We start from the raw sequence: 57,671 nt of genomic DNA on the forward strand, positions 1-57,671 counted from the left end.
ATTCTGCATGAATACATCCGCGATCTGTACTCACCGGGGAGAGACCCGGTGCTCCCGTACATCGTGCAGCGGAATAACGAGATTATTTTATACGGAGCTGCACTGTTCCGGGCGGACCGGATGGTCGCGACGATGCCGCTGCGCAAAATTTTTTATCTCCGGCTGTTGCGGGACCGATTCCACTCCGGGATGACGGAGATTGGCCTATCGCCGGAAGCGCTCGGCTCGATCGCCTCCCCGTCCAAAGGGCAGAAGCAGATTTATCTTGTGCTCGACTCGGTGAAAAGCGAAAGCCGGATCCGGTTGACCAATGCGAAGCAGCTGGCATTCACGGTGCAAGTTCGCATGAGCGGGAGGCTGCAGGAGATCTCGTCACCGGTCAATCTGCGGAACCGGCAGATGATCGAACTATTGGAGCGCGAAACGAGCAAGGCGGTTGAAGCAAATGCGATGGCATTTATCGAAAAAACGCAGAAGCTGAACGTCGATCCCATCGGCTTCGGAGAGAAGTACCGGGCGCAGCACAGGGGCAGCGGCCTGACCGTGGACAAATGGAAGCAGCTGTATCCGAAAGCTAAGGTGCGCGTCGAGGTGAGCACGAAAATTTTACGGACCGGCCAGACGGATTAGCGGTTGCCGGCGGCGGCAACCGTCCCGGCGTTGTACCCGTCGATCCACCGCACCGCTTCGGAAATATACGGCACGGTGCGAAAAGCGCGGGCTTGCACATCCGGGTGGCTTGAAGCCATGGCGAAGCTGTGTGGCGTTACCGCAAACATGGACAAATCGTTGAAGGCGTCGCCGAAGCAGGCTGTTTCTTCCGGGCGGATATTTAGCTTTTCCAGGAGGGCAAGCAGGCCGCTCCCTTTGGAGCTTCCCTTGGGCATGACATCCAAACAATCGATATCCGAAATATACGCGTCGACCGCTTCCCCGTATTGCGCCAGCAGCGTTTGCTGAAATTCGCGGAGCCGGCCGACATCGCCCATGAACGAAATTTTGCCGCAGACGAGGTCACGTCCGAGCCGCTCCCGGAGGCCCTCCACCGCCTCGAAAGGAGCCATCAGCCGCGGGGCGAGCCGCTGCGCATGCTCGCTCCACCGTTCCGTCATATAGCGGTCGGGTCCGGCGAGCAGCGTGAGAAACGGCAGGCCTGTCGCCGCTTGCGAGAGCTCGACGATCAATTCGCGCTCGAACGCGTGGTGGCGGATCAGCTCTCCGCCGGCTGCGTGCACGTATGCGCCATTTTGCGAGATGCAGTGGGCGGTGATTCCGACCGTTTCCATCACCTTCACAATTTCCGGGCGCATGCGTCCGGAGGCGAAAGCGACCGCAGTCCCGCGTCCGATCGCGTCGTGCAGAGCTTGCCGATCCTCGGAACGGATCGTCTTGTGCCCGAGCAGCAGCGTGCCGTCCAAATCGCTGACGATCAGTTTAATCATCGTTCGTTCTCCCCCTCGGCGATGAGAATTTCGATATTATGCCGGCGCAGTGCTTCGCTCATCGGCTCCGCAGGCGGCCGGTCCGTAATGACCATGTCGATGCAGTCCAATCCCGCTACCCGGTAAAACTGGCGCAGACCGAACTTCGTATGATCCGCCAGCACAATCACCTGATCGGCGCGGCGAATCATCTCCTTCATGACATAGCCTTCCTCTTCGAAGGGGTTGGTCAACCCGTCCGGTGTCAGCCCGCTGGTGCCAAGGATCAGCTTGTCGGCCTGATAGTCGCGAAGCATTTCAAGCGTTCTCGCGCCGGAGATGAAACGGTGGTGCGGGTGGACAACCCCGCCAAGCAGGTGCACGGTGCTGCCTTGCTTGGGGGACAGGAGACCGGCTATGTCGATCGAGTTGGTCACGATGACGTGGCCGTCGGTTCGCAGCTGCTCCGCCGCATGAAGCACCGTCGTGGAAGCGTCCATGAACAAATAGTCGCCGCTGTGGATCAGCGAAGCGGCGAGCCGGCCGATGCTCCGTTTCACGTCAGATTCCGCTTGCAGCCGGTCGCGGTAGCCCGAGATGTCTTTATTCAGCGAAGGCCAGATCGCTCCCCCGCGCGTGCGCAATATTTTTCCCTGCTCCTCCAGCTTGACGATATCCCGGCGGGCCGTATCCCGGGAAACCTGGAACAGCTCGCAGATTTCCTCCACGGAAATGCGCTGATGCGCTTGCATGTGCTGTAAAATGGCGAATAATCGTTCCTCCTGATACATGACAGGCTCCTTCCGATGCAGGATGATAATGGCTTTAATCGAATTATAAGTGAAAATGCTTAAGTATATCAAGCATTTATAAGTAAATGTAAGCAAAACGCTTACTGGTAATTTTTTGAACGAACGGATGCATTCCGCAAGGGCGTTATGTTACAATGGCTGAAGCGTACATACGCCTATGAACTTTAGCAAGAAGGGAAAAGAAACGCACGTGACGGAAACGAAAAGAAAATCGAAACCGAAGCTGTTGGAGCTGGACATCGTCCGGGCCATCGCCATTCTCGCGGTCGTGCTCATTCACTCGACGTCCGACGCTACGGTCGAGCTGCCGCCGGGCAGCGGCTCCCAAGCGGTGTATCTGGCGCTCAACAAGCTTGCCAATTTTGCCGTGCCGGTGTTTATTCTGCTCAGCGGTCTGGTGTTGTTTTACCGCTACCAGGACGACTTCGGCGGCAAGCAGGCGCTGCAATTTTATTTGAGGCGGGTCAAGCAGGTGCTGTACCCGTATCTGGTCTGGTCTCTCTTTTATTACTTGTACAACCAGTGGATTTTTTACCGGGCGAACCTGCATTGGAACACGGGCGAATTTTTGGATTTGCTGCCGTGGGCGGATGCTTCGTATCACTTGTACTTTATGGTCATCATCGTCCAGTTTTATTTGCTGTTCCCGCTGCTGATGTGGCTGTGCCGGGCATTTCACTGGTTTCGCAGCGGCTTGATCTGGATCGGCCTGCTGATTCAGGCCGGGTTTTATGCGTACCACAACTGGGTGGAGCCGTTCGGCCACATGCCTTCGCTCTGCATCAACTATTTCAGCATGTTTACGCTGGGCGGATGGATCGGTCTCCATTACGAAGCGTTCTCGGCCTGGATTCGCAAACACTTCGTCTGGGTGCTGCCGCTGACGGCGGTGCTGGGCTTCGGCTTCATGGGCTTGTTCCAAATGGAATTGCGGTTTAACATCGTTCTGTCCCACCAGTGGTATCAGTTCTTGTTTTTCGCTTATGCAGCCTTTGCCGCCATGAGCTTTATCCGGTTGGGCCAACTGCTGCTGGAGCGGGCAAAAGCGGCGGCGCGCGTGCTCATGGCGCTCGGAGCCGCCTCGTTCGGCATTTATTTGGCGCATCCGGCGGTGCTGACCTATTACAAAACGCATGTCCTGCCGCAGAGCGGCGCCATGTGGGCTTATCATGCCTATGTATTTGGGGCGTTCGCGCTTAGCCTGACGATACCGTGGATCGCTACATTCCTGTACGGGCAAGCGATGCGGCCGTTCCGGCGCAAGAAACCGAAGCCAAGCCCCGCAGGGAGCGCAGCGTAGTTCAGGAACCGAAGGTGCTATTTTGGCCGGACCTCTCATACAATGTATCGTACAAGTTGTACGAGGGGAGGCTGGAATGTTGAAGGGGACCCGAAATATCGTGGGGTTGGCCCTGGCGCTGGGCATGATACTTTACGCCGTACCGAGGCTCGATTTCGGCGGGGGCTGGACGCTGGCTTCCGTGTTCGGCGCAGGATGGATCGCCTTTGCGCTGCTCGTCATTGCCGCACATTTGCACGAGCTGCTTGGCGTGGAGGAGGAGACGAAGCGGGAGCTGCTCAAGATCAAACGAATGAAAAAATGGCGGCTGGAGCAATCGCTGCAGGGCAGGCGCAGCCTGTTGCAGATCAAAAAATAGCGAAAAAGTCCGTTTTCACACCTTGCGCGGTGGGAAACGGACTTTTTTTTCTGCCCCGGCTACGTCGAGTCCCGAGCACAGTTTTTTTCGTGCCAAAAAAATGATAAGATATAGTACAGAGTAATACAGAAATAGAATGGATTGGTGAGACAGATGAGTGAAACCGAATCGACCAACGTGCAGGAAGCCGCAACGAAGCACGAACAAATTTTGAAATATATCGAGAGCTTGAAAATCGGCAGCAAAATCTCCGTCCGCAAAATCGCCGAGATGCTGGGGGTCAGCGAAGGGACGGCTTACCGCGCGATCAAGGAGGCGGATGCGATCGGACTTGTGGCGACGAAGGAGCGGGTAGGCACGGTCCGCGTCGAGAAAAAGCTTCGCGACCAGATGGATAAGCTGACGTTCGCGGAAGTCGTGAATATGGTCGACGGTGAAGTACTCGGCGGCATGGCGGGCTTGGACAAGACCTTGAACAAGTTCGTCATCGGCGCGATGGAGCAGGATGCGATGATGCGCTATATCGATCCGGGCAGCCTGCTGATCGTCGGAAACCGGAGCACGGCGCATCTGGGAGCGCTGGAGCAAGGGGCGGGAGTGCTGATTACGGGCGGCTTCGGGACGAGCGAGGAGGTCAAGGAGCTTGCCGACCGGCTGGAGCTTCCCATTATTTCCAGCAGCTACGATACGTTCACGGTCGCATCCTTGATCAACCGGGCGATTTACGACCGGCTGATCAAGAAGAAAATCTTGCTGATCGAGGACATCGTCCCCCAATCGATGCAGGTGTACGCGCTGAAGGCTCATCATACGCTGAAAGACTGGCAGCGGCTGCACGAGGAAACCGGGCACAGCCGTTTTCCGGTGGTGGACGAGTGGAACCGCGTCATCGGCATGATTACGTCGAAGGATTTGATCGGCGCCGAACCGGACCAGACGATCGACAAGCGGATGACCCGGGGACCGGTGACGGCAAGCGCAAACACGTCGGTGGCGGCGGCGGCCCATCTGATGGTATGGGAGGGCATCGAGCTGCTGCCGATCATCGACATGAGCCGCAAGCTGACCGGCGTCATCAGCCGTAAGGACGTGCTGAAGGCGATGCAGCATATTCAGCGCCAGCCGCAGCACGGGGAGACGTTCGAGGATTTGATCTGGTCGGGCTTCTGCGAGGAGAAGGACGGGGACGGGCATACCGTCTTCCGCGGGACGATTACCCCGCAGATGACGAACCGGCTCGGTACCGTCTCCGAAGGCGTGCTGACGGTGCTGATGACGCAGGCTGCTTATCACGCGGTGCAGGATGTCAAGAAGGGCGATCTGGTGCTGGACAACATGGCTTCGTATTTTATCAAGCCGGTGCAGATTGACAGCGCGGTAGAAATTCGTCCCCGCATCATCGAGGTGAGCCGCAAATTCGGCAAAATCGATGTCGAGATGCATCTGGACGGGGTCTTGGTGGCCAAGGCGATGCTGACGGCGCAAGTATTCGAGCCTTAGAGGGGGAGAGGGGCGGCTGCGAAGCCGCTTAAGCCCGCGAAAACACGGCTGAGTCGAAACGGCTTCACGGGTTTCACGGGCTTTGCGGGCGGCCGGTTTATTTCCGGCTGAACAGATTGTGATTGCGGATCCCCGCAAACAGATTGAACAAGCCGAGCAGCAGGCAGACGGTTCCGAAGATGCGGCGGGTTGCGGAATCTTCGAAGAAGAACAGTTGGGATACGGCGATGACAACAAGCATAAGTCCCATGCAGATGTTCATCCGGGCCGAGTACAGGCCGCGCTGTTTCGGTTCCGTTTCCCGGCGGTAACGCACGCTGAAATAGAGCGACAATACGAGGAAGATGACGATCAGCACGCTGAGCGTCCATTGAATGGTTTGCATCTTGAGCGGCACATCCTTATGTACGGGTTCTGCTTCCACTTTAGCGATTTCCGCCCGGGAAATCAACCGGCAGCGGGAGAATACGAGAGCGGGATGCGTTTCCACTCTTTGACCGTGACCCATACCTTCAGCTCCGTTTGCGTCAGCACGATCCATTTGACGGCCTGTACGATATAATCCTTATCCAGCACGCCGACGTATGGCTTCTCCGTCAAAATTTGCTCGTACACGTCGGGCATGGCGGCAAAATCCGATATTTTGCGGCCGACGACGATTTTTTTCAAATCGCCGTGAATGCGGCGCTTCAGCTCGCTTTCCGTCACCTTGTCGAGCGTCGTGTGCTCAGCGGGCTCGATATAAATGTTCAGGAGATTGATCGTCGTCTGCTGATTTTTCGTTTTGGTCAAATCGGCGATTTTGACCTCCAGATCCACCTTGGCGGAGAGCAGCTCCCGGTTCTGCTCGATCATCATATTCAAGCGTTGATTGTACACGCTCAGAAACAGGGCAGCGCCGATGACAATCCCGGCCATAAGAAGGCCCGCCGCACGCAAAAAACCGCCGGACGAACCGGAAGCGGGCGCCTTCACCCTTCGCTACCTCCTTTGCAGATCCACTGGATCAGAGTCGAGCCCATATGCGCGCCGACGAAGGCGCAGACGATGTACAAGATTTGTTTGATCGCCGGGGAGATGTGTCCCTCGATAAAATGCGTCTCGATCGCGCGGATCGGATCGATTGTCCCGCCTATGGCGGCGACGATCGCCCAAATTTTGATTTGCTCCGCGACGCTCGTCATCCGGTACACCGGCGGTTCAAGCGTCAATACGGCGCTGATGCCGGCCAGCATCGTCCCCCCGAGCACGACTCCGAACGCCACGAAAAAATCAAGAAAGCATCTGGATACAAATGGAGACATCGTTCCTCATCCTTTCCGGACCTGTTGAGCCGTTCCCAGCCGTTCGGGGCTTGGCCGACTTCGCCTTACTAAATATATGGCACACTTGTTCGCATTATGCTAAACTATGGATAAATATTTCAAACGCGGGGAGGCGGCCCGGATGGGCGATTTCGTACATTTGCATGTGCACAGCGAATACAGTCTGCTCGACGGTGCCGCGCGCATCGACGATTTGGTCGGCCGTGCGGCCGAGCTCGGCATGAAGGCGCTGGCGCTGACGGATCACGGGGTGATGTACGGCGCCATTCCTTTTTATAAAGCATGCAAGCAGCGAGGGATCAAGCCGATTATCGGGTGCGAGGTTTATTTCACTTCGGGCTCCATCCGGCAAAAAGGCAGCCGTCAGGAACAGCCGATCTACCACCTGATTCTGCTCGCCAAAAATAAAACCGGCTATCAAAATCTGATGAAGCTGTGCTCCATTGGACATTTGGAAGGTTATCACTATAAGCCGCGGATCGATCCGGAGCATCTGGAGCGCTATGCGGAAGGGCTGATCTGCACCAGCTCGTGCCTTGGCAGCGAGGTGTCGCAGCATCTGCTGCACGGGCGTTACGACGAGGCGAAGGAGGCGGCGCTGCGCTACCGCGCGATCTTCGGAGACGACTTCTTTCTGGAGCTGCAGGACCACGGCCTGACGGAGCAAAAGAAAGTGCTGCAGGACATGCTCCGGCTTGCCCGCGACACCGGAATTCCGCTGATCGCGACCAACGACGTGCATTACGTTCGTGAGCCGGACCATGCGGTGCAGGACATCCTCATTTGCATAGGTACGGGCAAAACGATTGAAGATGAAGGGCGGCTTAAGTTTCATACGTCGCAGCTTTATTTGAAAAGCCCGGACGAAATGGCAGGGCTGTTCGCCCATGCGCCGGAGGCGCTCGCCAATACACTGGAGGTAGCTGGGCGGTGCGACCTCGAGCTCGACTTCGGGCAGTCGATTTTGCCGGAATTCGCCCCGATTCCGGGCGGCATGACGGCCGGGATGTATCTTGCACAGCTTTGCCGGCAGGGCCTTGATCAGCGGTACGGCGCGGCTGAGGAATGGAACGACGCCGAATGGCGGAACAAGTTGGAAGAACGGCTGCATTACGAGCTGTCCGTCATCGAGCGGATGGGATATTCGGATTATTTTCTGATCGTATGGGACTTCATCCGCTTCGCGCACGAGCAGGGGATCGCGACCGGACCCGGACGGGGGTCCTCGGCGGGGAGCATCGTCGCTTACGTGCTCCGCATCACCGACGTGGACCCGATCCGCTACAATCTACTGTTCGAGAGGTTCCTGAACCCCGAGCGGGTATCGATGCCCGATATCGATATCGACTTCAGCGACCTTCGGCGCGACGAGGTGATCGACTATGTCGTGCGCAAGTACGGCCGGGACCGGGTGGCGCAGATTATCACCTTCGGAACGATGGCCGCCAAAGGGGCGGTACGCGACGTCGGCCGGGTGCTGAACCTGCCTTACGGCGAGGTGGACCGCGCCGCCAAGCTGATCCCGCATCAGCTTGGCATCACGCTGGAGGAGGCGCTGCGCACGAGTCCCGACCTGAAGGCGCTTGCCGCCAAGCAGCCGAAGACGGCGGAGCTGCTGGAGCTGGCGATGAAGGTCGAAGGGATGCCGCGCCACGCTTCCACCCACGCCGCGGGCGTCGTTATTTCGCGCGAGCCGCTGACGCAGTACGTGCCGCTGCAGGAAGGAACCGAGCAGACGGCGCTGACGCAGTATACGATGGAGCATCTGGAAGCGATCGGCCTGCTGAAGATGGACTTTCTCGGACTGAGGACGCTGTCCATCATCGAGCGTACGCTGGAATGGATTTGCGAGCAGACGGGAGCGCCCTTCGACTGGACGAAGGTGCCGGACGACGATCCGGCGACGTACGAGCTGCTCAGCCGGGGCGATACGACGGGCATTTTCCAGCTGGAGTCGGCCGGGATGCGCCGCGTGCTGAAGGAGCTGCGGCCGTCGAACTTCGAGGACATCATTTCGGTGCTCGCGCTCTACCGGCCGGGCCCGATGGAATTCATCCCGAAATATATCGCCTGCAAGCACGGGCAGCAGCCGGTGGAATACCCGCATGAGGCGCTGGAGCCGATTCTTCGGGACACGTGCGGGATCATCATCTATCAGGAGCAGATCATGCAGATCGCTTCGAAGATGGCCGGATTCAGCCTCGGCGAAGCGGACTTGCTGCGCCGGGCGGTCAGCAAGAAGAAGCGGGAAGTGCTGGACAAGGAGCGCGACCACTTCGTGAAAGGGAGCCTCAGCCAGGGCTACAGCGAAGCCGAGGCGAACCGGGTATACGACATGATCGTCCGCTTCGCAGACTACGGTTACCCGCGGGCGCATGCAACGGCTTACGGCGTGCTCGCGTTCCAGACGGCGTATTTGAAGGCGCATTACCCCGTGCCGTTCATGGCGTCGATGCTGACCGCAGTGACGGGCAGCCATCATAAAATCGCGGAATATGCCGACGATTGCCGCCGCATGGGCATCGCCGTGCTCCCGCCCGACGTGAACGAAAGCGGCTTTCTGTTTACGCCGGTTGCGGCGGAGAGCGGCGGCGCGATTCGCTTCGGCCTCGCGGCGATTAAGAACGTCGGGACGCACGCGATCGAATCGATCATCGCGGAACGCCGTACGGGCGCCTATGCCAGCTTGATCGACTTTTGCCGGCGCGTCGATCTGCGCGTATGCAACAAGCGCGTGATGGAGTCGCTGATTCAAGGCGGAGCGCTCGATTCGCTGCCGGGCCACCGGTCCCAGCAGCTCGCGATGCTGGAAGACGCCGTCGATGCGGCGGTCAAGTGGCGCAAGGACCGCGAAGATCTGCAGCTTGTGCTCGACGGTTTCACGGAGGAGGTCAGCTGGGAGGTCGAATACCCCGAGATCCCTCCGTTCACGCTGACGCAAAAGCTGGAGCTGGAGCGGGAGCTGCTCGGCCTGTACATTTCCGGCAGCCCGCTCGACGACTTCGATGCGGTGCTGCAGAAGCTGGAGACGGACCTGCTGTCCCGGCTTCAGGAGTACCCGGACGGCAGCGACGTCATGGTTGCCGGTCTGGTCATCTCGAACAAGACGATCGTCACGAAAAAAGGCCAGCCGATGGCGTTCATGGAGCTGGAGGACCGTGTAGGCAAAGCGGAGGTCGTGCTGTTCCCGGAAACGTGGAAAAAGTACGCCCCGCTGGTGCAAAAGGGCAAGCCGGTGCTGGTCGTCGCCAAGCTTCAGCTTGGGGACGAAGACTACAAGCTGTTGGCCGATCAGCTTATCGCGCTGGACGATCCGCACCTGGAGCAGAAGGCGGTCAAGCCGCCCCCGCTCCCCGCAGGCTCCTCGCGAAGCGGTCAGCGGCGCGCTTCCGGCTTCACATCCCGCGGCACAGCTTCGGCGGAGGCTGCACGCGAATCACGAAGCCGGTACGCGGCGGCGGCTTCCCTGGCGGCGGATCAAGCGTCCAGGCCCTCGCCGGGCGGGATGGAGCGCAAGGCCGCGGACCAGCCTGTACGGGCTGGTGAGGCCGCAGCCCGCGGTCCCCGCGCCGCAACGACGGGGCAGCGCGTTTACATGCGCATCTCGCCGCAGCGCGAGCAGCCGGCGGTGCTGGAATCGCTCAAGCGGCTGATCGCCGGACATGGCGGTCCGCTGCCGGTTGTGTTATACTACGAGCGGACCCAGAAATCGCTTGGCTTAAGCGATCAGTACAAAGTAAAGCCGTCTCCCGAGCTGTTCGCCCGCATTGAGGAGCTGCTCGGCAAAGAGAGCGTAAAAGTGAAATAAATCGCGCCTCCCCCGCATACATTTAGTAACCCGCACCCAGTTCGGCGAGACGTGAGACTCGCCGGTTTGCACGAGTTACGAATGGAACCGGAGGAGGCGTTGTTTTTATGTCCTGCCAACGTATTGTCGAATATTTGAAGAAGCGCGGCGTAACCGTCGAACGCATAGCGGATATTGTGCGCGAGCTGCAGCTTCCCTATAATCCCGCGCTTTCCGCGGAGGCGTGCATCGAGAGCGTGATGGCGGTTCTCCAAAAGCGCGAAGTCCAATACGTGCTGTATACCGGTATCGCTTTGGACGAGCTGGCCGAACGGAAGGGGCTGCCCGAACCGTTGCAGGGACTGATGGAGACGGATGCGCCCTTGTACGGCGTGGACGAGACCTTGGCGCTTGGCATCGTTCACGTATATGGCATGGTCGGGCTGACCAGCTTCGGTTATTTGGACAAGAAAAAACCGGGCATCATCCGCGAGCTGAACGACCACCCGAAGCGCATTCACGTCTTTTTGGATGACCTGGTGGCAGGGCTGGCCGCTGCGGCTTCGGCCCGGATCGCGCACAGGCATCAGGATGAGGCGGACGGCCTCCCGCCGCAAACCTGACGTCGAGATTTGCCGAAACGGCGCGCCTTTTAGGATAAAGACCTCCCCTTCCGGCATACCGAACTTCGGTTGCGGGAAAAAGTGCACTTATGATATCATTATTGCATTATGTTCGGGAGGTCTTTTTTCATGTGGACGGTTATCTATATCGCTCCGACCGCTAAAATCGCTGAAAGAATCAAGCAAAGACTTACGGAAGAAGGCTTCCTTGTTCAAGTCCGCGCTATCAACATGACCAAAAACCAGTTTGAAATCGTCGTTCCCGAAGGCGAATTGGAAGAGGTTCAGGAAGTGCTGAACTCCATTTTGCATAGATCCTAAACAAGTCCCAATATCTCAAGTGAGGTGTAATTGTGCAATTTAAAGACTTGTTTCAAAAAAAAAGAAAATATGCCACGGTTCCTTCCGTGGACAGGACGGCTCCGAACCGGGTGATGGACGGAGCTATCGACGTTCCCGAAGAGCGTCCGAAGCGTGAAATCCCGGAAGGCCTGATGAACAAGTGCCCCAAGTGCGGGACGATCCAGTACAACAAAGAGCTTGATAAAAACTTAAAGGTATGTACCGCTTGCGAGTACCATTACAAGCTGAATGCCGTTGAACGTATCCAGATGACGATGGACGAAGGCCGCTTTGTGGAATTTGACAGCGAGATGGCATCTCAGGACCCGCTGGAATTCCCCGACTACATAGCCAAGTACAACAAAGCGGTCGAAGCTACCGGCATGCAGGACGCCGTCATTACCGGCGAAGGAACGATCGGAGGGTATCCGGTCGTCGTAGCGGTGATGAGCTTCGACTTTATGGGCGGATCGCTCGGATCAGTTGTAGGCGAGAAGGTGACGAATGCGATCGAGCATGCGACCCGGACGAACCGGCCGGTTATCATTTTCTCCACATCGGGCGGCGCGCGGATGCAGGAAAGCATTCTCAGCCTGATGCAGATGGCGAAAACGAGCGCGGCGATTGCCAAGCTGAACGAGCAGGGCGGCCTGTACGTTTCCGTCATTACCGACCCGACTTTCGGCGGCGTCAGCGCGAGCTTCGCGATGCTCGGAGACTACATTATTGCCGAGCCGGGGGCAGCGTTCGGCTTTACCGGCGGACGCGTCATCGAACAGACGATGAAAATCAAGCTGCCGCCAGGCTTCCAGACGGCGGAATTCAACCTGAAGCATGGACAAGTGGACTTGGTCTCGCACCGCAAAGAAATGCGCAGTACGCTGACCCGTCTTCTTAGCATGCACGCGGTAAAGGAGGAAACCGTTAATGGCTAGTGAAATGCCTTTTGAGCAGCCGCTAGTCGAGCTTCGCGCCAAAATCGACGAGCTGCGCAAGTTCGGAGCGGACAAGCAGATCGATTTCTCCGAGGAGATCAAGCGCTTGGAGCAGCGGCTGGAGCAGCTCGAAACGGAATTGTACGCCGGCATGTCGACCAAGCAAAAAATGCAGGTAGCCCGTCATCCGCAGCGCCCGACGACACTGGACTACATTCAGCATTTGTTCACCGATTTCATCGAGCTGCACGGGGACCGTTTATTTGGCGACGATCTGGCCATTGTAGGGGGCATCGCCCGCTTTAACGGCATTCCGGTGACGGTTGTCGGCCATCAAAAAGGGAAAGATACGAAGGACAACATTGCGCGTCACTTCGGCAGCCCGCATCCGGAAGGCTTCCGCAAAGCGCTGCGCTTTATGAAGCAGGCGGACAAGTTCAAGCGCCCGATCATCACGTTCATCGATACGAAAGGCGCTTATCCCGGCAATGCGGCGGAAGAGAGAGGGCAAGGGGAAGCGATCGCCCGGAATCTGATGGAGATGGCGTCCTTGCGGGTGCCTGTCTTGTGCGTCGTCATCGGCGAAGGCGGTAGCGGCGGCGCTCTGGCGCTTGGCGTAGGCAACCGCGTATTTATGCTTGAAAATGCAATTTATTCGGTCATCAGCCCGGAAGGCGCGGCCTCGATCTTATATAAAGACGCTTCAAAATCGATGGAAGCAGCCGAAGCGATGAAAATTACGGCGGACGAAATTTTGAAGCTCGGCGTTATCGATGCGATCATTTCCGAACCGAAGGGCGGTGCCCATCGGGATGTTGCCCTGCAGGCGGAATCGATCAAGCAAATGTTGTGGACCCACTTGCAGGAATTGCTCAAGATGACGGAGAATGAATTAATAGAAGACCGCTATAATAAATTTAGACAAATCGGTCGGTTCACCACCATCCAGGAGGGAAATCATGCGTAAAACAAAAATTGTGTGTACCATCGGACCGGTCAGCGAATCGCTGGACATGTTCAAGAAGCTCATTGATGCAGGGATGAACGTTGCTCGGCTGAACTTCTCCCACGGCGATTTCGAAGAGCATGGCAACAGAATCAAGAACGTGCGTCAAGCTTGTCAGGAGCTCGGCAAAAGCGTAGCCATTCTGCTTGATACCAAAGGACCGGAAATCCGGACCGGCAAGCTGAAGGACGATCAAAAAGTTGAGCTGCTCCAGGACAATTTGATTACTTTAACGACGGAGGAAGTACTCGGCGATGCCGAGCGCGTTTCCATCACATACAGGGACCTTTACAAAGACGTCAAGATCGGTTCCACCATTCTGATCGATGACGGCTTGATCGGACTGACGGTCGAAGATATCCGCGGAACGGATATCGTGTGCCGGATTAAAAACGGCGGACTGCTTGGCGGCAAAAAAGGCGTGAACGTGCCTGGAGTGAAAATCAACCTGCCGGGCATCACGGAAAAAGACGCGAACGATATCATTTTCGGCATTCAGCAGGGAGTGGATTTTATCGCTGCTTCTTTCGTGCGCAAAGCGAGCGACGTCCTTGAAATCCGCGAAATTCTTGACCGTCATAACGCAACGCATATTCAAATCATCTCCAAAATCGAAAACCAGGAAGGCGTGGAAAACCTCGACGAAATTCTAGAGGTATCCGACGGTCTCATGGTAGCGCGCGGCGATCTCGGCGTGGAAATTCCGGCTGAAGACGTGCCAATCGTGCAAAAAGCGATGATCAAAAAATGTAACCAAGTTGGTAAACCGGTTATTACGGCTACGATGATGCTGGACTCCATGCAGCGCAACCCGCGCCCGACGCGTGCGGAAGCGAGCGACGTGGCGAACGCGATCTTCGACGGCACGGATGCCGTGATGCTATCCGGCGAAACGGCGGCAGGGAAATACCCGGTAGAGTCTGTTCAGACGATGGCCCGCATCGCCGAGCGTGCGGAATCGGCATTGGAATATCGGGAAATTTTCATCCGTCAGAGCAATGCGCAGCAGACGACCGTAACCGAGGCGATCAGCCAAGCGGTAGCGAACTCGGCGCTTGATCTGGACGCCAAAGCGATTCTGACTTCCACGGAAAGCGGCTATACGGCGCGTATGGTGTCCAAGTACCGTCCGAAAGCGCCGATCATCGCGGTAACGCCGAACGATCGCGTGTTGCGCCGTTTGTCGCTCGTATGGGGCGTTATTCCGGTGAAGGGTGAGACCTGCACCTCGACGGACCAATTGTTCGAGCATGCCGTAGACGCTAGCGTGAAGGCTGACCTCGTCAGCTTGGGCGATCTCGTCGTCATCACCGCAGGCGTACCGGTCGGCCGCTCTGGAACGACGAACTTGATCAAAGTTCATCAAATCGGTGAAATGATTGCCAAAGGCCAAGGGATCGGCACGCAAATCGCCACAGGCCACGTCGTAACGGCCCGCTCCGCCGAAGAAGCGAATGCGAAGACGACCGAGGGCTGCATTCTGGTTACCGTGACGACCGATAAAGACTACATGCCGGCCTTCGAGAAAGCGGCGGCAGTAGTTACCGAAACGGGCGGTATCACGTCCCATGCGGCGGTTGTCGGCATCAGCTTGGGCAAACCGGTCATCGTCGGTGTAGACAACGCGCTTGGCATCTTGAAAGACAACGACGAAGTATCCATCTATCCGGAAGTCGGCGTCATCTATTCCGGCCGCGCACGCGTGCTGTAATAGAACGTCGTCGAAGCCTTGCGATAGCAGAACAAGCGGAGCGAAATCGAACAGCGGTTTCGCTCCTTTGCTTTACACCTATCTTCCATGAGGATTCAGGAGGTCCGTATGCAGCATACTTTACGCGTCCGCTATCAGGAAACGGATCAGATGGGCGTCGTGTATCACGCCAACTATTTGAATTGGTTTGAAGTCGGCCGGACCGAGATGATCCGCGAGCTGGGTATGCCTTATCAAGGGCTGGAGACCCGCGGCTTGCTGCTGCCAGTGATTGAGGCGGACCTGAAATTCCGCGCGCCCGCCCGTTACGACGATTTGGTGACGATTGATACCAAAGTTGTCGAGTTGACGAGTCTTCGAATCCGGTTCGCTTATGAAATTAAACGCGGCGAGGAAATGCTGGTCACCGGAGGAACGCAGCACGTCTGGTTGAATCAGGATTGGAAGCCGGTGCGGATCGACAGGGATGTGCCTGATTTATATGCCCTCCTTGTCAAAGCCATGGGCTAATGCGCATCATAATTCCGCTAACCTAAAAAACAATGAAGGACTTGGCCTTTTTGGTCAGGTTCTATTCCTATTTATGCTATATTTTCCAAAATGATTCGTCCCTATTGTATAATTTAAGTACAAGCGAAGGATTGAACGATCAAAAGGGGAGAGGCACGATGGAACTGCGTCATTTGCGATACTTCGTAACGGTTGCGGAGGAGCTGCATTTCGGCCGGGCGGCTGCTCGCCTTAACATGGCGCAGCCGCCGTTAAGCCAGCAAATCCGCAAGCTGGAGGAAGAGCTTGGATTTTCGTTATTTTCCCGAAGCAAGCAGCACGTTGAATTAACGGATGCGGGGAAAGTGTTCCTGGAGGAGTCGCGGTCGGCTTTAGCGCGTGTGGAGCAAGCGCGAGAGGCGGCGGAGAAAGCGAGCCGGGGGCAAACGGGCAGACTGGCGATCGGCTTTGTCGGTTCGGCGACCTACCACATCGTTCCGCTGCTGCAGCAGTATCGGCTTCGTTTTCCTTCGGTGGAATTGAAGCTTCATCAAATGAAGAGCGGGAGCCAACTGCAAGCGCTGCACGAAAAAAGCATTCATCTCGGAATTGTGCGCGCCTCAATTCACAGTCCGCATTTGAATACGGAGCTGTTTATGCGCGAGCCGTTTATGGCGGTGCTTCCCGAAGCGCATCCGTTGGCCGGCAGGCAAGCACTTAGCGTTCGCGATCTGGAGCACGAGCCGTTTATTTTATCTCCCAGGCAAAACGGCTCGACCTATCACGATGCGGTCATCCATTTATGCTATAAGGCCGGATTTTCGCCTAATATTGCGCTGGAAGCGCCTGAAATCTTAACCGTTGTCGCCTTTGTAGCCGAAGGGATGGGGGTTGCTTTAGTTCCCGCGTCCTTTCGGCACCAGCAAAATCAAGGGGTCGTTTACCGGGACATTCGGGAAGCCCCCGTTCTGGAAACGGCGTTCATTTGGCGGAAAGACGAGAAAGCGCCGGTGCTGCACGAATTTTTGAAGCTCGGCCGGACATACGGCGGTGGAACGAAGAGTCCTATCCACCCGGCTTGATACGTTCCGCATATCAGGAAGGACGTAACGGATATTGGACGCGTTTTCCAGCGGGTCGATATACTGAAGGGGCAAAGCCAAACCATCGGGAGGAGCGAAAAGAACGATGAGCGGATCATTCCAGCCCGGCCTTGAAAACGTTATCGCGAGCGAGACCGAAATTTCTTATTTGGATGTTGAAAAAGAACAAATTGTGCTGCGGGGTTACGATCTTATCGAATTGGCCAAAACCGTTACTTATTTGGACGTCGTTTCGTTAATGCTTGACGGCAGTCTGCCTACGCCCGAATGGCGCAATGCTCTCGAGCTCAACCTCAAAACGGAGTACGGACTGCCCGAGGATTCGCTGGCGATCTTGCGCCTGCTTCCGCAGCAGACGCATCTGATGGATGCGCTAAGAACGGGCATTTCCGCCATTGCCGGCTATGACCAGGATATCGAAGACCGGTCGCGGGAAGCGAATTACCGCAAATCGATCCGGCTGCTGGCCAAGGTGCCGCAGATCGTGGCGGCCAGCTATCATGCGTCCATGCGGCAGCCTCTGGTGGAGCCGCGCCAAGACCTATCGTACAGCGCCAACTTTTTGTACATGATTACCGGGAAAGTTCCTTCCGAAATGGAAGAGAAGACGTTCGATCAATCGCTGATCGCATACAGCGAGCATGAGATGCCTAACTCGACCTTTGCCGCACGCGTCATTGCTTCCACGCAGGCCGATCTGTACGGGGCGCTGACCGGCGCCGTTGCTTCGCTGAAAGGCACGCTGCATGGCGGAGCGAACGAAGCGGTGATGAAGATGCTGCTGGAAGCGGGAGATGAGGATAGGATGGAGCCGCTGATCCTCGGCAAATTGTCCCGCAAGGAACGCATCATGGGCTTCGGCCACCGGGTGTACATGAAGAAGCCGGACCCGCGTGCGATGCTGATGAAAGAGGCGCTGGCCCTGCTTGCGGCCGCCAAAAACGAAGAGAAGCTGTACCGTATGTGCGTCATCGGCGAAGAGGTGATGAACCGTGAAAAGGGATTGTATCCGAACCTCGATTACTACGCCGCGCCGGTTTATTATTTGCTGGGCATTCCGATCGACCTGTTCACCCCGGTCTTTCTCGCCGCCCGGACGGTTGGTGTGTGCGCGCACGTGATGGAGCAGCATGCGAACAACCGGCTTTTCCGGCCTCGTGTCCTGTACAAGGGACCGCGCGATCTGCATCCCGATTCGGCCTCGGTCGGCTCATAACTAGTGGGAGGAGACATCGATATGGCAGCAAACCCATCTATGGCCTATGAACAAGGAAGAACCGCATACGCTGCGGATCAACTGTTAGTGGATATCGCGGATTACGCGCTTGAATACGAAGTCCAAAGTCCGGAAGCCCGGCGCATCGCACAGCACGTCGTCTTGGACTCGCTCGGCACCGCCATTTTGGCACTTCGCTTTCCGGAATGCGCGAAGCATCTCGGACCTGTCGTACCGGGCGTCATTGTGCCTCACGGCTGCCGGGTGCCGGGGACTCGCTATGAGCTCGATCCTGTACACGGGGCGTTCAATATCGGGTGCATGATCCGCTGGCTCGATTACAACGATACGTGGCTGGCCGCCGAATGGGGACATCCTTCGGACAATTTGGGCGGCATTTTGGCGGTAGCCGACTATCTCAGCCGTGTCCGGATCGCAGAAGGCAAAGCCCCTTTTCGGATGCGGGACGTGCTGGACGCCGCCGTGAAAGCGCACGAAATTCAAGGAGTGCTCGCCCTCGAAAACAGCTTCAACCGCGTCGGCTTGGATCACGTGCTGCTGGTGAAGATTGCTTCAACGGCTGTCGTCACGGCGATGTTGGGCGGCACCCGGGACGAGGTGGTCAACGCGCTTTCCAACGCGTGGCTGGACGGCGGAAGCTTGCGCACGTACCGGCACGCGCCGAATACGGGATCGCGCAAATCGTGGGCGGCCGGAGACGCAACCAGCCGCGCAGTCCGTCTGGCCCTCATGGCCGTCAACGGCGAAATGGGGTACGCCACCGCGCTTTCGGCCAAAACGTGGGGCTTCCAGGACGTATTGTTCCAGGGCAAGCCGCTGAAGCTTGCTCGACCTCTCGGCTCTTACGTGATGGAGAACGTGTTGTTTAAAATTTCCTTCCCGGCCGAATTCCACGCCCAGACCGCCGTCGAATGCGCCTTTGCGCTGCACCCGCAAATCAAGGACCGGCTGGACGAGATCGATCGGATTACGATTACGACGCATGAATCGGCCATCCGCATTATCGATAAGAAAGGCCCGCTGCATAACCCGGCGGACCGGGACCACTGCCTCCAATATATGGTGGCGGTAGGCTTGCTGCACGGCGAGTTGACGGCGGAGCATTATGAGGATGAGGCGGCCGCCGACCCGCGAATCGATGCGCTGCGGGACAAGATGGTCGTCATCGAGAATCCGCAATACAGTCGGGATTACCTCGATCCGGACAAACGGTCGATTGCCAATGCGGTCCAAATCCGGTTCAAGGATGGAACGGAGACAGCAAACGTGGAATGCGAATACCCGATCGGTCACCGCAGACGACGGGCCGAAGGACTGCCGAAGGTGATCGACAAATTCGAAGGCAACCTGCTGACGAGATTCCCTAAGCCAAAAGCGGCGCAAATCCTCGAACTGTCGCTTGACTTGGAGCGGTTGGAGCAAATGCAGGTCAATGAATACATGAATTTGTACGTCATTTAATTTAACGGTAAGGTTGCGGAATACGACTTCCCGGGAGGAGTAACGATGGCATGGTTGATGGAGCAAGAGAAGGACCAACGGGAGCTGGCGGCCGCTTTTAAGAAACGGATGGAAGCGGGGCCGATTCTCAAAATTCCGGGTGCGCACGACGGGATGGCGGCCAGAATAGCCGGGCAGTTCGGCTTCGAGGCGCTTTATTTGTCCGGTGCCGCCTATACGGCCAGCCGGGGCTTGCCGGATCTCGGGCTCATTTATTCGAATGAAGTTGCGGACCGGGCCCGCGAGCTAGTCCGCGCCTCGATGCTTCCGCTGCTGGTCGATATCGATACCGGCTACGGCGGCATCTTGAACGCAGCCCGGACGGCCAAGGAAATGGTCGAAGCCAAGGTTGCCGCCGTCCAGATTGAGGATCAGGAGATGCCGAAGAAATGCGGCCATTTGAACGGCAAAAAGCTCGTTTCAACCGAGGAAATGATGCAAAAAATCAAAACGATCAAGGAAATTAGCCCAACGCTCGTCGTCATCGCCCGCACGGACGCCAAAAGCGTAGAAGGCTTCGAAGCGGCGGTGGACCGGGCCAAGCATTATATGTCGGCGGGAGCGGACGGGATTTTTCCCGAGGCGCTGGAGAGCGAAGAGGAGTTCAAACGGTTCCGCTCCGCGATCGACGCGCCGCTGCTGGCGAACATGACGGAGTTCGGAAAAACGCCGTATTATACTGCGGAGCAGTTCGAGGCTTGGGGCTTCAATATGGTCATTTATCCGGTAACTTCGCTGCGGGTAGCGGCCAAAGCCTACGAGCGCGTATTTTCGGAAATCTACCGCACCGGGACGCAGGCGGGATCGCTGCAAGATATGCAAACCCGCAAGGAGCTGTACGATACGATCCGATATTACGATTACGAAGCCTTGGACGGAAAAATCGCTAAAACCGCCCTGCCGCCAACCGACTAGGTCCCTTGATTTCCAACGATTGCAGATACGTGAAGAGTTCCTGAAGAGGCTAGTTCCTCCGGGAGCTCTTTTCGTTGTATAATGATAAAGCTCTTTTTGAATCCGTCCCGGATAAAATTTAGGTGTATTTTCCCTTGCGTTTACATAAAATTAACAAAAAGAGCACGCTCGCTTAACATTGTCGAATTACGATGTAGAAAGCAGATGAAATGAAGCTAAACGGTGAATGACCATGGAGGGTTTACTACCTTATGAAGGATATTGCCGCACGTGAGACCGCCAACCATTATCTGAACCGCGACTTAAGTTGGGTCGAATTCAACTGGCGCGTGCTGGAGGAGGCGCAGGACCCCGAAACGCCGCTGCTTGAACGCGTCAAATTTTTATCGATCGTTTCTTCCAATTTAGACGAGTTTATGAGTGTCCGCGTAGCCGGCATCAAGGATCAGATCAAAGCGGGCCATACCAAAAAAGATTTCACCGGCTATACGCCCGCCGGATTGTTCAAACGCGTCATGAAGCGCTCCTCCAAGATGGTAACGGAGCAGTACAAGACGTATCGGGACATCATCCGGCAGCTTGGCAAAGAAGGCATTATTTTTACCGAATACGACGATTTGAACGTAACCCAGCGCAAAGCGATGGACGAATATTACCACGATATCGTCTTTCCCGTGCTGACGCCAATGGCGGTCGACCAGTCGCGGCCTTTTCCGCTGGTGCGGACTCAGGCTTTATATTTGGCGGTCGTGCTGATGAAGACAGGCGACGATCCGGAGGACGAACCGTATTTTGCTATCCTTCAGGTGCCGTCGAATTTAAGCCGCTACCTGGCGGTGCCCGGACGAACCAATAGCAAGAAGCGCGAATTCATTCTTATGGAAAATCTCATTGAAAAGCACATCCATACGCTGTTCAGCGGCTATATTCCGATGTCGGTCCATGCGTTCCGGCTGACACGCAACGCGGACTTGACGCTGAACGAGGAAGGCGCGGAGGATTTGCTGGAGGAGATCGAAATCCAGCTCCGCAAGCGGCGCTGGGGGACACCGGTCCGGCTGGAGGTACAGAAGGGCATTCACCCGTATGCGCTGGAGCAGCTGACGGAGGAGTTCGAGATTGTCGAGAATATTTTTGAAATCGACGGGCCGCTGGATCTTACATATTTTATGAAAATGGCGTCGGCGCTCCAAGGCTTCGATCATTTGCGCTATGCCCCGATCCAATCGGTATATCCTTCCGAGCTCGACGATGTCGAGGATCTGTTCGCCAAGCTGAGGCAGCAGGATGTGCTGGTGTATCATCCATACGAGTCGTTCGATGCCGTCACCGATTTTGTGCTCCAAGCGGCTTACGATCCGCAAGTGCTCGCCATCAAAATGACGCTGTACCGGGTCAGCGGCAATTCCCCGCTTATTCAAGGACTTGCCCGTGCGGCGGAGTCCGGCAAGCAGGTCACGGTCGTGGTGGAGCTGAAGGCGCGGTTTGACGAAGAGCGCAATATCGCTTGGGCGCGTAAGCTGGAGCAGGCGGGCTGCCACGTCGTTTACGGGCTCGTGGGGCTGAAGACGCATGCCAAGATTACGCTGGTCGTCCGGCAGGAAGCGGACGGGCTGAGGCGGTACGTGCACGTGGGCACGGGGAATTACAATGACAATACGGCAAGATTGTACACCGATATCGGCTTGTTTACGTCGCATAAGGAGATCGGGGAGGACGCTTCCGCGCTGTTCAACGAGGTGACCGGGTATTCGGCGCCGCACAACTGGAAAGCGTTCGGCGTGGCGCCTACCGACATGATGGATAAACTGTTTGAGAAAATTCGCCGCGAAGCGAAGCACGCCGCCGAAGGCAAGCCGGCGCGGATCATCGCCAAGTTCAACTCGCTATCGAACCAACAGATGGTCGACGAGCTGTATGCGGCCTCGCAGGCGGGGGTCGAGATCGATCTGATCGTGCGCGGCGTATGCTGCCTGCGGCCCGGTGTTCCGGGACTGAGCGAACGGATAACGGTGCGCAGCGTTGTAGACCGGTTCTTGGAGCACTCGCGCATTTTTTATTTCGAGAACGGTGGGGAGCCGGAAGTGTATATCGCCAGCGCAGACTGGATGACCCGGAACCTGACGCGGCGCGTTGAGCTGATGTGTCCCGTATTTGACAAAAGCATCCAGCAGTCGCTGATCAATATATTGCGGCTCAGCCTGAAGGATAACGTGAAGGCGCGGCAGCTCCAACCGAACGGCATGTACGAGCATGTCCGCTCGGAAGGAAACGAGCCGCAGCTTCGCAGTCAATTTGCGGCCATGCGCATCAGTTCGTGGAAAACGACGACTCGTGAACTTTGAGCTGCAGTCCCCACGTATTTTTAAATTCTTTTTGCAATCCGAGGACCTCTCTGTATTCCGCAGCGGGGTCGTGCTTTGCTTTCAGCCTTAAATGCAGCGCCTTGCTTTCCGAGAACGCGTTCGTCACTTCCAGCGCCTGCGTCTCGCTAATGTCGAGAGCGACGGCGAGCTTAAGCAGCGTGCCGAGCTTGGCGATCAGATCGGTGTCAGTTTTCTTCAAAATATCCTTGTGATGCTGCACGGCCTGCTGGGTCCGTGCTTTTGTTTTATACGAAGCGGTCAGGGCGCAAATGAGAATTTCGCGGTGGGTCAGGCCGTCGATTCGCGTATGCGCAATCATATGGAACGAATGCTTCGGATACTGGTAATAGCTGAGCGAAGCGCCGATCCGGTACAGCTTGGCCGCGATGATCAGGCACAGACGCACGCGCGGCTCGAAGCGGTGCTTTCCCGCCTCCGTCAAGGCATCGAACAGCTTCAAGGCCGTTCGGCTCACCTGCGAGAGATGCGCCCGGGGGGCCGTCGAATGAAGGGCGAGCAGGTTGTCCGCGCTTCGCTCGGCCATATGCTTTAGCTCCGTGTCGACGGGGTAGAAGCTTTCAAAGAACAGCCCGTCCCGCAGGCCCGCGCCGCTGACGACATAGTGCGAAGCGCCGGCTGCTTGAAAGATCGTCTGAAGAATCAGCAGTCCCGGGACGATAATATCGTAGCGGTCTTTGGACAGACCGTCGATTTTTTTGCGTTTTTCTCCGGGCATAAGAGGGAGCCAGGAGGCGAGCTCGTCCACTTCGGCGGCAGGGATCGTATAATTATGCGTAAGCGGCAAGGAATATTTGCGCTTGCGCTGATTGATTTTGCATAGCGTCCGAACGCCGCCTCCGAGCCCGACGAGCGGCAGGCCGGGAGCTTGTCGAATCCAGGGCTCGCGGGCAATCGCGTCCTCGACCATCTGGCGGATGCCCCGCAGCTGTTCTTCGTGGAATTCGCCGTTTGGCGCAAATTTGCGCGTTGTATTGACCGCACCGAAAGGAAACGATACGCTGCGGATCAAGGTGCGGTCGCGGAAGAGCGAAATTTCGGTGCTTCCCCCGCCGATGTCGACAAGAAAGCCGTCCGAAATATCCATCGTTTGGATCATGCCCAAGAAACCGAGTCTGGCCTCGTCCTCCCCGGACAGCAGCTCGACGTGAAATCCGCTTTCGCGGCGCAGCGTGTCCAGAATCTCTTGAGAATTTGCGGCGTTGCGGATGGCGGCCGTGGCGGCTACCCGGTATTCGGTTACTTCGTGAGCGTGACATATCCGTTTAAAATGCGACAAGATCTGCACGATCACCTGAATATCCGCTTGAGCCAATGTCCCGTCGGCGCCAATCCGCTGGCTCAAGCGAGCGGACTCCTTGAATTCGCCGATCACACGGTATGCTCCGCCCGTCGTTTGTTCGTTCACGGCCAACCGGATCGAGTTGGAGCCGATGTCAATGATGCCGATTCGCCGGCTGTTGTTCATGGCTGGTCCTCCTGCTAACGGGTGAAAGTTAGTTTTATTTTACCGTTACGGCAGATGGAAGTCCACTGAGCCGCCTCCCGATAATCTCCTCGCTAAGGGGCAAAGGAAATATGCTGAAAAATAGATCTGATTACAAAAAATGTACCAATAAAAAATATCACGAGGACCAACATCGATAACATCATAATTTTTTCGATCAGGCTGTGATTTTTCAAAATTTGCCACCTCTGCCTCGAATGTACCAACGAATTGCGAATCAGAAAAGTACTATGTTGATTTAATACCTTTCTAAAATAAAGCCGTCCAACTGGATTCATTATGATTTTTTATGAGTTAATATGAGTATAATGAAACTGGGATAGATCCTTTACGGATGGGGGTTTACAGGTTTGAATACATATGATTCATCCCGCAGATAGCATCTGTTTATGGTGCTGATAATGAACTTTTATGTCTGAATTTGTTCACTTTAGTATCTAAATACTTTATATTAGAATTATGTGAATTCGAACGCAAAAGGAGAGATTATCTTGACTGCTACCAAAGGTTTGGAAGGAATTGTAGCCACAACGTCCTCCATCAGCTCCATTATAGACGGTGTGCTCACCTATCGCGGCATCAATATCGACGACCTTGCAGAGAACGCCACGTTCGAAGAGGTCGTATACTTGTTATGGTACGGCAAGCTTCCTAATCGCTCCGAACTGGATCAATTAACCAAAGATCTGAGCGACAACGCTTCGGTTCCTGCCGAAGTGATCGAGCAAATTAAGCTGTACCCGAAAGACGTCAATTCCATGGCCGCGCTTCGTACCGCCGTTTCCAGCTTGGCGCTGTACGATGCCGAGGCAAACGATATGACCCCGGAATCCAACCTCCGCAAAGCGATCAAGCTGCAGGCGCAGCTGCCGACGATCATAGCGGCATTCGCTCGCATCCGCCAAGGACAAGAGCCGATCGCGCCGAAATCCTGTGCTTCCGTTGCCGAGAACTTCTTGTATATGCTCACAGGCAAACAACCGGAACCCATCGCCATCCAGGCATTGGACAAAGCTTTGGTGCTTCATGCCGACCACGAGCTGAACGCTTCGACGTTCGCTGCGCGTGTAACCGTTGCGACGCTGTCCGATATTTATTCGGGCGTAACGTCCGCGATCGGCGCGCTCAAAGGCCCGCTGCACGGCGGCGCCAACGAAGCGGTTATGGCGATGCTCGAAGAAATCGGCACGGCGGACAACGTGACCAGCTATATCAACGATAAACTGGCCAACAAGGAAAAAATTATGGGCTTCGGCCATCGCGTTTATAAAAACGGCGACCCGCGCGCGAAGCATCTCCAAAAAATGTCCCAGGAGCTCGGTAAAATTACCGGCAACATGAACTGGTACGACATGTCCATTCAAATCGAAGAGATCGTGACCGGCCAAAAAGGACTGAAGCCGAACGTAGACTTCTACTCCGCTTCCGTCTACACGTCGCTCGAAATTCCACGCGACTTGTTCACGCCGATCTTCGCGATCAGCCGTACGTCCGGATGGACGGCGCACATTCTCGAGCAATTCGATAATAACCGCCTCATTCGTCCGCGTGCCGAATATACGGGACCGTCGCACCAAGCCTTCGTTCCGATCGAGCAGCGCTAATCCGGCTGGGATGCCGCACCTGCGGGAAGCAATAGAAAAGCAGCTCTCCTACGGGCGGCTGCGGCGTTACCGGTCTTCTGAGAAGGGGACGTGCGCCGCTGCTCCCGTATCTTTTTGACATCATCATCCCTATTCCACGGAGCTTGTTGCAACGGCTCCAAACCATTCCAAGGAGGCTTACCTATTCATGGCACAATTCGAACAATATGCACTTCCGACTGAAGGCGAACGCATCACCATCACGAACGGCAAACTGAACGTTCCGAACAATCCGATCATTCCTTTCATCGAAGGCGACGGCACAGGTCCGGACATTTGGGCGGCTTCCAAGCGCGTATTGGATGCAGCGGTAGAGAAAGCATACAAAGGCGAGAAAAAAATCGCATGGTACGAAGTTTTTGCAGGCGAGAAAGCCTTCAACAAATACAATAACTGGCTGCCGAGCGATACTTTGACGGCAATCCGCGAATACATCGTAGCGATCAAAGGACCTCTGACGACGCCAATCGGCGGTGGTATCCGTTCCCTGAACGTTGCGCTTCGCCAAGAGCTGGATCTGTATGTGTGCTCCCGTCCGGTTCGCTACTTCAAAGGCGTGCCTTCCCCGGTTAAACGTCCGGAGCTGGTAGACATGGTTATTTTCCGTGAAAATACCGAGGATATCTATGCCGGTATCGAATGGGCCGCAGGTTCCGACGAAGTGAAAAAAGTGCTTGCTTTCCTGCAAAACGAAATGGGCGTGAAAAAAATCCGCTTCCCGGAAACGTCCGGTATCGGAATCAAGCCGGTATCTTCCGAAGGCTCGAAGCGTCTGATCCGCGCCGCTATCGAATATGCGATCCAGCATAACCGTAAGAGCGTGACCCTGGTACATAAAGGGAACATCATGAAGTTCACCGAGGGCGCGTTCAAAAACTGGGGCTACGAGCTCGCCGAGCAAGAGTTTGGCGACAAAACGTTCACTTGGGCTCAATACGACAAAATTAAAGAAGAGCAAGGTGTTGACGCGGCGAACAAAGCGCAAAAAGACGCAGAAGCTGCCGGCAAAATCATCGTAAAAGACGCGATTGCCGACATCGCCCTGCAGCAAGTGCTTACTCGTCCGACGGACTTCGACGTCATCGCTACGCTCAACCTGAACGGCGACTACCTGTCCGACGCTCTGGCTGCTCAAGTTGGCGGTATCGGTATCGCTCCAGGTGCAAATATTAACTACGTAACCGGTCATGCGATCTTCGAAGCAACGCATGGTACGGCTCCGAAATACGCAGGTCTCGACGTTGTTAACCCGGGTTCCGTTATTTTGTCCGGCGTTATGATGCTGGAGCACCTGGGCTGGCTGGAAGCGGCTGACCTGATCTACAAAGGCATGGAAACGGCAATCAACAACAAAACGGTAACTTACGACTTCGCCCGTCTGATGGAAGGCGCAACCGAAGTGAAGTGCTCCGCGTTTGCCGACGAGATCATCAAGAATTTCTAACCCTCCAAACCTTCCTTGGTAAGGGAGAGCTTACGAAGCAGTTTTGCTTCGCAAAACTTGGAGGTTTCGCCCCTGGACGACGAAAGTTGTCTGCAGGCAGGATAGAGGCGCACCCATGAGGCGTCTGAGAATGGAACGCGTTTGTCTGCGGGCGGCCCGGCTGAAGCCAGGCGCCCTCAGACACGCTTTCATGCGACTGATAAAGATTAAGCCGAAGTCATATGCTAATTCCCGAAATTGAAACATAAAATTAATGTGCGATAAAGCACAAACTATGGGAGGAATTGATTATGGCGATCCAACGTAAAAAAATTACGGTTGTCGGCGCAGGCTTCACAGGTGCGACAACAGCGCTGATGCTGGCGCAAAAAGAACTCGGCGACGTCGTATTGCTGGACATCCCTCAACTGGAGAACCCGACCAAAGGGAAAGCGCTTGATATGCTCGAAGCTTCCCCGGTGCAAGGGTTTGACGCGAGCATTGTCGGCACGTCCAACTATGACGAGACCAGCGGTTCCGACATCGTGATTATCACGGCAGGGATTGCCCGCAAACCGGGCATGAGCCGCGACGACCTCGTGAACACGAACGCAGGCATCGTGAAATCCGTTTGCGAAAACATCAAAAGAACGAGCCCGCAATCGATCGTTCTCATCCTGAGCAACCCGGTAGACGCCATGACGTATGTCGCTTACCAAACGCTCGGCTTCCCGAAAAACCGCGTCATCGGTCAATCCGGCGTGCTGGATACGGCTCGTTATTGCACGTTCATCGCGCAAGAGCTGAACGTTTCCGTAGAAGACGTGCGCGGCTTCGTACTCGGGGGGCATGGGGACGACATGGTTCCGCTCGTTCGTTACTCCAATGTTGGCGGAATTCCGATCGAGAAGCTCATTCCGGCTGATCGCATCGAAGCAATCGTGAAGCGTACGCGTACCGGCGGCGGCGAGATCGTTAACCTGCTGGGCAACGGCTCCGCTTACTACGCACCGGCTGCTTCCCTCGTGCAAATGACGGAAGCGATCCTGAAAGACAAAAAACGCGTTCTGCCTTCCATCGCTTTGCTCCAAGGCGAATACGGCTATGACAACCTGTTCATGGGCGTACCGACGCTGCTTGGCGGAGACGGCATCGAGAAAATATTCGAGCTGGAGCTGCTTCCGGAAGAGAAAGCGGCACTCGACAAATCCGCAGAATCCGTACGCAACGTCATCAAAGTCGTTACGGGCTAATCGCATATTATCGGTGCGAAGAAAGACCAGTTTTCGCCGAAAAGGCCGAAGCTGGTCTTTTTTTTATTTCCTTTTTCTTCAGCGGAGCTCGTGAAAAACTGCCGATCAAGGGATTGAAAGCCACGGCAATCCATGGTACGATACAAAATGACTGACGAATCAGTCATAATGTTAGGACCTGCTATGAGGAGGGTCCCCAAGGGAGGAGAATTCACCGTTGGCCGTAGAGAAGAGAGACAAAATCGTCGAGTCGGCGCTGAAGCTTTTTGAGCAAAAAGGGTACCACAGCACCAAAGTGTCGGACATTGTGAAGGATGCCGGCATGGCGCAGGGCACGTTTTATCTTTATTTTAAAAGCAAGGAAGACTTGTTCCGCAGCGTGGCGGAGGAATGCTTGAAGGAAATCGTCGTCGCGCTCGAACCGGAATCGCTGGACCCTCGCGAACTGCACAACGACAAGATGCACGACCGTTTGATCCGGCAAACGTTGACCATTTATTACCAGAATCGGACCATACTGAACATTTTGAAGCGGCATGGCGCCGCCTCTCCGGAAATAGCGGACATCTCGAAGCAGTTTTACGGCAATGTTTGCGAGGTTGTTAAGGACATGTTCAAGCACTTCAATGTTTATCCCGGATATACGGAAGAGCAGCTGGAAATGACCGCTTATGCCGAGATCGGGATGCTGGAGATGGTCGCTTACCAGTGGTTCATCGAAAAAGGATACGGTCTGGAAAAGCTTGACCCGCTTGCCGAGGTGCTCGTCGGGATCAACGTCAACTGCCTGCCGGAAACGGATGTGAACGAAGAATGATCGCGATGCTGCTGAAATACCGCAAGGTGACGCTGCTGTTTTTCGTGATGGCGGTCGTGCTCGGGGTGTTCAATATTTTCACCTTGAAGCAGAGGGAGAATCCCGAGGTCGAGATCACGTATGCGATGGTGAAAACCGTCTATCCGGGGGCCTCGCCGGAAAAGGTAGAGCAGTTCGTCACCCGTCCGCTGGAGGATAAAATTAAGGAAATCAGCGGCATCAAGGTTCTCAGCTCCACTTCGGCCGCCAATGTGTCAGTCATTCAAGTCGAGCTGAAGTCGGACACGGATATCCGCAGGGCATGGGACTCACTGCGCCAGAAGGTGCAGTCCGCGCAAGACGACCTGCCGGAAGGCGCGCACCAGCCGGAAGTGAACGACGATCTGAGCAAAATTGCGGCGCAAATTTTGCATTTTGTCGTGGAGACGCCGGAGGAGCTGGAGTCGCTACGGACGACGATGGACTCATGGAAGAAGCAGCTTGCAACTGTCCCCGGCGTAAGCAACGTCGAGGTCGTCGGCCTGCCCGAGCAAGAAGTGGCGATCACGCTCGATACCGAAAAGCTGGATACGCTCAGGCTGCCATGGGGTATCGTGGCTCAATCGCTGAAAAATAAGCATGATCGGGTGCCGCTCGGTACGGTCGACAAGGGCGCCAAGCAGTATTACGTCAATATGGGTGGCGAATGGAAGTCCGCCGAGGATATCGCGAATACGGAGCTTCTGGGTCTGCCTCCCGGCAGCGCGCTGAAGATCAAGGACGTCGCCGACGTCAAGCTGCGGCCGAAGAAAAAAGAAGTATCCATCTTACATAACGGAAAGCCTGTCCTCGACCTGGTCATCAATTCGGAGAAAGGCACGGATGTCCCGTCGCTGCAGAAGCGCATCGACAAGAAGGTCGCGGAGCTGGGGCCGAAGCTGCCGGCTAATGTGAGGATCGAGTCGCTGTTTACGCAAAAGGAAAGTCTCGACCATCTGTTCAACGAGCTGGGCAGAGAGCTGCTGATGGGGATTATTTCGGTTATCGTTGTCTGCTCTCTCGGACTAACGTTCGGCACTTCGCTGATCGTGGCCTTGGCCATTCCGGTGTCCATTACGATCGGTTTTATTCCCGTCGAAACGGTGGGGATCGATCTGAATCAGATTACGATCGTCGCGCTCGTCATCGTGCTTGGAATTCTCGTCGACGACGCCATCGTCGTGAACGACAATATTCAGCGCCGCTTGCAGCTGGGCGACGATCCGGCTACGGCCTCGCTGGAGGGAAGCCGTGATGTCGCCATTTCGATTCTGACGGCGACGATTGCGACGGCTGCCGCGTTTTTGCCGTTGTTTTTCCTGCAGGGCAACATCGGCAGCTTCATTCGCCCGCTTCCTGTTGTCATTTCGTTGTCCCTTGCGGCTTCCATGGCGATGTCGCTGACCATTGTTCCGATTTTCCGCCAATGGGTGGGCGAGCGGCGGCTTCGCCGCAAAGGCTCTAAGGCCGAGCCGACCAAAGGTGCGGGGGCGGCGTCCGGAAGCGAAGGGACGGAAACTCCGGGTCTGCTGGGCAAGCCGATCGCAAGGCTGAGTGCCTTTTACGGCAAGCAGATTCACCGCTTCTTGCGGCGTCCGCTGCTGACCGGGCTCGCTGCGCTGCTGCTGGGCACCTCCGCTTTCGGATTGATGCCGCTGCTTGGGGTGCAGTATTTCCCGCCTGCGGAGAAGGAAGAGATGCTCATCGACTTCAAGCTTCCGTCCGGACGTCAGTTTGCCGAAACGGAGTTTACGATCCGCAAAGCGGCGGCATGGATGGAAGAGCAGCCGGGCGTGCGCTTTGTCTCGGCTTATGCCGGACGGACGGCTCCGCATTTTTATTACACGGAAGCGGATCAGACGGGCATCTCGATCGGACAGCTGTTCGTTAAGGTCGATATGAAGCAGTTGAATACGAAAGCCGCCGTCGTGCAGTGGCGGGAGCAGCTCAAGGCGATGTTCCCCTCCGATGTGGAGATTACGCCGCGCGAGCTGGAGCAAGGACCGCCTGTCGGCGCGCCGATCGCCCTGCGCATCAGCGGCAGCGAACTGTCGGAGCTTCGCCAGATTTCGGCGGACGTTCAAGCGATGCTGAAAGAAATCCCGGGTACGATCAGCGTAAGCGACGATGTCGGAGAGGTTATGAACACCTATGAGGTGGAACCCGACCCGGCGAAGTTGAGTCTATTCGGCGTGAATGAGAAAGATCTTTCCACGACGCTCAGAATGGCAACCGAAGGGCTGGAAGTGTCGGAGATGCAGAAAGGCGAAGATCTGATCGACGTGACTCTATACGCGAAGATGCGTTCTGCCGACCCGGTGGAGACGATGAAGAAAATGTACGTCTCGACGCAAAAAGGCGGCACGGTTCAAATGCGCGAGCTGGGAGATATCCGCACCAGCCAAATGATCAGGTCGATTCATCACCGCGACCAGACCCGGACGATTACCGTGCGCAGCTATACGCAGGACCGGCTGGCGGACGATATTGTGAAGGATCTGCATGCCAAGCTGGGAAGCTACAATGTTCCTGCAGGCTACTCGATTCAGTTCGGCGGCGAAAACGAGGAGCGTAACGAAGCGTTTGCCTCCATCGGAAAGCTGTCGGTCATCGTGATTTTGCTGATTTACATCATTATGGTCATGCAGTTTTACTCGCTGTCGATTCCGCTGCTGATTCTCTCGACCGTCTATTTGGCGGCAGGCGGCGCGATCATCGGTCTGTTCCTTTCCGGTTCGCCGATCGGCTTCATGGCGCTCATGGGGCTCGTCAGCTTGGCGGGCATCGTAGTGCGGAACGGGATCATTCTGATCGAATTTATCGAGCAGGCGCGCGAACGCGGACTGCCTTTGTACGAAGCGGTAGCGGAAGCGGGGAAAGCGCGGCTCCGGCCGATTCTGCTGACGACGGCCACGGCCATCGGCGGGTTGCTGCCGATGACGATTATGGGCGGGAATTTGTGGCGCCCGATGGGAATTACGATTATTTCCGGTCTGCTGTATTCAACCATGCTTACGCTGATCGTCGTTCCGTCGCTGTTTGTCATTTTACAGAAGTGGCGCGACAAACGCTCGGCGAAAGCGGGTAAAGCGGTCCATTCGTAAGCCTGGGTAGCATTTGCTTAGGAAGCTCATAGTCTTGTATACTAGGGGAGAGAGAAAACGAGGTTGAATAGGGAGGGTCCCGGGATTATGCAGCAAGTGTTTTTGTATTTACATGTGCTCGGCGCCATTTTGATGGGCTTTTATCTCATGCTGCCGTTTTTGGCGATGCGGGTGGAGGCATTGCAATCGGGAACGGCGCAGTTCGGTTTCTTGAATGTGCTGTTTGCCGCCAACCGTGCGGGGCAACTGGCGCTCGTGATCGCATTTTTGTCGGGCGGTTATCTGGTCAGCAAGGCGCCATATTCGGTGCTGTGGATGGTGCTGGCGGTCGTGCTGTTCCTCGCGATCGGGGCGCTGACAGGCATTCTCGGCAGCAAAATGCGCAAGGCGCTGCAAGATCCGTCCGGCGGAAACATCAAGGCTCACATTGGCTCCATCAAGTCGCTTAGCGTGATCAACGGCATCATCTTCTTTCTTGTCGTTACGCTGATGAAGTTCCCATATGCATTTTAATTCAGATTAGAGTGGAAAAGGCCGGGGTAACAACTCCGGCCTTTTTTGTTATTCTTCGGACGGAGGGAGCAGCAGCTCCAAGCCGTTCATATACGGGCGCAGCGCTGGCGGAATGCGGATCGAACCGTCCTCGGCCTGGTGGTTTTCCAGCAGGGGGATTAGGATTCTCGGCGATGCGACGGCCGTATTGTTGAGCGTATGGCAGTAGCGCAGCTTGCCGCCCGAATCGCGATACCGAATGTTCGAACGGCGCGCCTGGAAGTCGAGCAGGTGGGACGACGAATGGGTTTCGCCGTAGGCTTGACGGCTCGGCATCCAAGTTTCGATGTCGTACTGCATATACGTTTTTTGCGACATATCGCCGGTACAGACGGCCATGACCCGGTAGGGCAGCTCCAGCAGCTGCAAAAGCTCTTCCGCGTTGCTCGTGATGGCTTCCAGTAGCGGCTCGGAACGGTCAAGCTCGGCTTCGCACACGATAACCTGCTCCACTTTGGAAAATTGATGCACGCGGTATAAGCCGTGCACGTCTTTGCCTGCCGAGCCGACCTCGCTTCGAAAACACGGCGAGACGGCGGCAAGCATGAGCGGCTCGCGGACATCGACCACCTCATGGCTGTAATACGAAACAAGCGGCACCTCCGAGGTGCCGACCAGCCACTTGTCCTCGTCCGCGATCCGGTACACCTGATCTTGGCCGAAGGGAAAGTAGCCCGTATGGGTCAAGGCATCCGCGCGTACGAGCAGCGGAACCTCCATGAGCGTAAAGCCCCGGCTTAGCAGCATATCCACCGCAAGCTGCTGAACGGCGCGGTGCAGCAGCGCTCCGGGCCCCCGCAGGTAATAGTTCCGGGTTCCGGCTGTCTTGACGCCGCGCGGGATGTCGATCATCCGGTGAAGCTCGCCAAGGGCTACGTGGTCTTTGGGCTTGAAAGCGAACACGGGCGGCGTTCCGGTACGCCGAATTTCAATATTGTCGACATCCGAACGTCCGACAGGCGTGTCGGGAGATACGACGTTCGGGATGCGGAGCATCAGTTGATCGAATTGCCGCTGCGCCTCGGCCAGCTGCGGTTCGGTCTCCGCCAAGCGGCTTCCCAGCTCCTTCACGTTACGTTTCAACGGCTCGGCTTCTTTATGGCCTCCCGTACGAACGAGTGTACCGATTTCCTCCGACAGCTTGTTTCGGGCATGTCGCAGCTTCTCGGTCTCTTGAAGCAGATTTCGCTTCTTCTCGTCCCAGGCGAGCAGCTCGGCGACGGAAACGGCGATTCCTTTTTGATCGGCGACCGTTTGTACCCTCTCGTGATTTTGGCGAATCCAGTGAATGTCCAGCATGTGGTACCGCTCCTTTTTTCGGAAAATGACAAAAAGCGCCCTATATCCTTTTGGGACGAGGAGCGCTTGTCTCGCGGTGCCACCCAACTTGACCGGACAGCATGGCGGTCCGATCCGCTTTGGTTCCGCGTTAACGGGCGGGCCCGGTTCACTTGAGGGACGGTATCGGTCCCTTTAACGAGAACGCCTCCGAGTTGGATGCTCTTCATAGGCAAATGGTCGATCATTCAATTTGTTGTAGTATAGCTTATTCGGGCAAAGGATTCAAGTGCAGGGCAGCGAGGCGATGGAATCGCGGGGTCACTTCCGGCCTGTTCTGGATTGACCGGTCACTGCCGTTCTTGTACAATCAGGATAGAGATGCAGGAAAGGGGAATTTTTTCCGATGGCAGGCACTTTGTAATGGTTGACGAACCGGATAGCGCACGATCCCGATCGGTTTAACGGGAGAGGTGTGCCTGTCTGTCACCATTACAGGGACGCTATGGGAACGAGCCCGACACCCGGCAAGCGGATACCTTATGGTATCCGCTTTTTTAGTTCAGCCGGGAATAGTTGCATCTCCGGCAGCTCACACCGCCGCGTCTCCATCTACAGGAGGATGATCGTATGAACGAGAAAAGACTGCAAGGCAAAATCGCCATTGTGACGGGAGTGAGCCGCCGTAGGGGCATCGGGAGCGCCATTGCCCGCGCGCTGGCGGAAGAAGGCGCCGATCTGTTTTTTACCCATTGGCGCAAATATGACGAAGCTCAGCCTTACGGAAGCGAGTGGGAGTGGCCGAAGCAGATGACCGAGGAGCTTGTCGCACTCGGCGTAAGAGCAGGATCAATGGAATTGGATTTATCTGACCAAGATTCGGCGATTCGGCTGCTGGATGAAGTGCTGCACCAGTTGGGCACCCCGTTTATATTGATCAATAACGCAACGCATTGCGAGGAAGTCGGTTTCGAGGCGCTGAGCGCAGATATTCTCGATGCGCATCACGCAATCAATGTTCGCGGCACTTGCATGCTTTCGGTGGAATTTGCCCGCAGGTTGAAAGGGGGGAGTGGCGGACGGATCATCAATCTGGTATCGGGACAAGACAAAGGTCCGATGCCGGGAAATCTAGCCTATGTTGCGACCAAAGGGGCCATCTCGGCGTTTACCGTCTCGCTCGCGGCGGAACTGGCCCCGCACCGGATCACGGTCAATGCGGTCGATCCCGGACCGACCGATTCGGGGTGGATGGACGAAGCGCTGAAGCGGACGCTGCTTCCCAAATTTCCGATGGGACGCATCGGACAGCCGGAAGATGCTGCACGGTTGATCCGGTTTCTGGCTGGCGACGACGCCCGGTGGGTGACGGGACAAATCATTCACTCGGACGGCGGATTTTGGGACTGAGGCTTTCCCGCTGACGATCCTGAAGGACAGAAGCCAAGCTGTCAGGCGGTAAAGTTGATGGCGCGGCAGATGTTGGATAAACTTAGAAGGAATGAAGCAAGCCCTGAGAGAGGAGCAATGACGTACATGAAGCTAAGCCTGCTGGATCTTGTTCCTTTGCTTGAAGGGGCGGATGCCGCGACCGCTTTGGCGCAAGCGCGCAGACTTGCGCAGACGGCGGAGAAGCTGGGGTACTCGCGCTACTGGGCCGCGGAGCATCACGATATGCCGGGGCTGGCCTGCCCTGCGCCGGAAGTGCTACTGTCGCATATCGGGGCGCACACGGAGCGGATTAGGCTCGGCTCCGGGGCGCTGCTGCTGCCGCATTACAAGCCGATCAAGGTGGCTGAAACGTTTCGGCTGCTCGCGGCTTTGTATCCCGGGCGGATCGATCTCGGAATCGGCCGGGCTCCGGGAGGGTCGGCGCATACGAGCATGGCGCTGAGCGGCAATTTTTTGGAAAATGTCCGGCAGCTGCCCGAATCGATTCGTTCTTTGTCCGCCTTGCTTGCCGACAAATTTCGCGTGGAGAATGTCCCGGTCCGGGCCATGCCCGTTCCTCCTGCCGCCCCGGAGGTGTGGCTGCTCGGAACGAATCAGAAGAGCGCCGCGTATGCCGCGGAATTCGGGGCCGGATACGTCTTCGGCCAATTCATGAGCGACCGGGACGGGGCGGAAGTACTTTCCGCCTATGTTCGGGAGTTCCGACCAACGTCCATGGGAGCCGCCCCGCGTGCGATCATGGCCGTGAGCGTCCTTTGCGCGGATACGGAAGAGGAGGCGCACAGGCTCGCGTCCGAAGCGAAGCGGCTGCTTCAGCCGGAGGACGGCAGCGGAGCGGATCGGCCCAAGCCGATGATCGGAACTCCGGGACAAGTGAAGGCGGCATTGGAGCAGTTGCAGAGGGATTGCGGTGTCGACGAATTTATGATCGTGACGCTGGGGCCCGATTACGAAAGCCGCTTACGTTCGTATGAGCTGCTGGCGGACGCCGTATGGGGACCTGCGGGAGGCATCAGCACAGCTTGAACCGTTCCATATGTTCCCCAAGCCCTTCCTTCTGCAAAATTTCGATCTGCTTCGGTCCGATCAGGTCGTAGTGCGGGAAGCTTTCGCGGTCGTGGATATACCGGGGATTCAGTCCGTTGGCCTCGCACCATGCGACGAGCCGCTTCATATCCGAGCATCCGACTTTGGTGACCGAATGAAACTCCGGGAAGCGCGGATCGAACCAAAAATGGGTTAAAAAAGCGATCTCCCCGCGAGTGACCGCTTCTTTCCACTGAACGAGCTCTTTTCTTTTAATACCGAATGCCATAAGCCGGCCATCCTTATCGATGAATTCATTATTGTCTTATTATGACGGATGGAACGGTCTACTTCAAATGTAAAGGAGAAAGCGGAAATGAAAGAGAGAAAAAGAAGAGACCAGGTCGAGCCGCAATCCACTTGGAATTTGGCCGATTTATATGCGGGAGACGACGCTTGGGAAACCGAGATGACCGGCATCGCCGAAGCTCTTCCGTCCATGAAGCGCTTTCAAGGAAAGCTGCACGAAGGGGCCGGCCAGCTTCTGGAGTGTCTGGAAGCCCAGGAGGCGCTGGTCATTCGGCTATTGCGCGCCTCTACGTATGCCCGTTTGCAGCTGTCCGGCGACGGAACGAACCCGGCGTACCAAGCGAATTCCGCCCGGGTCGGAGATGTCGCTGCGCAAGCGGGTGCCGCACTTTCGTTCATTCGCTCGGAGCTGCTGGAGCTGCCGGACGGATGGCTGGAGCGCTACATCGGGGAAGAACCGAAATTGGAGCCGTTCCGCAAAAGCTTGACGGATCTGCTGGATACAAAGCCGCATCAACTGCAGGCAGAGACCGAAGCGGTCCTGGCGTCGCTCGGGGAAGTGCTGGGCGCCCCCTATACGATCTATCAGCGAAGCAAGCTGTCGGATATGTCCTTCACTTCCGTAGAGGACGGCGAGGGCGTAACGCGGCCGGTTTCGTTCGCGCTGTACGAAACCGACTACGAGCTGTCGCCGGATACCGCGCTGCGCCGCAATGCTTACGAGTCGTTTACCGGGACGCTGGAGTCTTACCAGAATACGTTTGCTGCCGTATATGCCGCCGAAGTGAAAAAACAGACGGTCATTTCCCGGCTACGCGGCTACGAATCCGTGACGCATATGCTGCTCCAGCCGCAGCAGGTTACGATTCCGATGTATCATAACATCCTTGATATTATCCGTACGGAGCTGGCACCGCACATGCGGCGGTTTGCCCGGCTGAAGCAGCGGGTGCTCGGCTTGGACCGCATCCGGTTCTGCGATTTGAAAGCTCCGCTCGATCCGGAATTCAGTCCTTCGGTCACGTTCGAAGAGGCGGGGCGGACAATTCTGGACGCTCTCCGGGTGATGGGGTCCGAATATACGGAGCTCATGGAGCAGGCGCTGACCGGGCGCTGGATCGATTACGCCGACAATATCGGCAAGTCGACCGGAGCCTTCTGCTCGAGTCCGTACAGCACGCATTCCTACATCCTGATCACCTGGGCGGGCAATATGCGCAGCGCCTTTACGCTGGCGCACGAGCTGGGGCATGCGGGCCATTTGATGCTGGCCGCGCGCAATCAGCGGTATACGAACTACAGGCCGTCTACCTATTTTATCGAAGCGCCGTCGACGATGAACGAGCTGCTTCTCGCCCGGCATCTGATGGAGCAGTCCGACGATCCGCGTCTGAAACGATGGGTGATTCTTCAGCTTCTGAACACCTACTATCACAATTTCGTCACGCATCTGCTGGAAGGCGACATGCAGAGAAGGGTGTACGAGGCAGCGGAAGCGGGCAAGGCGCTGACGGCGAAAAAGCTCCGCGAGCTGAAGGGAAGCGTGCTGTCGGAGTTCTGGGGAGATGCGGTCGACATCGACGCGGGAGCGGAATTAACCTGGATGCGCCAGCCGCATTATTATATGGGGCTGTATCCGTATACGTACGCCGCGGGCTTAACGGCCTCGACGGCCGTAGCCGAGCTCATCCGCGAGGAAGGGCAACCGGCCGTGGACCGCTGGCTTGACGTGCTTAAGGCCGGAGGCACGATGCGGCCGCTTGAGCTGATGAAGCTCGCCGGGGTCGATATGTCCGAGCCGCAGCCGATTCGCAGCGCGGTCGCCTATGTCGGTTCTTTGATCGACGAGCTGGAGCAGTTGTTTTAATAAGCGATGCCGAATAAAAAAGTCAACATCATCGTCCTGATTTGTATTTTACTCCTATGGTCATTGTGGGTTCCATTTCCTTCCATGGTGGCGGCCGAGGAAGCGAGGGATGTGCAGATTTCGGCTTACCCGACCGACCCGCTGGTGGAGAAGCAAGCCTATTTGCAGCAAATTCATATGAGCGAGGCTTGGGATGTTGCGACAGGAAACGACTCGATCGTAATTGCGATCGTGGATACGGGCGTCGATTTGAACCATCCGGATCTTATGCCGAATTTGGTGAAAGGAATCAATTTGATCGAGCCCGGCCAGCCGCCGCGCGACGACAACGGACACGGCACGAATGTCGCCGGAATCATCGGCGCTGCGGCCAACAACGATAAAGGAATCGCAGGCATTTTATGGAAGGCCAAGCTGATGCCCGTGAAGGCGGTAGAGAACGACGGCACGGGCAGCGAAGCCAAATTGGGCGAGGGCATCCGCTACGCCGTCGATCATGGGGCCAAAATCGTCGTACTGTCGCTCGGCTTGAACAAGTATTCGGACTACATGAGTGAAATCGTGCGCTATGCCGAGACGAAAGGGGTGCTGCTCGTCGCGGCCACGGGCAACGAGGGAAACAGTGTCAAATACCCGGCGGCGTATCCTACCGTTCTGGCCGTCGGCGGAATGGCGGCGGACAAGAAGGCGCATAAGCTGTCCAACAGCGGCCCCGAGGTAGATCTGGTGGCGCCGTGGGATGTTTTTACGACGGCGATCGGCGGGAGATACGAACATAAGGACGGCACCTCCATGGCGGCGCCTCAGGTTGCGGCTGTTTGCGCTTTGGCCTGGGCCAAGTATCCTTGGATGAAGCCGTATCAAATTCGCAGTTTGCTGCGGCAAACGGCCGAGGACCTCAGCGGGACCGGTTGGAGTTCCGGGACCGGCTACGGTCTGCTGCGCGCCGACCGCGTTCTGAAGGACCCTTATTCGGAACATATGTACAAGCGGAACGACCGGAAGGAGCAGGCCACCCCCATCTCGGTAAGCAAAACGGTCAGCGGTTCGTTTGAGAACGAGAGCGATCCGAACTGGTTTACCTTCGAGGCGCCTTACGACGGCAGCGTCAGGCTGGAGCTGGAGTCGGACCCGAAGGAGGAAATAGCCGTTACGCATACGGATGCCGGAGGAGGCGTTAAAGATTATTCCCTAAGCGCGGCGGGGCCGGTCACGATGCCGGTGAAAAAAGGTAAAAGCTACTTGAAGCTGCAGATCAAAAACGCCGCCGCCAAGCGCAAGCTGGAATTCAAGCTTACGACCTCTTTTGAAATTTATAAGGATGTCTATGCCGATAACGGCAAGCAGTACAAGGCCTACGTGCTTCCGGCGCAAAGTCAGACCTTAAAAGGAACGTTTCACCGGAACAACGACCAAGGTTGGTATATTATTCCAGTTACGCAAACGGGCAAGCTGAGCGTCCGGTTATCCGTCGATACGAACCGGATGGACCCGGTGCTGTTCGTTCAAAAGAGAGGGGAAAAGGGCAAGACGATCGACGAAGGCGGCGAAGGGGAATCCGAATATTTTCCGGAGACGGATGTCTATCCGGGCGACTATTATATCCGCGTCAGCAATGCCGAGGGCTACATCCCTCCCATTACGGGCGAATACACGCTTGCGATCCAATACAAGCCCAAGCTGCTCGATCCGAACGGTCCGCACGATAAGCCGTACTCGGCTACGGTCATGCAGCCCGGAGCGAAATATCAAGGGCTGCTGGATAAGAGCGGCGGCGCAAACTGGTTTTCACTGAACATCGACGAGGAAAGCCTGGTCGAGCTTCGTTTATCCGGCATTCCGCAGAACATACGGATGACGATGTCCGCCTATAACGGCACGCTCAAGCAGATTGACTCGGTCACGAATCCGGATGGCACGTCGGAGGCGGTGCTCAGTCAGCTTTGGCAGCCGGGCGTTTATTACATCCGCTTAACGGCGGACGCGGCATTCGATGACCGGTTCTACGGGCTTAAAGCCGAGGTCAAGCCGCTGGTTGGCGGATATGCCGACATCAAAGGGCATTGGGCCGAAGCGGTGATCAAGCTGGCGTCCGAGCGGAAAATCATTGACGGGTACGAGCATTACCGGTTCATGCCGGATCGACCGATTACGCGGGCGGAGGCTGCGGCCGTGCTGGTCCGGGGGTTAAAGCTGACGAAGCAAAAAGAAGTCCGCTATACGGATTTTGGACCCGAGCATTGGGCTTACCCGTTGATCGCCAAAGCCGCCCAGGCGGAGATCATTGACGGTTATCCCGACGGATCGTTGGCCCCGGACCGGTACCTTACCCGTATGGAAATGGCGGCCATGATGGCAAGAAGCATGAAAATGAGCGGAAAACAAAGAGGAACGTCGCCTTTTGCAGATGTAAAAGAAACGGATTGGGGAGTAGGCATTTTGAAGCAGCTGAAAGCGGAAGGCTGGATTACAGGCTTCCCCGACGGAACGTTCCGTCCGGAAAGTCAGGCGACGCGGGCAGAGTTTGTGACCTTGCTCGCCCGCATGATGAATTGATCAAAAAAATTATTCGTCGCTGTGATCCACTTTCTGTTTCCTGCCGACAAAAAAATGAGGAAAACGATGCGGCAAAATCATAATGATATAGGCCAGCAAGGTACCGAAAAATCCGGAAAGCAGATGACCGGAACCGATCGTCACTCCGATCGAAGCGCTTACCCAAATTCCCGCCGCCGTCGGCAAGCCGCGAATAATTCCTTTGCGGTCTCTTAATATGGTTCCGGCCCCTAGAAATCCGACGCCGCTGACCACTTGGGCGGAGATTCGATCGGAAATGTAATTGGGTTGGGAAAAGCCAAATAAACCTGCAATGGTAAACAGGCAGGACCCGAAGCAAACGAGAGCGTACAACCGGAAAATGGAACCCCGGTGCGAGACGGGTAAATCGATATAGGTTTCTCGTTCCCACCCTATAAATCCGCCTGCGATGAAAGCGGCAATCAACCGCAGCGCAATAACAGGGAAGTTGTGGATTTCCGCCAAAAAAGTTTCCATCCCGGACTCCTTTGCTTCGGCTTGTACTCTTTTAAAGATTCCCAGGCCCTCGCCTTTTTATAAAAAGGGTTGACAAATTGAACAGCGCAAGCATATGATGAGCTATGTAAATCAGATGACCTCGTTAGGTGAGGCTCCTATACAAACATAGGCCACTGCCCGGAAATATCGAAAGATGCCAATGGGTAGAACAGGAACTGCCGGATTAAGGCTTTTCTTAACGTGGCTAAGAGCGAACCGCGCTCTTTACGTTGTATAGTGCCAAAACTCGACCAGGGGGTTAGCGATGGTGTATTTTTGTGCGCTTATCGAACCCCTCAGGTCAACTGAGGGGTTTTTCATTTTGAGAGGGGGGAAACATGCACATGGACAGTAGCAGTAGTAGTCGATTTCGACGGTTATTTTCTACAAGTCCATATGTCGTAACGAGGAAGAGCCGCGCAGCTGTGGCCCTCCCATGTTTCCCATGCCTCTTTTCCCCTGCCCTTGATAGGGCGGCCGGGTATAGTTAGGTATGCTTATTTGACATGGGTTCAGGCGCCATGAGTTTCGTGTTCGAAAGCTGCGGGCTCTTTCCTTGACGGAAAGAGCTTTTTTTGCGTTCAATTTTTTACGTAGCGGAGGAACCGAACATGAGAATGAAAATGAACAAAACGAATAGCGAAGCCTGGAAACACGAAATCTCCGAGCGCCTGTTGAAAGCATCCGAATGCACCGTTGAAGAAATGATGGAAGAATTGTCCACGTCTCTGCAAGGACTTTCCCAGAGGGAAGCCCTAGAGCGGCAGGAACAGTACGGAAGCAACCGGATCGCTTACGAAAAACCGCCGGTATGGTTCATCCAACTGCTGCTTTGCTTTAAAAATCCGTTCATCCTGATTTTGCTGGGGCTTGCTCTATTTTCGTATTTTACCGATGACATGGAAGCCGTGATCATTATCGGCACCATGGTATCGATCAGCGTGCTGATTACGTTCACGCAGGAATACCGTTCGATCCGGACGGCGGAAAAGCTGAAGGCGATGGTCAAGACAACCGCAACCGTGACCCGGCAATCGCTCAAGCAGGAGATCGATATGGAAGATCTCGTTCCCGGGGACATTATTCATCTGTCCGCAGGGGATCTGGTGCCGGCGGACGTCCGGCTGCTCCAATCCAAGGACTTGTTCGTCAGCGAATCGGCGCTCACGGGGGAGGCGCTGCCCGTGGAGAAGCAGGATACGTCGCCGCGGGGAGCAGTCCGCTCGCGAGTGCAACATGTGAAATCCCGCAACGCGCTGGAGCTCGCCAATATGTGCTACATGGGTACGAACATCATTAGCGGAACGGCAACGGCAATCGTGACCTCCACGGGAGATTCGACCTACTTCGGTTCGATGGCCAAAACGTTGACGGGCAAACGGCCGCCAACCAGCTTCGATAAAGGAGTCCATAACGTTACCTTCGTCCTGATCCGGTTTATTCTCATCATGGTGCCGGTTATTTTCTTCATCAACGGCTTCACGAAGGGAGACTGGTGGGAAGCGTTCTTCTTCGGTCTGTCCGTCGCGGTAGGGTTAACACCCGAGATGCTGCCGGTAATCGTCACCGCCAATCTGGCCAAAGGCGCTTCCGTTATGGCCCGCAACAAAGTCGTCGTCAAAAAGTTGAACGCGATTCAAAATTTTGGCGCGATGAACATTTTATGCACCGATAAAACCGGGACGCTCACGCAGGACAAAATCATTCTGGAGACGTACTCGGACATTCACGGCAACCAAGACCAGACGGTTCTGGAATACGCCTATTTAAACAGCTATCATCAGACGGGGTTGAAAAATTTGCTGGATGTCGCCGTCCTGGAGCACGCGGAATTGACGGACGTTCTCGTAACAAGAGGGAATTATACGAAAATCGACGAAGTTCCGTTCGATTTCAACCGCCGCCGGATGTCGGTTGTGCTGGAAAAAGGTGGGAACGGCCATCTGCTTATTTGCAAGGGAGCGATTGAAGAAATTCTCAGCGTGTGCACGCATGTGTCCGATCAAGGTGAAGTCGTGCCGTTGACGCCGCTGTTCACGGTCAAAGCAAAGCAGCTTGTGCGCAAATGGAATAACGACGGACTGCGCGTCATTGCCGTGGCCGTGAAAACGACGGAGCGGAATGACGAGCCGTACGGCTTGAAAGATGAGAAGGACCTTGTGCTTGTCGGGTACATCGGCTTCCTGGACCCGCCGAAAGAAACGGCGGCGGCAGCGATCCGGGCACTGCAGGAAAGCGGCGTGGAAGTGAAAGTATTAACGGGAGACAACGGGGCTGTCGCGAGGAAGGTGTGCCAGGATGTAGGCTTGCAAGTCGACCGGGTTGTGCTGGGGAACGACATCGAGCGGTTGAACGAGGCGCAGCTGGCCGATTTGGCGGAGCGTACGACGGTATTTGCCAAGCTGAACCCGCTCCAGAAGGCGAGAATCGTCAGAGCGCTGCAAACGAAAGGGCATACCGTGGGCTTCATGGGCGACGGCATTAACGACGCGGCATCGCTGCGGGATGCGGACGTCGGCATTTCCGTAGATACGGCGGTCGATATCGCCAAGGAGTCCGCAGATATCATCCTGCTGGAAAAAAGCTTAATGGTTCTGGAAGCCGGCGTCATGGAAGGGCGCCAGACGTTCGGCAACATCGTGAAATATATCAAAATGACGGCAAGCTCCAACTTCGGCAACGTGTTCAGCGTACTTGGTGCCAGCGCCTTCCTTCCATTTTTGCCCATGCTGCCGATCCATCTGCTGATTCAAAATTTGTTTTACGACATTTCGCAGCTTTCGATTCCGTGGGACCGGATGGATAAGGAGTTTTTGTGGAAGCCGAGAAAATGGGATGCCAAATCGGTCGGCCGATTTATGCTATTTATCGGTCCGATCAGCTCCATATTCGATTACGCCACGTATTTCCTGATGTATTACGTTTTCGCGGCCAATACGAGCGAGGCGCAATCGCTGTTTCAATCCGGCTGGTTTATCGAAGGGCTCTTGTCGCAAACCTTGATCGTGCACATGATCCGTACGGAGAAAATTCCGTTTGTCCAAAGCCGGGCGAGCTTCCCCGTCATTCTGCTGACCAGTCTCATCATCATGGCGGGCATCTATATTCCGTTCTCGGCTTTCGGGGCCAGCATCGGTCTGCAGCCGCTGCCGCTTAGCTATTTCCCTTGGCTGGTCGGTATCTTGTTAAGCTACTGCGTGTTGACGCAACTGATCAAAACATGGTATATCCGCAAATTCAACGAGTGGCTGTAGGATCAATTCGAACGAGGGCCGACCGGCTTACGGTTCGATTTTATCGGCCGTTTGGGAAAGCCGGCCGGTGACAATCTGGACGGCGATGGCATCGTCCAGATACCCCAAAGGAAAGACGTAATCGGGGATAATATCCGCCGACAAAATAAAGTAAAGCAGGGCGCTGCCGGCGATCGCGCGCCTCTCCGGCGTCGTGTCCTCCCGGCAGTACAGCACATACAATTGCCGCAGCTCATCGATAAAAGGCCCGGCGCCGTTGACGCTATCCACCTTCGCGGGGAAATCGCCGACGATGATTCGCTGTCCCTCCTCGGTCATGGCATATTGCTCGTATTTGCTTAGTTCCTTGAAGACAAGCTCGGTGGTAAACTGCTGGTCGAATAAGTTGGACGAGAGGAGAACATCCTTGATGCTTTCGACGGAGGCGTAAATATCCGAGCTTTGCTCTGACTGGCGGGAACCGACGTCGAATCCGGCCGCTTGAAACAACTGCTCCATGGGTACGCCAAGGTGGACGGCGAACTGCTGCAGGTGATCGGGCTTCGCCTGCTGCTTGCCGTTGGCGATGCGCGAGATCGTTGCCGTGTCGATTCCGGTAAGCAGGCTCAGCTTGCGCATGGACAACGAACGGCCTTTTAACAGCGATTTTAAGGTTGAGCCCAGCTCCGGTTCTTTTTTCTTATCGGACATCGGTTATTCCTCCCGATTGCTTGTGTTGAGTAAGCATATTGAAAAATTCTCAACATTGTTGAGACGGATAGGCACATTTTTGCCGAATTCTCAATATGATGCCAATATAAAGCGAAAAGGAGTGAAACAGCATGACATGGCTGTTAATTGTAGGGTTTGCCGTCTCGTCGAGTCTGGATAATTTGGGTGTAGGTATATCGTATGGGATTCGGCGAATCCGCGTCGGCGTGTTGTCGAATCTGATCATCGCCATGATTTGTTTTCTGTTCAGCGAAACGGGGATTTTCTTCGGACAGTGGCTTTCGGAGGTGCTTCCGGGAATTCTTCCGGTTTTGGTCGGAGCCTTCGTCTTAACGGTCATCGGACTGCGCATCGTGCTGCTGGCGATGCCGCGAAAGCAAGCGATGACACCCGAGGTGAAGGAAGACCGGTCCGACGGCTCGTCGTTAAAAGGTCTCCTGCAGCATCCCGAGAAAGCCGACAAGGATAAATCCGGGTCCATCGGGATCGGCGAATCGGTTGTCCTGGGCATCGCGCTTTCGGCGAATGCCGTCACGAACGGTTTGTGCGCAGGGCTGATGAATTTGTCGCCGCTCGCCATCTCGCTTACGGCTGCACAAGGAAGCTTTATTACGATCTGGATCGGTGTCGCGGTAGGCCGGAAAGTGGCGGGGGTCCGCATCGGGTCTTTCACCTTGGGACAATTCGGCACATTGATCAGCGGGGTAATCCTTCTGGTGATTGCATGCAACTCCCTGTTTGACTAAGGGAGACGGCCCCCGGCTACTTGTCTTTACTATACTACGGGCTGCGGCGGCTTGTTATGACTGGAAAGAAACGAAAGATAGGAGAAAAGCAGTCTGGCGCGGGTTTGCGTCGGACTGCTTTTTCGTTAGAGCTATAGTTCGTCGAGCGTCTTCTCCAGGCTCGGGGCGAGATGCTGCAGGAAATAGTCCAGCTCGGGCATGTTCATCTCTTCAATCGATTGTTCGATCTGCTTCTTCGCCATGGCGAATTCACGGTTGCCGGCGGACAGCTCGGACACGCATTTGAGATAGGCGTCCAGAAGATCGGCGCCCTTGACGTATTTTTTCAGCTCGGGATCGGCATCCTTCTTCGCAACGATCAGCGGGTCGTATACGTGTCGCAGCGGTGCCGGAACCATGTCCAGCAGACGCTCGGCGGCAAGCTGCTCAATCTCGCGGAAGTTGGATAGAATCTTCGGATTGTGGTGCTTCACCGGCGTCGGAATGTCTCCCGTGAAAACCTCCGTCGCGTCGTGGAACAGCGCCATGCTGACCGCGCGCTCCGTCGGCACCTGCTTGCCGTACACCTCGTTGGCAATCGTGCACAGCACATGAGTCAGAATCGAGACGTGAAAAGAGTGCTCGGCGACATTTTCCTTCAGCACGTTCCGCATGAGGCTCCAGCGCTCGATATACCGCAGTCGGTACAAATAAGCTAAAAAATGACTTTCCATCCATCATCATCCTAAATTATGAATTCAGCTTCGGCTTCATGCGTACAACCGGTCAAGGCTTCGTATCGATCGTTTGGCGCAAGGCGAAGCTTTGTACATTTGGATTATACACGATTTGTCCCCCGACCGTCTGTTCTAAATCTTTCAGACTGATGAAGATTTTATTGTTTTTCCATGTCAGCGGTTTATGAAGCGCCAGCGTCCGGCCATCCGGTGCGGTCAGCTTCGTGCTGCCTGCTGCGCCGCTCCAGTTATGCGCTCCGAAGCCGATCTGTACGGTGCCGTCATGGGACTGCGCGACCTTGCCGCCGAATGCGCCGACCGTCTCGGCCAGTGGCACTTCGCTTGTCGGCGCCATCGGCGCGACGACGCGCCGCAGAATCGCTTGATGCAGCCGCTCCGGCGATACCCCGCTATTGCCGGCGTCGATCCGCGGAATTTGCAGCCGGTCCACCTCGCGGGTGGCCATCTCAGGGACGACGGTGAACGCATATTTGATGCCGCCCTGCCGGATATGTTCCAGCGCCGGCTTGTCGTATATGCCGAAGGGGTAAGCGTACGAATCGACCGGCTCCGTGTACAGCTCGCTTAGCGCGCCGACGCAGGCTTTCGTATCGCCGACGACCCGCTGCTTGTACTGCTCCTCCGTTTCCTTGACGCCGTCCTTCACGAGCCGGCTGACCAATGCGGCTCCGCCGCCCGGCAGCTTATAATGAAAATGATGGCTGTGACATTGAAAATCGGTGAAGTTGGTATCGCTCGTCATTTCGATAATATCGTCCCGCGACATGGACGGAATATAGCTCGCGAGCGGATTTTCCAAATCGCCCGTGATGACGAAATTGACCGCAGGGACGCGCATTTGCTTCAAGAGGGGATAGGCGTTGACGTAGAAGCTTTCGTACCCGTCGTCGAACGTCACAAGCACCGCGTTGTTCGGAACCGGCGCTCCTTCCATATAAGCTTTGAATTGCTTCAACGTGATGAACTGGTACCCTTTGCTTTTGAGATAAGTCAATTGATCCTTAAGGAGCTGTGCGGTGATCGTCCCGCCGCTCTTGGCATCGTCGTCGATATGGTGGTAGATGATCACGGCGACCTGGTCTTTATAAAGGATAGTACTTTTGGCCGCACTTAGCGGCTGGAAGATAAGGCCGAGGCCAAGGAAGGCCAGAAGGACCGTTTGGAGGAGTAGCTTTCTCATGCTAGTTCTTAACTCCTTCGGGTGTGGTTAAATGGACCTATTCGTTTTTTCTGCATTATTCGACAAACCGGCTTCCGTTTCCTTCAAGAAAGCGCTTTTATCAAAAAATAATGTTTTGTAAAGCCACTCCTGTGAAATGGGCTTTTCCTCCCTTCGGCATCGTGCAAAAACGCGGTGTTGGTCCCCGTCCGAATATGCTATTATAGATTTATGCGTTTCCATGTTATCAAGTATCGTTTTTGCGAAAAACGAAAGGAGTCTTTTGCCATCATGCAGCATTTTCAAGAGAGCATCTACCAATTGATCGTCGAAACGTCCACGAACCTTCCGGCCGACGTCCGGGAAGCGATTCAGGCTGCACGTGCCCGGGAGGATGCGGGTACGCGTTCCGCGCTTTCGCTGTCCACGATAGCAGACAACATTCGGATGGCGGAGTGCAACGTATCGCCGATCTGTCAGGATACGGGAATGCCGACGTTTATCGTACATTGTCCAGTCGGCGCGAACCAGATCGAGATGAAAAAGCAAATCATCGCCGCCGTTGCCCAAGCGACGAAGGATAGCAAGCTGCGGACGAACTCCGTCGACTCGCTGACCGGCGCGAACAGCGGGGACAACATCGGCCCGGGCACCCCGGTCATCCACTTTGAGCAGTGGGAGCGGAATGAAATCGAAGCGAAGCTGATCCTCAAAGGCGGCGGCTGTGAAAATAAGAACATTCAATACAGCCTGCCGACCGAGCTCGAAGGCCTCGGCAAAGCGGGCCGCGACCTCGACGGCATCCGCAAATGTATCCTGCATGCGGTGTATCAAGCGCAAGGCCAAGGCTGTAGCGCCGGGTTCATCGGCGTAGGCATCGGCGGCGACCGGACGACCGGCTACGAGCTGGCAAAGCACCAGCTGTTTCGGGCGGCGGACGACGTCAATCCGAACGATGAACTCCGCAAGCTGGAAGACTATATTATGGATAACGCCAACAAGCTTGGCATCGGAACGATGGGCTTCGGCGGTCAAGTGACGCTGCTTGGCTGCAAAGTCGGCGTCATGAACCGGTTGCCGGCGAGCTTCTTCGTCTCCGTCGCGTACAACTGCTGGGCGTTCCGCAGACAAGGCGTGCTGCTTGATCCGGCAACGGGCGCGATCACGAAGTGGGCATACCGCAAGGGCGAAGAGCTGCCGATGCAGAAGGACGAGCCGGCCGCCGCGTCCGAGTCAGGCGAGCGCCGCGAAGTTGTACTGCAAACGCCGATCTCCGAGGAGCAAATCCGCCAGCTTCGCGTCGGCGACGTCGTCATCATTAACGGACCGATGCATACGGGCCGCGACGCGCTGCACAAATATTTGATGGATCACGATTCTCCGGTAGATCTGAACGGCGCGGTGATTTATCACTGCGGACCGGTCATGGCCAAAGATGCGGATGGGAACTGGATCGTAAAAGCGGCAGGCCCGACGACCAGCATCCGCGAGGAGCCTTACCAAGGCGACATTATTAAGAAGTTCGGCATTCGTGCGGTTATCGGCAAAGGCGGCATGGGCGCCAAAACCCTAAAAGCGCTGCAGGAGCACGGTGCGGTGTACCTGAACGCCATCGGCGGCGCAGCTCAATACTATGCGGAATGCTTTAAGAAAGTGGAAGGCGTCGACTTCATGGAATTCGGCATTCCGGAAGCGATGTGGCATCTCCAAACCGAAGGCTTTGCAGCCATCGTGACCATGGATTCCCACGGCAACAGCCTGCACGCCGACGTCGAGCAGGAGTCGCGCGAGAAGCTGGCCCAGTTCAAAGAACCGGTCTTCGTATAAGGCCCGGTCATGGGATCATTCGGTATCAGGCTGAACGCCTGGATAGAAAAATATTTGTCCGTCATTGTCCCGGTATCGTTGATACTGGGGTTTCTTTTGTCTCATTATATGAATAGCTGGACGGCGGCGGTGCCGCTGCTGTTCGCCTATTTGACCTTCGTCATGGCGACCGGCTGCAGCTTCGGCCAAATCCGCGAAGCGTTCCGGATGCCGCTGCCGATGGCGCTGACGTTCGTACTATCGCATGTCGTGGCGCCAGCGCTCGGTTATGCGATCGGCCGGACCGCCTTCGGCGCGGAATCACCTTACGTGGTCGGGTTCGTCCTGTTCGCGATCATCCCGCTCGGGGTATCGTCCGTCATCTGGGTTGGACTATCCAAGGGCCATGTGCCGCTCGCTCTGGCCATGATCGTGATCGATTCGGCCCTCAGCCCGTTCGTCATTCCGGCTGCGGTGGAGCTGTTCTTCGGCGAGGCGATCGCGTTCGACCATACGAAGGTGATGTTGGATTTGGTCAAAATCATCGTGGTGCCGACGATTCTCGGCGTGCTCGTGAACGAGCTGTCCAAGCAGCGCTTCAAGAGCTGGTCGGCTCCCGTCTGCGGCCCAACCTCCAAGCTGGCGCTGGCCGTCGTGGTCATGATCAACGCGGCGGCGATCGAGCCGTATGTGGCGCAGATGAAGAGCGAGATAATCGTCGTGATTCCGCTGGTCGTGCTGCTGGTGCTTTTGTCATACTTGATCGGCTTCGCAGGCTCGGTGTGGCTGCGCAAGCCCGAACTGGTCATCGCCATTACGTATTCGTCCGGCATGCGCAACATTTCGCTCGGGCTGGTGCTGGCGCTCGCTTATTTCGAGCCGTTGACCGCGGTGCCTGTCGTTCTGTCGATTTTGATCCAACAGCCGATGGCCACGCTCAATCATTGGTTGATGAAAAAATATTGGCGCTCGTCCCTTTACAATAAATTAACTGGCGCTCCGCCGGCCGAACAAGTACGATATTGAGTAAAAACGTTTGTCGGGACTTTGACGCCCGCGCAGCTCGCTTGGAGGGAAAACGCACCTTATGAAGATGTTCCGCGCCCGGTTGACCTTGATTTTTATCGCTTTGATCGGCGCTTCCGTGCTGATGGCCGGTTTGTTCATGGCCCAAATGCTGCAGCAATCGTATATCGACTCGCTCAAAACGAATATGGAGCGGGAGCTTCGCATCATCCTCTCGACGATGGATTGGAGCCACCGGGGATCGGAGCCGGAGCTGATGAAGGAGTTCTCGGAACGGGCCACCCGGCTGAAGCAGTTTGCCGACGCCCGGGTCACGTATATCCGCGGAGACGGCAAGGTATTGGCCGATTCGGACTCCAATCCGGCGGAGATGGAGAATCACCTGCACCGCGAAGAAATCGAAGCTGCGGCAAGCTCGGGGAAAGTCGGCTACGCGAAGCGCTACAGCAGCACGATCGGTCAAAACATGCTCTACGTCGCGATTCCGGTACAGATGGGGGACAAGAACGAAGGCTATCTGCGGCTCGCGATGAGTCTGGCGGAGGTCGAGCAGTCGATCCGCAAAGTATGGTACGTTCTGCTCGGCGGGCTGCTGGCGGTGTTCCTGCTGGCCGGCCTGATCAGTTACCGCGTCGCCTACGGGATTACACGGCCGATCGAGCTGATCACGAGCGTCGCGCAGCAGATTACGGACATGAATTACAAGTACCGCGTCCAGCTCAACAAAAAAGACGAGATCGGGCAGCTGGGTCATGCGATCAATCGGATGGCGGATAGTTTGCAGCTGCAGATGAACCGCATTCTGGAGGACGAGAACCGACTCAAGAGCGTGTTGGAGAACATGATCAGCGGCGTCATGATGATCGACCGGGAAGGCAAGATCGTGCTTCTGAACCGTTCGGCCGAAGACATTCTCGGCTTTTCCGCCCAAGAGCTCTTGGGGAAAAAATTCGATCAGGCCAAGCAGCAGTTCGAGTTCACCCAGATGATCCAGGAATGTATCGAAGTTCGCGAGCATATCCGGGACGAAATGATTTTCTACTACCCCAGCGAGCGGATTCTGGAGATTAACCTGAGTCCGATCTCGGATTCGAGCCAGGAATGGACGGGGCTTCTCATCGTGTTGCACGATATCACCGCCGTCCGGCGGTTGGAGCGGATGCGCAGCGAATTCGTCGCCAACGTGTCCCACGAGCTGAAGACGCCGATCGCCGCGGTCAAGGGCTTCGCCGAAACGCTGCTGGCCGGGGCGCTGAACGACAAGGAAACGGCGCGGTCGTTTCTCCAGATCATTTTCGACGAGAGCGAGCGGCTCAACCGGTTGATCGGGGACATTTTGGAGCTGTCCAAAATCGAATCGAAGCGCATTCCGCTTCAGTTCTCGCCGGTGCATCTGGAAACGTTCGTCGGTCATTGCGTCAACGTGATGCGGACGGAGGCGGCAAAGAAATCGATCGAGCTGGACATGCAGGTGCCTGAAGATATTTATATGGAAGCGGACGAGGACCGGCTACGGCAGATTTTGATCAACCTGCTGTCGAACGGCATCAACTATACGCCGGAAGGCGGCAAAGTGAAAGTGAAGGTCGAGCAGCTGCTCGGGGGAACGTCGGAGGCGGCGGATGACAAAGTCCGGATCACGATTGCGGATACCGGTATCGGTATTCCGAAGAAGGACCTGCCGCGCATTTTCGAGCGGTTTTACCGTGTGGACAAGGCGCGTTCCCGCAGCTCCGGGGGCACGGGACTCGGGCTGTCGATCGTCAAGCATCTGGTGGAGCTTCACAAGGGCACGATCCGGGTGGAGAGCGAGGTCGGCGTCGGCACGAAGTTCGAGATCGATATGCCGATGATTCACTAAGCGCAGGCCGTTTGGGCCTAAAAACCATTTACCGTTTGTCAATAAATATAGGCTATGTTAAGCTTTAGATATAGAATGAATGTCCGGGGGAGTAACATGCCGCAAAAAATTTTGGTTATTGAGGACGAGCCTACGCTAGCAAGGCTGTTGTCTTATAATCTTACGCAAGAAGGCTACGAAACCAAAGTGGTCGATCACGGAAGCGACGGATTGCAGGCAGCGCTGCAGCATCAGTTCGATCTCATCGTCCTGGACATTATGCTTCCGGGGATGAACGGCTTTGAGATTTTATCGAAGCTCCGGCAAAAAGGAAACAAAACGCCGGTGATCATCCTGACCGCCCGCAACGCCGAGGAAGAAGTCGTGCAAGGGCTCAAATACGGAGCCGACGACTATATTACGAAGCCGTTCGGTGTGGCGGAGCTGTTGGCCCGGGTATCCGCCGTACTGCGGCGGACGACGGCCGATGACGGTCTTCAGGATAAGCCCGGAACCGGGGAGAAGGTCATCACCGCGGGCGACCTGTACATTTATCCGGAAAAATACGAGGTGCTGCTCGGCGGAGAGTCGATTCCGCTTCGTCCGAAGGAGTTCGAGGTGCTGCTGTATCTCGTGCAGCGGCCGGGCGTCGTCGTGACGCGGGACGACCTGATGAACATCGTTTGGGGCTTCGACTATATCGGCGGCCAGCGGACGGTGGACGTGCACGTCAGTTCCCTTCGCAAAAAGCTGGAGATGAACCAGCAGTCGGTGCAGATCGAATCGATTCGCGGCGTCGGCTATAAGCTGGTCACTTCGGCAGGAAAAAAAGGATAGCTTACGCAGCAGGGAGGAGGCAGCAGACATCGCGGCCTCCTTTTCTTTGTGCGTAAGTTGAAGTCCTTGGATCGAATAATGGCGAGCGATATCCATTTCCCGGGAAATAGGTCGAAAGGCGGGGCAATCGATGTCAGATCAAATCAAATGGGGAGTTCTGGGGACGGGACGGATTATAGGCAAAGCCGGTATGGCGTTAAAAGAAGCGGCAAACGGAATGTGGCACGGAGTAGCCGGAAGGACGGAAGAGAACGGGCGTTCTGCTTCTGAGCGCTTTGGTGTGCCCCATTCTTACGAGAGCTACGAGGCCTTATTGCGCGATCCCGAGATTGATGCGGTGTATATCGCTTTACTCAATCATCTGCACAAAGAATGGGCGGTGAAAGCGTGCGAAGCCGGAAAGCATGTACTGCTGGAAAAGCCGTTTGCTTTGAGTTGGAGCGAGGCCAAAGCGATTGCCGATGCGGCCCGAAAGCATAACGTGCTGGTCCGGGAAGCTTTTGTATGGAAATACTACCCCGGATTCGAAGAGATGTACAGTTGGGTCGCAGAGGGCGCGATCGGGCAATGGGCCCGGTTTTACGGGCGCTTTTCGTTCGTGGCCGACGAGGCCAGCAGCCGCTGGCGTAAAGACTGGGGCGGTGGTGCACTGTACGATATCGGTTGTTATCCGGTCGCGTGGGCGCGTTATTTTACCCGAGAGGAGCCGGTAGCCGTGGACTCTGCTTTGGATCTACATCCCTTGCATGGCGTAGACCGGCGGTTTGCCGGCACACTCTACTTTGGCGAGGGGCGTACGGCTCAACTGGATGCGGCGCTGGATCTGCCCCATGGGGCCAGCTTCGAGCTATGGGGGACAAAGGGGAAGCTGCAGGTTGAGCTCGACGTGACCGCGGAGGAGCTGCGGATTCGCTGTCGGCTCGACAACCGGTGGAAGGAATGGGTCACCGACCGGCTCACGCCGTTTCGCTTGCAGGCGGAGAGCTTCGCGGACGCGGTGCTGCTTTTGAAGCAGGGGCGTTCAGAAGACAGCGACGGAGCCGAAGAAGCGCTCCGACAAGCACGGGTTATGGATGCGCTGCTGGAGGCAGCCCGTACCGAGCGCAGAGTGCGCGTCATGGCGTCGACCGAATGAGAAGCCGATACAAACGAACGCCGCGATGACACAATCGCATATAACGAACGCCAATTCCGAAATATCTTTTTGGCTGCAACTTGTCTATACTAAGGCTTGAGATTACGAACCAAACTGCGATTGACGAAGGAGGCGCCGTCTTCATGTCTAAAGTATACCGAATCGGAATTATCGGCTGCGGGGGAATTGCCAACGGCAAGCACATGCCTGCGCTGAAAAATCAACCTAACGCTGAAATGGTCGCATTTTGCGATATTGTCGAAGAACGGGCGCACGAGGCCGCAAGTAAATTCGGCGCGCCGGGAGCGAAAGTGTATTCGGATTATAAGCAGCTGCTGGCCGATACGACGCTCGATCTCGTCCATATTTGTACGCCGAACGATTCCCACGCCGATATTACGATCGATGCTCTGGAATCCGGCAAGCACGTGATGTGCGAGAAGCCGATGGCGAAAACCGCGGCGGACGCCAGACGTATGGTGGAAGCGGCGAAGCGGACCGGCAAAAAGCTGACGATCGGCTATCAAAACCGTTTCCGCGCAGACAGCCAATATTTGAAAAAGGTTTGCGAGGAAGGCGAGCTCGGCGACATCTATTACGCTAAAGCTCACGCAATCCGCCGCCGTGCCGTGCCGACCTGGGGCGTCTTTCTGGATGAAGAGAAGCAAGGCGGAGGCCCGCTGATCGATATCGGGACGCACGCACTCGACTTGACGCTGTGGATGATGGACAATTACAAGCCGAAGGCCGTGCTTGGGACCGCATTTCATAAGCTGTCGAAGAAAGCAAACGCTGCCAATGCTTGGGGCTCCTGGGACCCGGAGAAGTTCACGGTCGAGGATTCCGCGTTCGGTATGATTACGATGCAGAACGGGGCGACGATCGTACTCGAATCGAGCTGGGCGATCAACCTGCTGCAAACTGGCGAAGCCAAAACGACGCTGTGCGGCACCGAGGGCGGCGCCGACATGTGGGATGGCTTGCGTATCAACGGCGAGAAGCACAGCCGCTTGTTCATGAACGAAATCCAGTTGGATGCCAAAGGCGTCGATTTTTACGAAGGCAACGGCGAAAGCCCGGCCGATCTTGAGGCCCGCTTGTGGCTGGAAGCGATCGACAAGGATATCGATCCGGTCGTTACGCCGGAGCAGGCCTGCGTCGTGTCGGAAATCCTCGAAGCGATCTACGAGTCTTCCCGTACGGGCAAAGCCATTTATTTCGAATAAACGTAAGGGGCCCCGACTTCGCATTGGATGCGAAACCGGGGCTTTTCGTATGCCTGCCGACATCTTGGCATTAAACTGGCTGCAGCTTCTTTTCCTCTTCTTCCTGGCTAACGGCTTCGTTATCCTTACGATCTGCCTGCTCTTGAGGCGCGGCTTGCGTCCCGGCATCAACCGACGCTGCAGGTGCCGCTACGCTCTCGGCCACGGCTTGCCCCGCACTCTTGGCCACAGGGTTCACCTCGCGATCTTCTTCCTTATCCACTCGGGCTTCATCTATTTCCGCTTCGATGTCATCCATCTTGAACTTGTCGATTTCCTCGAACAACTGCCGCGATAGCGAAAGCATGTCGTCCGCCTGCGAAGCGATGTGCCGAATGGCCGTATCCTGCTGGTGCGACGAGGAATTGACTTCTTCCACACCCGCCGCGGATTCCTGGGCAATGGCGGCAACGTGCTGCACGGCATCGACGAGCTGGCCGTTTTTCTCCTGCGCATCGGTGATCAGCTCGTGAATTTGGCCGATGTAGCCGGAAAGCTCGTCCATCGAAGCCCGAATCGAGCTGAACGCTTCCAGGCTTTCGTCCATCTTCCCGTTCTGCTCGTCAAACGAACGGCGGGCTTCCTCGAACGAGGCTTCCATCTCGCTCATTTGAATCAGCAGCGACTTGACGATCAGCCCGATCCTCTTGGACGATTCGGCCGTTTGCGAAGAGAGCTGGCGAACCTCCTCCGCGATGACGGAGAAGCCTTTGCCGTGTTCTCCGGCTCGCGCCGCTTCGATGGACGCATTGAGCGCCAGCACGTTGGTTTGCGTGGCGATTTCCGCAATCGTGCCGACAATTTTGCCGATTTGCGCCGAGCTTTGCGACAAGGTCTCCATGGCGGCGGTCACTTGCCGGAGAACGTCTCCCGACCGGTCGGCCGACTGCCTGAGCGCTTCCATCGACCGGGAACCGGTGTGGGTATTGAAGGCGGCTTCGCGGCTTTTTCGCTGCATCGTATCCGTATATTCGTTGATTTTACGAATTTCCCCGGCCAAGCTGGTGATGAGGTAGGCGCCGTGCTCCGAATAATGGGCTTGCTGCTCCGCTCCGGTAGAGATGTCTTGGATCGCACGCAAAA

The 57,671-nt window shown here is 56.0% G+C and carries 47 protein-coding genes and 1 riboswitch (2 of these 48 running past the window's edge); of the genes, 34 read left to right on the forward strand and 13 right to left on the reverse strand.

The features are described 5' to 3' along the window. Positions 1-630: the 3' portion of a Ger(x)C family spore germination protein gene (locus tag QMG93_RS05650; protein WP_281934328.1), read on the forward strand. It extends 507 nt beyond the left edge of the window; only the last 630 of its 1,137 coding nucleotides appear in the window; the start codon falls outside the window, past its left edge; it ends in the stop codon at positions 628-630. Here the strand turns inward: QMG93_RS05650 and QMG93_RS05655 are convergent. Together QMG93_RS05655 and QMG93_RS05660 are read right to left on the reverse strand one after the other, a co-directional pair. Continuing rightward, positions 627-1,442, reverse strand: coding sequence for an HAD family hydrolase (locus QMG93_RS05655; protein WP_281934330.1), 816 nt, complete (start codon positions 1,440-1,442; stop codon positions 627-629). The genes QMG93_RS05650 and QMG93_RS05655 overlap by 4 nt on opposite strands. Continuing rightward, a complete protein-coding gene (locus QMG93_RS05660) occupies positions 1,439-2,212 on the reverse strand; it encodes a DeoR/GlpR family DNA-binding transcription regulator (protein ID WP_108534658.1) in 774 nt (257 codons plus the stop codon). The genes QMG93_RS05655 and QMG93_RS05660 overlap by 4 nt, the downstream gene beginning before the upstream one ends. Before the next feature lie 178 nt (positions 2,213-2,390). Here QMG93_RS05660 and QMG93_RS05665 point away from each other — a divergent pair, with 178 nt between their 5' ends. The 3 genes from QMG93_RS05665 to QMG93_RS05675 all read left to right on the forward strand — a co-directional run bounded on the left by QMG93_RS05665 (position 2,391) and on the right by QMG93_RS05675 (position 5,391). Further along, positions 2,391-3,533 carry an acyltransferase gene (locus QMG93_RS05665; protein ID WP_281934332.1) on the forward strand — a complete coding sequence of 381 codons (1,143 nt, stop codon included), beginning with the start codon at positions 2,391-2,393 and terminating at the stop codon, positions 3,531-3,533. Positions 3,534-3,609: 76 nt separating this feature from the next. Next, on the forward strand, positions 3,610-3,891 hold the full coding sequence (locus QMG93_RS05670) for a hypothetical protein (protein WP_281934334.1): 282 nt from the start codon (positions 3,610-3,612) through the stop codon (positions 3,889-3,891). A 153-nt stretch (positions 3,892-4,044) separates the two neighbouring features. Next, on the forward strand, positions 4,045-5,391 hold the full coding sequence (locus tag QMG93_RS05675; protein ID WP_281934336.1) for a DRTGG domain-containing protein: 1,347 nt from the start codon (positions 4,045-4,047) through the stop codon (positions 5,389-5,391). 97 nt (positions 5,392-5,488) lie between these two features. Here the strand turns inward: QMG93_RS05675 and QMG93_RS05680 are convergent, their stop codons facing one another. Genes QMG93_RS05680 through QMG93_RS05690 form a run of 3 tightly spaced genes read right to left on the reverse strand, consistent with a single transcriptional unit; the run spans position 5,489 to position 6,695 of the window. Further along, complete coding sequence (locus QMG93_RS05680; RefSeq protein WP_309299653.1) at positions 5,489-5,899, reverse strand: YtpI family protein; 411 nt, start codon at positions 5,897-5,899, stop codon at positions 5,489-5,491. After that, positions 5,839-6,366 (reverse strand): hypothetical protein, encoded by a 528-nt coding sequence (locus tag QMG93_RS05685; RefSeq protein WP_281934340.1) that lies wholly within the window; start codon positions 6,364-6,366, stop codon positions 5,839-5,841. Before QMG93_RS05685 ends, QMG93_RS05680 begins: the two co-directional genes overlap by 61 nt. Next, positions 6,363-6,695, reverse strand: coding sequence for a YtrH family sporulation protein (locus tag QMG93_RS05690; RefSeq protein ID WP_054975786.1), 333 nt, complete (start codon positions 6,693-6,695; stop codon positions 6,363-6,365). The genes QMG93_RS05685 and QMG93_RS05690 overlap by 4 nt, the downstream gene beginning before the upstream one ends. 142 nt (positions 6,696-6,837) lie before the next feature. Between QMG93_RS05690 and QMG93_RS05695 the strand changes: the two genes are divergently transcribed. The 12 genes from QMG93_RS05695 to ppk1 all read left to right on the forward strand — a co-directional run bounded on the left by QMG93_RS05695 (position 6,838) and on the right by ppk1 (position 22,709). Beyond that, complete coding sequence (locus QMG93_RS05695) at positions 6,838-10,524, forward strand: DNA polymerase III subunit alpha (RefSeq protein ID WP_281934344.1); 3,687 nt, start codon at positions 6,838-6,840, stop codon at positions 10,522-10,524. A gap of 107 nt (positions 10,525-10,631) precedes the next feature. After that, complete coding sequence (locus tag QMG93_RS05700; RefSeq protein WP_281934346.1) at positions 10,632-11,126, forward strand: phosphatidylglycerophosphatase A; 495 nt, start codon at positions 10,632-10,634, stop codon at positions 11,124-11,126. 129 nt (positions 11,127-11,255) lie between these two features. After that, positions 11,256-11,447, forward strand: a complete 192-nt coding sequence (locus QMG93_RS05705; RefSeq protein ID WP_010496159.1) for a hypothetical protein — start codon at positions 11,256-11,258, stop codon at positions 11,445-11,447. Between the two features lie 32 nt (positions 11,448-11,479). After that, entirely contained in the window at positions 11,480-12,403 is a 924-nt protein-coding gene (gene accD / locus QMG93_RS05710) for an acetyl-CoA carboxylase, carboxyltransferase subunit beta (protein WP_216797721.1), read from the forward strand. Further along, on the forward strand, positions 12,396-13,370 hold the full coding sequence (locus tag QMG93_RS05715; RefSeq protein ID WP_281934351.1) for an acetyl-CoA carboxylase carboxyltransferase subunit alpha: 975 nt from the start codon (positions 12,396-12,398) through the stop codon (positions 13,368-13,370). Before accD ends, QMG93_RS05715 begins: the two co-directional genes overlap by 8 nt. Next, positions 13,363-15,120: a pyruvate kinase gene (gene pyk / locus QMG93_RS05720; protein WP_281934353.1), complete on the forward strand. Its 1,758-nt coding sequence runs from the start codon at positions 13,363-13,365 to the stop codon at positions 15,118-15,120. Before QMG93_RS05715 ends, pyk begins: the two co-directional genes overlap by 8 nt. Positions 15,121-15,228: 108 nt before the next feature. Next, positions 15,229-15,630: an acyl-CoA thioesterase gene (locus QMG93_RS05725; protein WP_281934355.1), complete on the forward strand. Its 402-nt coding sequence runs from the start codon at positions 15,229-15,231 to the stop codon at positions 15,628-15,630. Between the two features lie 158 nt (positions 15,631-15,788). Beyond that, positions 15,789-16,691 (forward strand): LysR substrate-binding domain-containing protein, encoded by a 903-nt coding sequence (locus QMG93_RS05730; protein ID WP_281934357.1) that lies wholly within the window; start codon positions 15,789-15,791, stop codon positions 16,689-16,691. A 106-nt stretch (positions 16,692-16,797) separates the two neighbouring features. Next, positions 16,798-17,928, forward strand: a complete 1,131-nt coding sequence (mmgD, locus tag QMG93_RS05735; protein WP_281934358.1) for a citrate synthase — start codon at positions 16,798-16,800, stop codon at positions 17,926-17,928. Between the two features lie 21 nt (positions 17,929-17,949). Continuing rightward, the gene (locus tag QMG93_RS05740; protein ID WP_281934360.1) at positions 17,950-19,410 is read left to right on the forward strand and encodes a bifunctional 2-methylcitrate dehydratase/aconitate hydratase; all 1,461 of its coding nucleotides are present in this window, start codon (positions 17,950-17,952) and stop codon (positions 19,408-19,410) included. Positions 19,411-19,455: 45 nt separating this feature from the next. Continuing rightward, complete coding sequence (gene prpB, locus QMG93_RS05745) at positions 19,456-20,364, forward strand: methylisocitrate lyase (protein ID WP_281934362.1); 909 nt, start codon at positions 19,456-19,458, stop codon at positions 20,362-20,364. 251 nt (positions 20,365-20,615) lie between these two features. Beyond that, complete coding sequence (ppk1, locus tag QMG93_RS05750; protein ID WP_281934363.1) at positions 20,616-22,709, forward strand: polyphosphate kinase 1; 2,094 nt, start codon at positions 20,616-20,618, stop codon at positions 22,707-22,709. On the opposite strand, the gene QMG93_RS05755 is transcribed toward ppk1, so the two are convergent. Next, positions 22,675-24,216 carry a Ppx/GppA phosphatase family protein gene (locus tag QMG93_RS05755; protein WP_281934364.1) on the reverse strand — a complete coding sequence of 514 codons (1,542 nt, stop codon included), beginning with the start codon at positions 24,214-24,216 and terminating at the stop codon, positions 22,675-22,677. The genes ppk1 and QMG93_RS05755 overlap by 35 nt on opposite strands. A gap of 530 nt (positions 24,217-24,746) precedes the next feature. On the opposite strand from QMG93_RS05755, the gene citZ reads away from it, so the two are divergent. The 6 genes from citZ (at position 24,747) to QMG93_RS05785 (ending at position 33,026) form a co-directional block, all read left to right on the forward strand. Then, a complete protein-coding gene (gene citZ, locus QMG93_RS05760; protein WP_281934366.1) occupies positions 24,747-25,859 on the forward strand; it encodes a citrate synthase in 1,113 nt (370 codons plus the stop codon). 187 nt (positions 25,860-26,046) lie between these two features. Continuing rightward, positions 26,047-27,342: an NADP-dependent isocitrate dehydrogenase gene (gene icd, locus QMG93_RS05765; protein ID WP_281934367.1), complete on the forward strand. Its 1,296-nt coding sequence runs from the start codon at positions 26,047-26,049 to the stop codon at positions 27,340-27,342. A 290-nt stretch (positions 27,343-27,632) separates the two neighbouring features. Beyond that, a complete protein-coding gene (gene mdh, locus QMG93_RS05770) occupies positions 27,633-28,574 on the forward strand; it encodes a malate dehydrogenase (protein ID WP_281934369.1) in 942 nt (313 codons plus the stop codon). A 217-nt stretch (positions 28,575-28,791) separates the two neighbouring features. Further along, a complete protein-coding gene (locus QMG93_RS05775) occupies positions 28,792-29,391 on the forward strand; it encodes a TetR/AcrR family transcriptional regulator (RefSeq protein ID WP_281934370.1) in 600 nt (199 codons plus the stop codon). Next, positions 29,388-32,513 (forward strand): efflux RND transporter permease subunit, encoded by a 3,126-nt coding sequence (locus tag QMG93_RS05780; RefSeq protein ID WP_281934372.1) that lies wholly within the window; start codon positions 29,388-29,390, stop codon positions 32,511-32,513. The genes QMG93_RS05775 and QMG93_RS05780 overlap by 4 nt, the downstream gene beginning before the upstream one ends. An 87-nt stretch (positions 32,514-32,600) precedes the next feature. Further along, a complete protein-coding gene (locus tag QMG93_RS05785; RefSeq protein WP_281934375.1) occupies positions 32,601-33,026 on the forward strand; it encodes a hypothetical protein in 426 nt (141 codons plus the stop codon). Between the two features lie 48 nt (positions 33,027-33,074). Here QMG93_RS05785 and serS read toward each other — a convergent pair whose 3' ends face one another. Next, positions 33,075-34,364, reverse strand: a complete 1,290-nt coding sequence (gene serS, locus QMG93_RS05790; protein WP_281934377.1) for a serine--tRNA ligase — start codon at positions 34,362-34,364, stop codon at positions 33,075-33,077. A gap of 609 nt (positions 34,365-34,973) precedes the next feature. On the opposite strand from serS, the gene QMG93_RS05795 reads away from it, so the two are divergent. Then, a complete protein-coding gene (locus QMG93_RS05795; RefSeq protein ID WP_281934379.1) occupies positions 34,974-35,753 on the forward strand; it encodes an SDR family oxidoreductase in 780 nt (259 codons plus the stop codon). 126 nt (positions 35,754-35,879) lie between these two features. Continuing rightward, positions 35,880-36,821: an MsnO8 family LLM class oxidoreductase gene (locus QMG93_RS05800; RefSeq protein ID WP_281934381.1), complete on the forward strand. Its 942-nt coding sequence runs from the start codon at positions 35,880-35,882 to the stop codon at positions 36,819-36,821. On the opposite strand, the gene QMG93_RS05805 is transcribed toward QMG93_RS05800, so the two are convergent. Then, positions 36,808-37,110, reverse strand: a complete 303-nt coding sequence (locus QMG93_RS05805) for a hypothetical protein (protein ID WP_281934383.1) — start codon at positions 37,108-37,110, stop codon at positions 36,808-36,810. The genes QMG93_RS05800 and QMG93_RS05805 overlap by 14 nt on opposite strands. A gap of 87 nt (positions 37,111-37,197) precedes the next feature. On the opposite strand from QMG93_RS05805, the gene pepF reads away from it, so the two are divergent. Continuing rightward, entirely contained in the window at positions 37,198-38,997 is a 1,800-nt protein-coding gene (pepF, locus tag QMG93_RS05810) for an oligoendopeptidase F (protein WP_281934385.1), read from the forward strand. 6 nt (positions 38,998-39,003) lie between these two features. Further along, the gene (locus tag QMG93_RS05815) at positions 39,004-41,553 is read left to right on the forward strand and encodes a S8 family serine peptidase (RefSeq protein WP_281934387.1); all 2,550 of its coding nucleotides are present in this window, start codon (positions 39,004-39,006) and stop codon (positions 41,551-41,553) included. Positions 41,554-41,562: 9 nt separating this feature from the next. Here QMG93_RS05815 and QMG93_RS05820 read toward each other — a convergent pair whose 3' ends face one another. Continuing rightward, complete coding sequence (locus QMG93_RS05820; protein WP_281934388.1) at positions 41,563-42,051, reverse strand: MgtC/SapB family protein; 489 nt, start codon at positions 42,049-42,051, stop codon at positions 41,563-41,565. A gap of 113 nt (positions 42,052-42,164) precedes the next feature. Then, positions 42,165-42,337: riboswitch (M-box (ykoK) riboswitch) on the forward strand. Positions 42,338-42,689: 352 nt separating this feature from the next. Here QMG93_RS05820 and mgtA point away from each other — a divergent pair. Continuing rightward, positions 42,690-45,326, forward strand: coding sequence for a magnesium-translocating P-type ATPase (gene mgtA, locus QMG93_RS05825; RefSeq protein WP_281934850.1), 2,637 nt, complete (start codon positions 42,690-42,692; stop codon positions 45,324-45,326). A 27-nt stretch (positions 45,327-45,353) separates the two neighbouring features. Here mgtA and QMG93_RS05830 read toward each other — a convergent pair whose 3' ends face one another. Further along, complete coding sequence (locus QMG93_RS05830; protein ID WP_281934390.1) at positions 45,354-46,016, reverse strand: DUF1232 domain-containing protein; 663 nt, start codon at positions 46,014-46,016, stop codon at positions 45,354-45,356. Positions 46,017-46,147: 131 nt separating this feature from the next. Between QMG93_RS05830 and ytaF the strand changes: the two genes are divergently transcribed. Next, entirely contained in the window at positions 46,148-46,783 is a 636-nt protein-coding gene (gene ytaF / locus QMG93_RS05835; RefSeq protein ID WP_281934392.1) for a sporulation membrane protein YtaF, read from the forward strand. 131 nt (positions 46,784-46,914) lie between these two features. On the opposite strand, the gene yfbR is transcribed toward ytaF, so the two are convergent. Then, positions 46,915-47,496, reverse strand: coding sequence for a 5'-deoxynucleotidase (gene yfbR / locus QMG93_RS05840; RefSeq protein WP_281934394.1), 582 nt, complete (start codon positions 47,494-47,496; stop codon positions 46,915-46,917). Between the two features lie 52 nt (positions 47,497-47,548). Further along, on the reverse strand, positions 47,549-48,700 hold the full coding sequence (locus tag QMG93_RS05845; protein WP_281934396.1) for a polysaccharide deacetylase family protein: 1,152 nt from the start codon (positions 48,698-48,700) through the stop codon (positions 47,549-47,551). 270 nt (positions 48,701-48,970) lie between these two features. Between QMG93_RS05845 and QMG93_RS05850 the strand changes: the two genes are divergently transcribed. From QMG93_RS05850 to QMG93_RS05875, 6 genes are all read left to right on the forward strand, one after another. After that, on the forward strand, positions 48,971-50,506 hold the full coding sequence (locus tag QMG93_RS05850; RefSeq protein WP_281934398.1) for a fumarate hydratase: 1,536 nt from the start codon (positions 48,971-48,973) through the stop codon (positions 50,504-50,506). A gap of 9 nt (positions 50,507-50,515) precedes the next feature. Further along, a complete protein-coding gene (locus QMG93_RS05855) occupies positions 50,516-51,511 on the forward strand; it encodes a bile acid:sodium symporter family protein (protein WP_281934400.1) in 996 nt (331 codons plus the stop codon). Positions 51,512-51,572: 61 nt separating this feature from the next. Further along, positions 51,573-53,372, forward strand: coding sequence for a two-component system histidine kinase PnpS (pnpS, locus tag QMG93_RS05860; protein WP_281934402.1), 1,800 nt, complete (start codon positions 51,573-51,575; stop codon positions 53,370-53,372). Between the two features lie 96 nt (positions 53,373-53,468). Continuing rightward, positions 53,469-54,188, forward strand: coding sequence for a response regulator transcription factor (locus QMG93_RS05865; RefSeq protein WP_281934404.1), 720 nt, complete (start codon positions 53,469-53,471; stop codon positions 54,186-54,188). A 130-nt stretch (positions 54,189-54,318) separates the two neighbouring features. Beyond that, a complete protein-coding gene (locus tag QMG93_RS05870; RefSeq protein WP_281934406.1) occupies positions 54,319-55,323 on the forward strand; it encodes a Gfo/Idh/MocA family protein in 1,005 nt (334 codons plus the stop codon). Positions 55,324-55,466: 143 nt separating this feature from the next. Continuing rightward, positions 55,467-56,549: a Gfo/Idh/MocA family protein gene (locus QMG93_RS05875; protein WP_010496102.1), complete on the forward strand. Its 1,083-nt coding sequence runs from the start codon at positions 55,467-55,469 to the stop codon at positions 56,547-56,549. Between the two features lie 70 nt (positions 56,550-56,619). On the opposite strand, the gene QMG93_RS05880 is transcribed toward QMG93_RS05875, so the two are convergent. Further along, positions 56,620-57,671 carry the 3' portion of a methyl-accepting chemotaxis protein gene (locus QMG93_RS05880; protein ID WP_281934408.1) on the reverse strand. The gene runs 883 nt beyond the window's last position, so the window shows 1,052 of its 1,935 coding nt (coding positions 884-1,935); its start codon lies off the right edge, out of view — the gene reads right to left on this strand; its stop codon occupies positions 56,620-56,622.

Origin of the sequence: Paenibacillus tyrphae (assembly GCF_027925525.1) — a bacterium.
Classification (GTDB): Bacteria; Bacillota; Bacilli; order Paenibacillales; family NBRC-103111; genus Paenibacillus_G; species Paenibacillus_G tyrfis_B.

Excerpts from the sequence above, each read along its gene's own strand:
- mdh (WP_281934369.1), top strand. The coding sequence starts at position 27,633 with ATGGCGATCCAACGTAAAAAAATTACGGTTGTCGGCGCAGGCTTCACA.
- QMG93_RS05740 (WP_281934360.1), top strand. The coding sequence starts at position 17,950 with ATGGCAGCAAACCCATCTATGGCCTATGAACAAGGAAGAACCGCATAC.
- QMG93_RS05730 (WP_281934357.1), top strand. The coding sequence starts at position 15,789 with ATGGAACTGCGTCATTTGCGATACTTCGTAACGGTTGCGGAGGAGCTG.
- pepF (WP_281934385.1), top strand. The coding sequence starts at position 37,198 with ATGAAAGAGAGAAAAAGAAGAGACCAGGTCGAGCCGCAATCCACTTGG.
- QMG93_RS05855 (WP_281934400.1), top strand. The coding sequence starts at position 50,516 with ATGGGATCATTCGGTATCAGGCTGAACGCCTGGATAGAAAAATATTTG.
- serS (WP_281934377.1), bottom strand. The coding sequence starts at position 34,364 with ATGCTGGACATTCACTGGATTCGCCAAAATCACGAGAGGGTACAAACG.
- QMG93_RS05865 (WP_281934404.1), top strand. The coding sequence starts at position 53,469 with ATGCCGCAAAAAATTTTGGTTATTGAGGACGAGCCTACGCTAGCAAGG.
- yfbR (WP_281934394.1), bottom strand. The coding sequence starts at position 47,496 with ATGGAAAGTCATTTTTTAGCTTATTTGTACCGACTGCGGTATATCGAG.
- prpB (WP_281934362.1), top strand. The coding sequence starts at position 19,456 with ATGGCATGGTTGATGGAGCAAGAGAAGGACCAACGGGAGCTGGCGGCC.
- QMG93_RS05805 (WP_281934383.1), bottom strand. The coding sequence starts at position 37,110 with ATGGCATTCGGTATTAAAAGAAAAGAGCTCGTTCAGTGGAAAGAAGCG.
- QMG93_RS05830 (WP_281934390.1), bottom strand. The coding sequence starts at position 46,016 with ATGTCCGATAAGAAAAAAGAACCGGAGCTGGGCTCAACCTTAAAATCG.
- QMG93_RS05875 (WP_010496102.1), top strand. The coding sequence starts at position 55,467 with ATGTCTAAAGTATACCGAATCGGAATTATCGGCTGCGGGGGAATTGCC.
- QMG93_RS05690 (WP_054975786.1), bottom strand. The coding sequence starts at position 6,695 with ATGTCTCCATTTGTATCCAGATGCTTTCTTGATTTTTTCGTGGCGTTC.
- QMG93_RS05795 (WP_281934379.1), top strand. The coding sequence starts at position 34,974 with ATGAACGAGAAAAGACTGCAAGGCAAAATCGCCATTGTGACGGGAGTG.
- mmgD (WP_281934358.1), top strand. The coding sequence starts at position 16,798 with ATGAGCGGATCATTCCAGCCCGGCCTTGAAAACGTTATCGCGAGCGAG.
- ytaF (WP_281934392.1), top strand. The coding sequence starts at position 46,148 with ATGACATGGCTGTTAATTGTAGGGTTTGCCGTCTCGTCGAGTCTGGAT.
- QMG93_RS05785 (WP_281934375.1), top strand. The coding sequence starts at position 32,601 with ATGCAGCAAGTGTTTTTGTATTTACATGTGCTCGGCGCCATTTTGATG.
- QMG93_RS05665 (WP_281934332.1), top strand. The coding sequence starts at position 2,391 with ATGAACTTTAGCAAGAAGGGAAAAGAAACGCACGTGACGGAAACGAAA.
- QMG93_RS05705 (WP_010496159.1), top strand. The coding sequence starts at position 11,256 with ATGTGGACGGTTATCTATATCGCTCCGACCGCTAAAATCGCTGAAAGA.
- mgtA (WP_281934850.1), top strand. The coding sequence starts at position 42,690 with ATGAAAATGAACAAAACGAATAGCGAAGCCTGGAAACACGAAATCTCC.
- QMG93_RS05680 (WP_309299653.1), bottom strand. The coding sequence starts at position 5,899 with ATGGGTCACGGTCAAAGAGTGGAAACGCATCCCGCTCTCGTATTCTCC.
- ppk1 (WP_281934363.1), top strand. The coding sequence starts at position 20,616 with ATGAAGGATATTGCCGCACGTGAGACCGCCAACCATTATCTGAACCGC.
- QMG93_RS05715 (WP_281934351.1), top strand. The coding sequence starts at position 12,396 with ATGGCTAGTGAAATGCCTTTTGAGCAGCCGCTAGTCGAGCTTCGCGCC.
- QMG93_RS05870 (WP_281934406.1), top strand. The coding sequence starts at position 54,319 with ATGTCAGATCAAATCAAATGGGGAGTTCTGGGGACGGGACGGATTATA.
- QMG93_RS05755 (WP_281934364.1), bottom strand. The coding sequence starts at position 24,216 with ATGAACAACAGCCGGCGAATCGGCATCATTGACATCGGCTCCAACTCG.
- QMG93_RS05675 (WP_281934336.1), top strand. The coding sequence starts at position 4,045 with ATGAGTGAAACCGAATCGACCAACGTGCAGGAAGCCGCAACGAAGCAC.
- QMG93_RS05845 (WP_281934396.1), bottom strand. The coding sequence starts at position 48,700 with ATGAGAAAGCTACTCCTCCAAACGGTCCTTCTGGCCTTCCTTGGCCTC.
- QMG93_RS05780 (WP_281934372.1), top strand. The coding sequence starts at position 29,388 with ATGATCGCGATGCTGCTGAAATACCGCAAGGTGACGCTGCTGTTTTTC.
- QMG93_RS05800 (WP_281934381.1), top strand. The coding sequence starts at position 35,880 with ATGAAGCTAAGCCTGCTGGATCTTGTTCCTTTGCTTGAAGGGGCGGAT.
- pyk (WP_281934353.1), top strand. The coding sequence starts at position 13,363 with ATGCGTAAAACAAAAATTGTGTGTACCATCGGACCGGTCAGCGAATCG.
- QMG93_RS05660 (WP_108534658.1), bottom strand. The coding sequence starts at position 2,212 with ATGTATCAGGAGGAACGATTATTCGCCATTTTACAGCACATGCAAGCG.
- QMG93_RS05820 (WP_281934388.1), bottom strand. The coding sequence starts at position 42,051 with ATGGAAACTTTTTTGGCGGAAATCCACAACTTCCCTGTTATTGCGCTG.
- QMG93_RS05725 (WP_281934355.1), top strand. The coding sequence starts at position 15,229 with ATGCAGCATACTTTACGCGTCCGCTATCAGGAAACGGATCAGATGGGC.
- pnpS (WP_281934402.1), top strand. The coding sequence starts at position 51,573 with ATGAAGATGTTCCGCGCCCGGTTGACCTTGATTTTTATCGCTTTGATC.
- QMG93_RS05655 (WP_281934330.1), bottom strand. The coding sequence starts at position 1,442 with ATGATTAAACTGATCGTCAGCGATTTGGACGGCACGCTGCTGCTCGGG.
- QMG93_RS05670 (WP_281934334.1), top strand. The coding sequence starts at position 3,610 with ATGTTGAAGGGGACCCGAAATATCGTGGGGTTGGCCCTGGCGCTGGGC.
- QMG93_RS05850 (WP_281934398.1), top strand. The coding sequence starts at position 48,971 with ATGCAGCATTTTCAAGAGAGCATCTACCAATTGATCGTCGAAACGTCC.
- QMG93_RS05700 (WP_281934346.1), top strand. The coding sequence starts at position 10,632 with ATGTCCTGCCAACGTATTGTCGAATATTTGAAGAAGCGCGGCGTAACC.
- QMG93_RS05815 (WP_281934387.1), top strand. The coding sequence starts at position 39,004 with ATGCCGAATAAAAAAGTCAACATCATCGTCCTGATTTGTATTTTACTC.
- icd (WP_281934367.1), top strand. The coding sequence starts at position 26,047 with ATGGCACAATTCGAACAATATGCACTTCCGACTGAAGGCGAACGCATC.
- QMG93_RS05695 (WP_281934344.1), top strand. The coding sequence starts at position 6,838 with ATGGGCGATTTCGTACATTTGCATGTGCACAGCGAATACAGTCTGCTC.